This window comes from Phaeobacter sp. JH20_37 (genome assembly GCF_048056015.1).
GTDB classification, from domain to species: domain Bacteria; phylum Pseudomonadota; class Alphaproteobacteria; order Rhodobacterales; family Rhodobacteraceae; genus Phaeobacter; species Phaeobacter bryozoorum.
In genome coordinates this window covers 57,672-115,342 of record NZ_JAYMWW010000022.1, presented here as the reverse complement: position 1 = coordinate 115,342, position 57,671 = coordinate 57,672, and the positions used below count along the sequence as shown (strand labels likewise).

Sequence of the window (57,671 nt, the reverse complement as noted above, 5' to 3'; positions counted from 1 at the left end):
TGCCCCGCGCGGCCATGTCCTGCCGCAGGGCTGCCAGCGGTTTCTCGTTCAGAAATCCGGTCAGATAGTAGCTGGCATAGGGCAGCAGCTCGCCACGGCCCAGACCGATGAACAGCTTGTTAAACTCCCGCTCAGCGGCCGCAGGTTTGGTCAGCCGCGCGATTTTCGCCAGCGCGTTGATCGCCGTGCCCAAGTCGGTGTCATCCCCGGATAAACCGGCCATCTGCGCCAACAGCATCTCATCCGGCGGCCCCGACAGCATCAGGCCCAGAAAATTGTAGAGATCCGCACGCAGCCGGTCTTCATCCTGCGGAATGGCAGGACCGGCCGTCTGTTCGGCTGTCTCTGTCTGGGCGTGCTCGGCGGTCATATGTGTCTCCTCGCAGGGGTCTTGGTCTGGGTTTCGGGTGGGTCAGGTGACGGGTGCGTTGGTGTCAGCGGCAAAAGTGAAGCGCATACGCCTCGGCGCCGACGCCACCGGATCGGGAACGGGATCAGCAACAGCGGCAAAGACGGGATCAGCCGCTGTCGGCATTGACGGCATCCGGGCTGCCGCTTCCTGTGCATGGTCTGGATCGGCACCATCTGACGGCGACTGCAAGCCCATGGTCGGGCGGCGCACGGATTCGAGCGGCGCTGTCTCGGCCTGCCCAGCACCGGCCTGCAAAGAGTCGCATGAGGCTGCCTCATGCGGCGCGACAGCCGCAACCGTCTCCTCAGCGGCCAGCGCTTCAGCCTCCTGCTCGGTGTCAGCGGTCGTGGCTGCGGCCTCTTCTGCCTGCCGCGCCAGCTCCTCTACATGCGCGGTCATGCCCTTGCCGACCTGATATGCGGTCTGAAGATTCTCGATCACCATGGCGCTGTCGGTGAAATCCTCGCCGTAATCCAACAGCCCGTCGACATTGGCCAGAACCGGATTGCTGGTCCACAAACGGCGAAGGGCGCGGGTACGGATCCGCGCCGGAATGGTCTCTTTCAGGAACACGCTGAAGTCATCGCCCTGTTGCATCTCATCGGGGTCCGGAAGGTTCAGCTCTTGCAGGATCTCGGCGTCACTTTTCTCCTCCAGCGCCTCTTCGGCGGCCTGACGTGCGGCAGCAGCGACCTCGGCGGCCTCAGCCTCCTGTTCGGCCGCAACACGGGCGCGGCGGCGGGACCAGAAATCATCCCGGCTCATGACAGGCGCGCCTTCTTCAGGGCGGGCGAGCGATAGACATCGGTCATCTGCGAGATGCGCGGATCGCCGATCCCGTCCTCGCTGGCGTCGGTCTTGACCCGGTCCCGGCGCCGTTTCTTGAACGGCTCGTCGTGAAAATGCAGCTGCGCAAAATCGCGGACCCAGGCAATCAGCCCGTCCGGCATCGGTACTTTTTCCACCAGATCCTCGCCGTTGTCGGCGTAATCCTGCGCCTCATAGGGCGAGGCCGTCACCAAGAGCACCTCAAGCGGCCGGTCGTCCGACACGCCGTCGCGCAGGACCACATAGATGCAGGGTGGTTCCGCGGTCAGCCCGTGCAGATAGGCCTCGGCCTCGCTCCGGTGCAGCTCCAGCGGCAGGGTGGCGGCGTGGTACTCCCGCACCTCGCCCGCTTCGCGCAACAGCTGCCAGTCCGCCTGCGCCGCACCCGGCAGCACCGAGGTTGCCTTCCACGACCAGCGCGCCCAACGGGTCACCCCCGGCTGACGCCGCAGGACGACACCCAGCGGCATCACATCCGTCTTTGCACTGCGATCCCCGGTCTCAGACACGTCAACGCCCTATTTGGTCAGTTCGGTTGACAAAACAGTGCCGCATTCTGCGACCACACGGGAAGATAACTTTTGCTGATGGCGCGTTAAATCAACATCAAAGGTCAATTTGACCAGCCCGACATGCCCCCTTTGGACAGTGCGGACGAAAAGTCTAATTCGACTAATTCACTCAGGCTTAACGCAGGGGAAGCGCGATGCCTTGCCACGGCGAATCACTTGCCTCATCTGAGCCACCCGGCGGCACGGCTGACCGGCAAATTGCGGTTTACCTGCTTGCGCAAACATGCCTAGTCTAAGCCCGGAGTGGCGGATTTCTGCTGCTTTCACCAAGCGAGAAACACGCGGAGAAAACATGTCTAAGCAATTGATTCTATGTGATTGTGCCGGAACGCAATCAATCGATTCCGAGGCATTGTCCCGTAGCACAGGCCTGCCCTGTTCAAAGCTGCATTCAGCGCTTTGCACCGATCAGATCGAACAGGCGGCACAGGCCATCTCGCAGGGGGACGCAATTATTTGCTGCGCCCAGGAGCACCGGATTTTCGAGGCACTGGCAGAGGAAATCGACCAGCCGGCCCCGGCCTTTGTCGACCTGCGCGACCGGGCCGGATGGACCGCCGATACCGCCTCGACGCTGCCCAAAATGACCGCGTTGATTGCTGAGGCAACGCTGACACCGCCCCTGTCAAAGACCATAGACCTGCATTCGGAGGGGCTCTGCCTGATCCTTGGCGCGCCGGAGGTGGCCTATGTCGCAGCCGAGCGGCTGCAGGAGAGCCTCGCGGTGACCGTGCTTCTCGAGACGCCGAGCGACCCCCCTCATAGCCGCGCCTACGATGTGATTTCCGGCCAGCTGCGCCACGCGCGAGGCGCCTTGGGACAGTTTTCCGTCACCATCGACCGGCTGCAACAGCTGGACGTCACTGGGCGCAGCTGGACCTGGGACGAAGCCCGCGACGGCGGGCAGTCGGTCTGCGATATCATTCTCGACCTGCGCGGCGTCCAGCCGTTGTTTCCCGCGCCCGAAAAACGTGACGGCTACCTGCGCGCCGATCCAAAGTCCGCCCCGGCCGTCGCCGAGGCCACGCTGAGCGCCAGCCAGCTGGTCGGCACTTTCGAAAAACCCCTCTACGTGCGCAGCGAGCCGTTGCTTTGCGCCCATTCGCGCGCCGAGCAGACCGGTTGCACCCGCTGCCTCGATGTCTGCCCGACCGGTGCCATCAGCCCGGCCGGCGATCATGTCAGCATTGACCCGATGATCTGCGCCGGATGTGGCTCCTGCGCCGTGCTCTGCCCCTCCGGCGCAATCACCTATGACGCGCCGCCAACCGATGCGCTGATGCGCCGGATCCAGACCCTGGCCAAGGCATATGCAGAGGCTGGTGGCAGCGCCCCCCGCCTGCTGGTGGTCGATCAGCACGGTGATCAGATGGTCGAGCTGGCCGCCCGCCACGGCCGCGGCCTGCCGGCGGATGTGATCCCCCTGTCGGTTGAGGCGCTCAACAGTTTTGGTCACGCCGAAGCCCTCGCCGCCCTCGCTGCCGGTTTCGCCGAGGTTTCGGTGCTGCTCTCGCCCAGGGCTGAGCGCGACGTGCAGGACCACGAGCTGGCTCTGGCCACGGCGATTGCCGGGCCCTACCTGCATCTGCTGGAGCTGAACGACCCGGACCAGCTAAGCGACCGCCTCTTTGACCGCAGCGGCGCTCAGGCGCGGGTGGAAACCCCGCAGCGCCCGATGGGCACACGGCGCCAGATCACCCGTCAGGCCGCCAAGGCTCTGCTGCCCGAAGCCGAAACGCTGCCCCTGCCCGAAGGCGCCCCCTATGGCGCTGTTCTGGTCGCCACCGACAAATGCACGCTCTGCCTCTCCTGTGTCTCACTTTGCCCCTCCGGCGCGCTGGGGGACAACCCGGACCTGCCGCAGCTGCGCTTTCAGGAGGATGCCTGTCTGCAATGCGGTCTCTGCGCCAATGTCTGCCCGGAGGACGCGATCCGCTACGAGCCACGCCTGAACCTGACATCCGACGCGCTGTCACAGGTGGTCCTGCACGAGGAAGAACCCTTTGCCTGCGTCGAATGCGGTTCGCTCTTCGGCGTCAAATCCACCATCGACAAGATCACCGAGAAACTGGCCGGGAAACATTCGATGTTCGCCAACCCGGATGCCGCCCGGATGATCCAGATGTGTGACAATTGCCGGGTCAACGCGCAGTTCCATCAAAAGAACTCGCCCTTTGCAGGCGCGGAGCGCCCCCGTGTCCGCACCACCGAGGACTACCTCAGCAAACGCAAGGATCACTGATCCCGAAATGCCGCGATAAGATGATGACGCTACTTATGCTCCAACGGCGCCCCCAGATCCGCGGGGCTGAGCACGGCCACATAGGCGAGGATATTCTCCAGCTCGTCCAGCGTGAGTTCGACCGGAACAATCGGCGAGGGGCGTGCCTCGTCGAAGGGCGGCGTGATCTCGGCAATCTGGGTAAAGGCGGGATGCGGGTTCAGCGCGTAGAAGGCCTGAAACCGCTCCTCCCAATTGGCGAGGCTGCGCAACACATAGAACGACGGGGTCGAGCCGATACTGTTGATCCGTCCGGCCTCCTCCACCGCGTGACAGCGCCCGCAGTGGGATTTGGACAGATCGTATCCGCGTCCGGCGTCGCCGTCCCATGTGGTCACAGCCACCGCGGCCTGTGCCTGCTTCGGCACCCGGAACATCTGGCGCCCCTCGGGGGCAAAGGCGGCGATCGTGCGCGCGCCCACATCAGAGGTCAGCCAGTCTGCAAAGCGCCGCGCCCCGGCGTGATCCGGCGCGATCAGCTCCAGATGCCAGACGGTCCCGTCCCCCTCCATCACGGGCTGGCCGGTCGTGCCCAGCATCATCTCGGCGACATCATTGCTGTCGACCAGTTCGATCCGCACCTGCGTCTTCAGCGAAAACCGCGGCAACAGAAACCCCAGCACCCCGGTCTCCACCAGTGGCGCAGGCGCGGCCAGTCGCAGCTTTGCCGGATCGCTCTCGGCCTGTCCGCTGGCCGGTCGCAGGATCAGCGCAAGCAGAATTATCGCCAGTATTCCCGCGTAACCGCGCAAAAGAGTACATACCCAGACCATATGAAATGCTAGGAAACCACCTACATCCCCGTCAAGAGCCGTTACAGCCGGGGCCAAAAGCCCCGCAGGCCATCAAAAATAATCAAGCCAGCTTAGACCAAGCTCGCCCCAATAAGGAGCAACCCCGGCGTGTCCCTCACTCGTGAAACTGTCCTAGAGGCGCTCAAGACCATCAAAGACCCGGTGTCCGGCAGCGATATCGTCGCCGCTGGCATCGTCCGCGCGCTCAATATCGAAGAGGGCACAGTCCGCTTTGTGCTGGAAATCGACCCGGCCAAATCCGATATCTACGCGCCCGTGCGCGATGAAGCCGACGCCAAGGTGACGGCGCTGCCCGGCGCGGGCAAGGTTTCGGCCATGCTGACGGCCCATTCCGAAAAGGCGCCGCCGGACCTGAAGCCCAAACCGGCCGCCCAGCCGCAGGGGCCGCAGAAAATTCCCGGCGTCGACCGGATCATCGCGGTTGCCTCCGGCAAGGGCGGCGTCGGCAAGTCCACGGTTTCGGCGAATATCGCCTGTGCCCTGGCCGCTCAGGGCCGCCGTGTCGGCCTGCTTGATGCTGATGTCTACGGCCCTTCGCAGCCCAGGATGCTGGGGGTCTCCGGTCGGCCCGCCAGCCCGGATGGCAAAACCATCCTGCCGATGCGCAACCACGGGGTCACCATGATGTCGATCGGCCTGATGACCAACGAGGATCAGGCGGTTGTCTGGCGCGGCCCGATGCTGATGGGGGCCCTCCAGCAGATGATGATGCAGGTGCAATGGGGCGCGCTGGACGTGCTGATCGTGGACCTGCCGCCGGGCACCGGTGATGTGCAGATGACGCTGGCGCAAAAGGCGCATGTGGACGGCGCCATCGTGGTGTCCACCCCGCAGGATGTGGCGCTGATCGACGCCCGCAAAGGCATCGACATGTTCCAGAAACTCAACGTGCCGATCATCGGCATGGTGGAAAACATGTCCACGCATATCTGCTCCAACTGCGGGCATGAGGAACATGTCTTTGGCCATGGCGGCGTTGCTGCCGAGGCTGAGAAACTGAATGTGCCGCTGCTGGCGGAGATCCCGCTGCATCTGGATGTGCGCGTTGCCGCCGACGGTGGCGCGCCGATTGCGGTCAGCAAACCCGACAGCGCGCAGGCCAAGGCGTTCCATGATCTGGCGGCAGATCTGATCGCCAAGGGTCAGGCCTGATCCGATGGCCGAAATGAGCGACCTCAGCTTCCCCCCCCTGATGGAGGGGCTCGCGCTCAGCGGGGCCGACGATCCCTTTGCCATCGCCTGTCAGAAGGCGGTTCTGGGCTGCGACGCAGGTCTGGTGGTGCATAACCTGCTGCATGACCGGCTTCAGGCGGCCTTTGTCTTTGCGCCCGAGGTTGCCCTGCGGCAGGCCATGACCATGCTTCCGGTCTGCGGTATTGCACTGCAAAACGCCCTTGGCGCGCTGGCCCCGCCCGAGGTGGCGGTGCATCTGCAATGGGACGGCGGTCTGCGCATCAATGGCGGTCGCTGCGGCCGGCTGCGTGCCGCCGCCAGTACAACCGCGCCATCAGAGGTGCCAGACTGGCTGGTCATCGGCCTCGACCTGCCGCTCTGGCCGCCGAGCGACGGGGAAACCGGCGATCGTCCCGAGGATACCGCGCTTTATGCCGAGGGCTGCGCCGATGTGGATGCAGGCCAGTTACTGGAAAGCTGGGCCCGCCACGCGCTGCACTGGATCAACCGCTGGGAAGAGGACGGCACGGAGCCGGTGCACACGACCTGGCGCGGCCTTGCCCAGGATATTGGCGAAACCGTCACCCATGCGGGCCTGAATGGCACCTTCCTCGGCGTGGACGAAGATTTCGGCCTGCTGTTGCGGGACGAGGCGACAACCCATCTGATCCCCCTGACCACCCTACTGGAGACACCGTGATGCAGCTTGCCCGCGCCATTCATTTCGACGAGAGCGATCAGAACGTCTTTGCCAGCCCGGCCCGCACCGGCGAATGGTGTATTTCGGGCGGGTTTGAGTTTTCCAACTGGGAAGAGGCCGATCTGATCGGCAAGCAACGCCAGGCCTTTGCCAATGGCTGGATGGGGCTGGAAACCGGCGGGCGTGTCACCTTCGTTGCGGTGACGCGGATCGAGGAGAGCGAGCTGGCAGGCCTCACCGATCTGCTGGCCGCGCATTTCGTCAGCTACTACGGCGCCCCGGATCTGGCCGCCGCCCGCCCGGTGGCTGCGGAAGAGCTGACACATATGGCGGAACTCTGCGCCGATCACGCGCCCAATACGCTGCTGACGGTGATGCGCGAGCTGACAGAGGCGGGCGTCAAGGAAAGCTATCGCAGCATCGAGCCGCAGGAGGCGGGCCTGGAACAATTCGCCATCCATGTGACCGACGACTGATTGACCACGCACGGCGCGAAGCCCGCAACCGGCCCCTCCCGCCCGGAGTGCGGCGGGTCAAAGCCCCCCGCTCCCGTTGGGCCAGGCGCCGCGCTCAGGCGCGGCGTCTGCACATTGCAACCGCTGTGCTGTGGATGCCGCTATCGCCTATGGCGCCGCGTTGAACACAAACAGCGCCTCGCCATTGATCTGGTAGCCGTTGATCAGCTCCTTGGCGGTATCCGACACCAGCCAGCCTTCCAGCCGGGCTGCGGATTCTGCCTTCACATGGGGGTGTTTCTGCGGGTTGACCGGCAGATAGGCATATTGGTTGAACAGCACCGGATCCCCCGCATAGAGCAGCGCCAGATCGCCCTTGTTGGCGAAATTGAGCCAGCTTGCGCGGTCCGACATGATGTAGCCCCCCATGCCAGAGGCTGTATTCAGCGCGGCCCCCATGCCTGCGCCAACAGCGTTGTACCAGCCGCCAAATCCGTCAGGTGACAGATCCGCCGCGGCCCACAGGCTCAGCTCTTTCTTGTGGGTGCCGCTGTCATCGCCGCGACTGACAAAAGCCACCTCGGATGCGGCCACTTTTTGCAGTGCCTCCGCTGCCGACTGCGCGCGGCCAATGCCCGCCGGGTCCGCCTTGGGGCCTACAAAGACGAAATCATTATACATGATCTCGCGGCGATGGGTGCCGTTGCCGCCTGCCAAAAACGCCTCCTCGGCCTTCTTCGAATGCACCAGAATCGCATCCACATCGCCCGCCTCGCCCAGACGGATCGCCTGACCGGTGCCTACCACCAACAGCTGCACCTCCAGCCCCAGATCCGACTTGATCTGCGGCAGCAGAACCTCTGCCAGACCGGAGTTGTGGAAGGATGTGGTCACCGCCAGCTTCATCTCCTCCGCCAGCGTCGCCGTCGCCATTGTCAGCGCAGCCAGTGCCACCAGCACAATCCGTTTCATTCGACAATATCTCCTCTTAGAAATGCGCGGCCCTGTTCGGTATGGGGCCGGGTAAAAAATGCCTCCGCCGCTGAAAACTCGGCAATCTGACCGTGCAGAACAAACAGCACCTCATCCGCCAGACGCTGCGCCTGACCCATATTGTGGGTCGACATGATCAGCCGGGTGCCTGCCGCTGCCGCTTCGGTCAGGATCTCCTCGATTTCGCGAGTGGCGCGCCCGTCGAGCGAGGCGCAAGGCTCATCCAGGAACAGCAGCTGCGGCTTGCGGATCAGGGCCCGAGCCAGCGCCAGTTTCTGCCGCTCACCGCCCGACAGCAGCACCGCAGGCCGGTGCAGCGCATCGCCGCCCAGACCGATCCGCTCAGCCCAGATCTCGGCCTCGGCCAGCGCCACCTTGCGGGCCACCCGGTTCAGCCGCAGCGGATAGGCGATATTTTCCACCACAGAGCGGCGCATCATCACCGGCGTCTGAAACACAAAGGCCTGGCGCCGCTGGGCTTCGGCCATGGCGCAGCCCCAGCTGATCCGCCCCTGCCCCAGTCGCAGGATGCCATGCAGCATCTTCAGCAGGGAGGTCTTGCCCGAACCATTCGGCCCGATCACGATGGTCGTCCCCTGTCCGTCCAGCCGCAGATCCACCGGACCGATCAGTGTCTTGCCACGACGGCGCACCTGCGCCGCCTCGACAACCAGCGGAAAAAGACTGCTCACCTTGCTCACCAGCGGCCCTCGCTCTCGGTCTGACCCAGCCAGTGGATGGTCAGATTCACCGCCACCGCCAGCGCGATCAGCACAAAGCCAAGCCCCAGCGCCATGGCAAAATCCCCTTTGCCGGTCTCCAGCGCAATCGCCGTCGTCAGCACCCGGGTGGCATGGTCGATATTGCCGCCAACGATCATGATCGCCCCAACCTCACCGATCGCGCGACCAAACCCGGCCAGCGCCGCCGTGAGCAGCGCCCGCCGCCCGTCCCACAGCAGCGTCGCAATGCGCTGGCTCTGGCTGGCATTCAGCGAAATCAGCAGATCGTGGTAATCACTCCACAGATCGCGCAGCGACTGATGCGCGATCGAGGCGATGAGCGGCACGATGATGATCACCTGCGCAATGATCATCGCGGTCGGGGTGAACAGCAGCCCCAGTACCCCGAACGGACCAGCCCGCGACAGCAGCACATAGACCACCAGCCCCACGACCACCGGCGGCAGCCCCATCAGGGCGTTGAGCACCGCAATAGTGACCCGACGCAGGCGAAACCGGCGGACCGACAGCAGCGCCGCCAGCGGCAGCGCAATCACCGAGGCCACCAGCAACGCGGTCAAAGTGACCCGCAACGAACGCAGCGTGATCTCGACCAGATCGCCATCCAGCGTGACCACCAGCCAAAAGGCCTGGACCAATCCTTCCCAGAGATCAGACATGGAGGCGGATTTTCTCCCTTGTGGGACCGGTCTTACCGCTTCCCGATACTGTGTGAACGCTATCTGCAAACCACAATATCAGCCCGCCCAATAGACAAAAACGACACCGGGTGTGAAAATTGGACAAATTGACCGCGCACTGTTTGCGCTGACATCGCCCGATGGTCAGATGGTCTTGGTGCCGCCCCCAGCGTCAGGTTGCCGATGCGCCCCGATTGCCACCGATTTGCACCAGGATTTCCGGTTTTTACGCAACAAAGCGGCTGCACTCGCTTGCGTGCTAAATGTGAACATGAAACAAGAATTCCCCAAAGTGCCACGTCAGGCGCAGCTTTGAGGAAATGCCATGTTCGATCTGCAAACCATGCGCGATCAGCTCGCCAATCACTATGACCTTGCGCCAAATCCTGCTCTGGCCGCAGAGATGTCAGAGATCTACGCCAAGATGGACCGGGTGGTGAACCCCGTCGACTGGGCCACCTACGCGCCCTATGTCGCCGCCATCCTCGCCTTGAAAAAAGAACGCAACGCTGTGATTCTGGCGCATAACTACATGACGCCTGAAATCTACCACGGGGTCGCCGACGTGGTGGGCGACAGCCTCCAGCTCGCCATGGAGGCCACCAAGGTGGAGGCCGACGTCATCGTGCAATGCGGTGTGCATTTCATGGCTGAAACCTCCAAGATCCTCAGCCCCGACAAGATCGTCCTGATCCCCGATATGGAGGCCGGCTGTTCGCTGGCGGAATCGATCACCGCAGAGGGCATTGCCCAGATGCGGGCGAAATATCCGGGCGCGCCGGTTGTCACCTATGTGAACACCACGGCCGAGGTCAAAGCCGCCTCCGATATCTGCTGCACCTCCTCCAACGCGGCCCAGATCGTGGCCGCACAGGACGCCGACACGGTGATCATGACCCCGGACCAGTATCTGGCGCAGAACATCGCTCAGCAGGTGCCGGAAAAGAACGTGGTCTGGTGGGAAGGCTCCTGCATCGTGCACGAGCAATACACCGCCAAGGACCTGCGCGATTTCCGCGAATGGAACCCCGGCACCCGGCTGATTGCACATCCCGAATGCCCCCCGGATGTGGTGAATGAGGCCGATTTCTCCGGCTCCACCAGTGGCATCATCAAATATGTGACCGACGAAAAGCCCGAAAAGGCGATGTTGATCACCGAGTGTTCGATGGCCTCGAACATTGCCGACCAATTGCCGGAGGTTGAATTCGTCGGCCCCTGCAACATGTGCCCCTACATGAAGAAGATCACGCTGGAGAAAATCCTCTGGTCGCTGCACACGATGTCCGAACCGGTCGAAGTCGATCCCGAGGTCGCCGAAAAGGCCCGTGTGGCGGTGCAGCGGATGATTGATCTCAGCCAGAAACTGGGGATCTGACCCTTGGACACCCCCGGCGCCAAGGTCGTCTCTGACCATCAGGCCGACAACGCGGCAGAGGCCCAGCTGGATGTGCAGGCCCTGACCGAAGCCACCGCCGCCTGTGACACTGATCGCGTGGTGATCGTTGGCGCGGGGATGGCCGCGCTCTATGCCGCCCTCGAACTGGCCCCGCGGCCGGTGCTGATGATCTCACCCGAAACACTTGGCGAGGGCGCCAGCTCGGCTTGGGCGCAGGGCGGCGTTGCCGCCGCGATGGATCAGGCCGACAGCCCTGCCGCCCACGCCACCGATACGGTGCGCGCCGGTGCTGGCACTGTCGACGCCGAGGTCGCCGCCATGGTCACACAGGTTGCCCAGGATCATATTCTCGATCTGACCGACCTTGGCACACCCTTTGATCGCACTGCTGACGGCGGCTTTGTCATGAGCCGCGAGGCCGCCCATTCCATGGCTCGTGTCGTCCGGGTGAAAGGCGATCAGGCCGGTCGGCAGATCATGGAAACGCTGATTGCCGCAGTGCGCGCCACAGCCTCGGTTCAGGTCCACGAAGGCACCCAGGCCGTGCGGCTGGAGGTGGCAGACGACCGCGTCACCGGCGTCTGGGTCAGCGATGCTGGCGGCACCTCGGTGCCCGTGCTGATCCGCGCCCCTGCGATCCTTCTGGCGGGGGGCGGTTCCGGGGGGCTGTTTGCGCATACCACCAACCCGCCCCGCATCCGGGGCCAGGTGATCGGATTTGCCGCCCGCGCCGGTGCCCGCATTGCCGATCCTGAATTTGTCCAGTTTCACCCCACCGCCTTTGACATCGGCGAAGACCCCGCGCCCCTCGCCACCGAGGCGCTGCGCGGCGATGGCGCCACGCTGATCAACAAGGACGGCATCCGCTTCATGCTGGCCGCGCACCCGGACGCCGAACTGGCCCCCCGTGACATCGTCGCCCGCGCAATCTTTGCCGAAACCCAGGCCGGCCGTCGCCCGATGCTGGACACCCGCGAAGCTCTTGGCGCCGAGGTGCTGACCCGCTTTCCAACCGTGGCTGAGACCTGCGCCCGCGCCGGTATTGATCCCGTTGCGGACCCGATCCCGGTGGCGGTTGCCGCCCATTATCACATGGGCGGGATCGACACCGACATGCAGGGGCGCGCCAGCCTCGGCCGTCTCTGGGTCTGTGGCGAAGCCTCCTCGACCGGGCTGCATGGCGCCAATCGACTTGCCTCCAACGGGCTTCTGGAGGCTCTGGTCTATGCCCGCACCGCTGCCCGGGACATTGCCGCAACACTTGGCCCGCAACCGGACCAGATGCGCACGCCGCCTGCACTGTCCCTCAGTTTCGCCCCTGCCACAACGCCCGCCGCCCCGGCCAGCGCCATCGCCCGCCTGCGCGAAACCATGACCGCCCATGTCGGCGTTCGCCGCGACGAAGCCGGGCTGAAAACCGCCCTCAGAACGATCGAGGAGCTGCTGGCAGAGTTCGGCGACGACGAGAGCTTTGCCAATATGTGCGCCACCGCCACCCTGATTGCTGCCGCCGCGCTGGACCGCCGCGAAAGCCGGGGCGGCCATTTCCGCGACGATTATCCTGAGGCCGACCCGGCGCAGGCCCATCGCACCCGTATTACCCTCACCGAGGCGCGTGCGATCCGCGCCGCCGCCGTCAAGGATCCGACATGACCCCGTCCTTTGCCACTCTGCCCGACCTGATCCTGGAACCGCTGGTCCGCGCTGCCTTGCTGGAAGACCTCGGCCAGAGCGGGGATATCACCACCCGCGCGGTGATCCCGGCAGGCACCACCTATGAGGCCCGGCTCAATGCACGCGATACCGGCGTTATCTCCGGTATGCAGATTGCCCGTATCGCTTTTCATCTGGTTGATCCCTCGCTGAAGATCGAAACGCGCGTGGCTGACGGCAGCCCCTGCACTCCCGGTCAGACCCTGATGACCATCGCAGGATCAGCCGCGTCGATCCTCTCGGGCGAACGTGTGGCGCTGAATTTTGCAGGCCGCCTCTCTGGCATCGCCAGCCTGACGGCCTCCTTGGTGGCAGAGACCAAGGGGACCGCCACCCGCATCACCTGCACCCGCAAGACCACACCCGGTCTGCGCATGGTCGAAAAGCAGGCCGTGCTGCATGGGGGCGGCTACAACCACCGCTACGGTCTCTCCGATGCGATCCTGATCAAGGACAATCACATCGCCGCCGCAGGCGGTGTCGCCGCCGTCCTGCGCGCGGCCACGGCCAACGTCAGCCACATGATGAAGGTCGAGATCGAGGTGGACACCCTCGAACAGTTGCAGGAGGTGCTGGAGACGGGCGGCGCCGATGTGGTGCTGCTCGACAATATGGACACGCCAACCCTGACGAAGGCCGTGGCGATGGCCAAAGGTCATCTGGTCACCGAAGCCTCCGGCAATATGCGCCGCGACCGCATTGCCGAGGTGTCAGCCACGGGGGTTGATTATATCTCCTCCGGCGCGCTGACCCATTCGGCGCAGACGCTGGATCTCGGTCTCGACTTCTGAGGTCTTCGCACCTTCTGGTTTCTTGACCAGACCTGATCAGAAAAACGGGGGCCCGCACGCCCCCGTTTCTCGTTTGATGTTCTTTGCGCCGTCCTCAGCCGCCCGCAGGCACGTTATGCGCCGCCGCACGGATCGGCGTTGCCGACAACATCACCATGCTGCCCACGTCCAGATTGCGCACCTCATAGTCGGGCCCCTTGGCACCGGCCTGAACCTCCGTCGGCAGATGGGCGCAGGCCGTCGGTGTTATCGCGCAGATCACCACATCACGCCCGGTCAGTTGCGTCAGGCGAAAGGCCACCGACAGATCGTGCTGCAAGCCGGATTTCTTGCCCGATGGCAGCGACAGATAGGTGCCGGTGACATAGATCGGACCTTCCACCGGGAGGATCTGATCGGCCATCCTGCGGCTGTCGGCTTGCCAGGCGGTCACATCGCGATGCTGGAGCAGGTTGAACGCCAGGTAGATCAGCGCCACAAAAGCCAGGAGATTGCGTCCGATGCGGTCCCAGACGCCGCCCCGCGCCGCCAATTCCTGCGAAAGCAGCCCCAGCAGCACCGCGTAATACAGCCATACAAAGCCGGAGACACGCGGCGGCAGGGTGATGCCGGTCTTGATCGTCTGCACAAAGATCAGCCCCATCCCGAGGCAGATCCCCGCCAGCGGATAGATCGCGCGCCAGGGGTCGGATCTGCCGACCAGCCAGACGGCCCAGCCAAACAGCGCCACCTGAAATACGGTCAGCGGCAGGAAGTGGAACGAGACCAGCGAGGCCGAGCTGCCGAGGAAATCACCAATCAGCCCGATATTTGCCAGCAGCGATGCCAGATCATGCGCCGGCTTCGGCATCCGCCACTCCGCCATCGGGATCCCGAAGACACCGTGAAACAGGTAGTTCAGCGTATAGATCGACGCCATCGCCAGCGCAAAACACAGGATAAACAGCCCCAGCAGCGATGCCAGATCCCGGGCAGAGCGCTGCGTGTCCGCACGGGTCAGACAGAGTGCCAGCAGAAAGAACGGATAGGTCGTATAGGCGGTCAGCGCCAGCGGCACAAAGGGCACCAGCAGCCAGCGGCAGGCCCGGTCCGACAGTTGCGTGGTCGCCAGCGCATAGATGGCAAGGATCGCCATGCCCGGGATCAGCGTGTTGAACCACAGTGAAATCAGCAGCGCAGGCGCCGACAGCCCCGCAATGAGCGCCACCGCGCCCTTGCGCCATAGCGGCGCCCCGGCCCCCAGCGCATTATGCGCCAGACAGCCCAGCGCCACCGCCCATAACCCGTTGTAGATCAGATAGTTGGCCCAACTCGGTAACAGTGTCTCGCGCAGGTGCCACAGGTAATTGACCCAGCGCCCCTCCATTAGCGTTTTGACATAATAGGTCTCTGCATCGCCAAACAGCGCAGGGTAATCATCGTGACGGATCAGCGGATCCGGCAGCTGGAACACCGCCGCGATCAGCAGCCCGAAAAAGGCCACCGCGATTGTCGCCAGCAGGGGCATTGCAGCGTCCCGGCGCGCCACAACCGGACTGTCCATCACCAGTGTCATTATATCGTGCCCTTTGCCGTATCCGCACCCAACAGCCCTGCCGCCCGCGCCTGCCGCGCGATGATCGCAGCGCGGATCTGTGCGATCCGGGTCACCATCAACTGCGGCATCAGCGACACCACACCCCGGCGCAGCCGCCAGCCAAGACTGCCCGCAGGCGGCACCGGCTGCCCCGCCAAAAGCTCCGTTGCCAGAACCTCCTCCGGCAAACCCGCACGCCCCGCTTCATTCACATAGAGCACAGTATTGTAGCGATACCAGGGTTCTACCCCCTCGGCCTCTCTCAGCGCCGGGCGTACGCAGTCAAACGCCCGATAGCCCCGCGCGGCAAAGAGATCCTGCCAGAAGGACAGCGGCTGTTCATTGATATGAAACTCGCCGCCCTGCCCCGGAACAGCCGCCGAAAACAGCACCCGATCGGCATGGCGCGTCAGCCCCGCAACCAAGGTTGCGGAGGCCGCCGTCGGCAGATGTTCACCAACCTCCAGGCTCTGCGCCAGCTCGAACCGCCGACCCAGATCAAAATCGCCGGTCAGATCCGCCGCATGGTAACACCCCGCCGGGATCGCCAGACGGTTACGATCCACATAATCGCCGTCCACCCCGGCGATGTCAGCAACGCCGGAATTCGCCCATTCACTGAGCCAGACACCGCGACCGCTGCCCAGATCCAGCACACTCCGCGCGCCAAGCCAGGGCTGCACCGCCGCGATCAGCGCCTTCGCCGAGCTGCGCGCGCCGGCCTCGATGTAATCGTAGAATTCATTTGAATACACATGCGACATTTCTTGCCACTCCTCTTTACGCGCCGTGTCCGGCGTAGACCCAGATCTTGAAAAACAGGTAGTTCTGAACCGGCAGCCAGACTGCGGCGGTGGTTGCCGCCAGCCACTCCGGCCAGCCCAGCATCGGACCGATGACACCCGTCAGCAGCGCTGAAGTCACAAACCCAAGGCCGACCGTGCAGCCAAACCGCAGCGCCTGGTCCGGCTGGCCCAGCTTCTGGCGGAACGTCCAGACGGTCTGGCCGACATATTGCGCCAGAACCGCCAGGCCAAAAGCCAGCGCATTGGCCAGCCCCGCCGCCAGACCGATATGCAGGAACCCCAGGAACGCCAGCACATAGAGCGCTGCAACCGAGACGCCGACAATGGCAAAGCGGATCAACTGGCCGAGATCTTTCTGAACGGCGGCGCGGATCATGACGCTTCTTTTTGGGCCGGTTCAGCCAGTGGCGCAGCTACGGCGCGGCTGTCGCCGATGAAATCGACCGCATGGGCGGCGGGATGCCCGGTCTCCTGCGACAGGAAATACAGCGGGCGCTGTTTGCTCTCCATATAAAGCCGTCCGACATATTCGCCGAGAATCCCCAGCGTCAGCAGCTGGATCGCGGAGAAGAAAGAGATCGCCAGCAGAACCGAGGCCCAACCGGCAACGGTGTTGAACAGGATCAGCGAGCCAAAGACATAGATCGCCATCAGCACGGTCACCAACAGGCTGAAGAACGCCAGCCGTGTGGCCATTTTCAACGGTTTGGTGGAGAACCCGGTCAGCGCATCGGTGGCAAAGCGCAGCATCGCCTTGAACGGATATTTGGTTTCCCCCGCGACACGCGCTTCGCGGATGTATTCGAGACCAATCTGGTGAAATCCGGCCCAGGCAAACATGCCGCGGATGAACCGCGCGCGTTCCGGCATTTTCAGCACCGCATCCAGCGAGCGACGGCTGACCAGGCGGAAATCGCCGGTGTCTTTGGGGATATCCACATCCGACAGCGTATTGAGAAAACGGTAGAACAGATAGGCCGTCGCCTTCTTGAACAGGGTTTCCCCCTGGCGCTCGGCGCGGCGGCCGTAGACCACGTCATAGCCGCGATCCATCATCATCATCATGTCGGGCAGAATTTCCGGCGGATCCTGAAGATCGGCATCCAGCATGAAAATCCGCGCGCCGGTCGCCGCCTCCAGCCCAGCCGTCAGCGCAACCTGATGGCCGCGATTGGCCGACAGACGGATGCCCCGCACCACCGGATGACGCTTATGCGCCGCTTCCATAGCGGCCCAGGTTTCATCGCTGGAACCATCATCGACCAGAATGATCTCGGCCCGTTCCGCCCAAGGTTCGATTGCCTGCACCAACCGATCCACCAACAGGGGGATGGACTCTTCCTCATTATAGCAGGGTACAACAACGGATAGATGCACCTTCTCGCCCCAATTCTGTTTATCGTCTGCTCACAACCGGGGGACCATCCGCCCGGCATTCCAGCGCGATGAAAACATCTCAAGGGGGGTATTCTCACCCGAAATGGTTAACGCGCAGTTCCGTTTTTGGTCACAGAACGTGGCCAAACCGTGGCGAACCGGGGGTCAATCCGGGGAAAAACAGCGATTTTTAACAGGATTTGATGCGAAATCACAAACAATCGCGCGGCAGGCTCTCGCTCCATTCCTTAACGCAGACTTCGGTCTGCCCGGCACCTTCGCAGGCGACAACCCTGCGCCAGAGATGGAAATCCTCCCGATCACCGCGCATCTCATTGTCGGTATCGACCTGCACCTGCCAGTCACCACGCGCGAATGTAAACCGCCACTGGCTGGTAAAGGTGGCGCTGGCCGGATCATCCGGATGCACCGCATAGCGCATGGCGACATGGCTGCCGACCTCCAGCCCATGCACCGGGTCAATGGCCGCGCCATAGTCATCAAAAGTCTCCAGCACCAGCGTGCCGTCGGCCTCTTCATAGGTGTTCGATGTGCCGGATGGGGCGCGGGTGACCTCTGCCTGATAGGTCGGATAATCCCGCGCGGCGCTTGGCGCTTGCGCCTCGACCTCTTCAGCGAGTGAACGTTCCGGCAGGATCAGCGCACATCCCTCCAGATGCAGGGTCAGCGCCACAGGCTCGGGCGCGGGCCAGACGATCGGCCAATAGGAGGTCGACAGCGCCAGCCGCAGCTTATGCCCAGCCCTCAGATGATGCGCGCATTCATTAAGCGCAAACTCAACCTCATAGCGCCTGCCGGGAACCAGCCGCGCCGCGTTCTCATGGCTCTCATCATGGCAGAGGTTCCGCCCGCGATAGGTGATGCGCTGCGACACGCCATTCGGGGCCACATCACACAGCCGCGCCATCACCTGCGCCACCGGTCTGTCGACAGAGAACGCCAGCCGCAGCCGCGCCCGACCCAGCAACTCCAGCGGGGTCTCAAGCGGCGCCGTATCGAAACAGGCCGACAGCGCATCATCACCCGCCTGATCGCCCGGCAGTTCATTGTCGATCCGCATACCTGCGCAGAAATACCCGCTCCCCATGCCCAGGGTTGCTGGATTGGATACCACAACCTCCCCCGCACCCGGCACCGCCTGCAACCTCCCCTGCTGTCCCAGATGATGCGCCACCTCGCGCACATTCGGGGAGGGCCATGCAGTCTCAGCAATCCAGCGCCCCTGCCGGGGTTTGTTTTCCTTGGTCGGATTGAAATGCTCCTGCATGTAGGTGCGATAATCCGGCAGATCCTCCGCGCCGCTGTCTGCGCCCTTCAGCCAGCGATCAAACCAGCGCAGCACCTCGCCGTGGAAATCATGCCCTTCCAGCTTGGAAATATGGGCATAGCGGTGCTCCCATGGGCCGATCAGCGCCTTGGCGGGCGCCTGCATATGGGCCGCCAGTGCAGGTGGTGCATTCACATAGGCATCGGCCCAGCCGGTGATCGCCAGCACTGGCACCTTGATCGCAGACCAATCCTCGCAGATGGAACCGTGTTTCCAGAATTCATCGCGCTGCGCGTGGGACAGCCAGTCCGCGGCCAGAAACGGCAGCGTCTCGATCCGCTCCACCCAGGCCGCGCGCCAGTCCGGGCGCAGCTCGGGATCCAGCGGGCGGGTTTGATAGGCAAACATCTGCGACGCCCAATTGGCATTATCGCTGAGCAGGCAGCCCCCCATGAAATGGATATCATCGGCATAGCGATCCACGGTTGATGCCACGCTGACCACCGCCTTCAACGCCTCTGGCTGACGCGCGGCCAGCTGCAAGCCGTTGAAGCCGCCCCAGGAAATCCCGATCATACCGATATTCCCATCGCAACAGGCCTGCGCCGCAAGCCAGGCCAGCACCGCCTCACCATCGCTCAGCTCCTGTTCGGAATACTCATCGTCAAACACCCCCTCGCTATCGCCCGTGCCGGCAATATCCACCCGCAGGCAGACATAGCCCTCAGCCGCAAAGACCGGATGCGTGGTGGCATCGCGCGGCGCAGTGCCGTCGCGTTTGCGATAGGGCAGATATTCAACGATCCCAGGATAACACCCCTCTGCCGCTGGCCGCCACATCCGCGCCGCCAGCCGACGCCCATCTGGCAGCGGGATCCACAGATGTTCAACTCCGGTGATCTCCATCGCCATGGCGCGCCCTCTTCCTGTCTGGTTCAATCTCAAGCTGTTGCCGCCCACCCAAACGGTCGGCGATCCGGAGGTCTAGTCTCCCTGCGACATATCCTGCGCCACCGGCAGGATTGGCGCGGATTTCTCCAGCGCCAGCTCCGCATCGGAAAACACCCAAGGACCACGCACGCCCGGCACATCCTCCGGCGCAATCTGCATCTGGCGGTGCCTGATCTGCGGGTCCTCAAACGCCTGCCCAATGGTGTTGATCGGCCCCGCAGGCACGGTCGCGGCCTCCAGCGCCGCCAACAGATCCGCCTGCCCCCATTGCGCCAGCACTGCCGCCAGCATCGGTGTCAATTCGCCCCGGTTGGCCACCCGCAGCTGGTTGGAGGCAAAGCGCGGATCAACCGCAAGCGCCGCCATGTTCAAAACCTCGCAGAGCCGCGCAAACTGGCCGTCATTGCCAACGGCAAGGATCACATGCCCGTCGCGCACCGCCATCACCTGATAGGGCGCAATATTGGGATGCTCATTGCCCATCCGGGTCGGGCTGGTGCCGGTTGCCAGATAGTTCATGTTCTGATTGGCCAGCATGGCGGTGGCGCAATCCAGCAGTGACATGTCGATATGCTGCCCCCGCCCGGTTCTATGGCGCTGTTCCACCGCTGCCAGAATGCCGATGGTGCCATAAAGCCCGGTGACAATATCGGTGATCGCCACCCCGACCTTCTGCGGCTCACCCTCCGGCGTACCGGTGATCGACATCAGCCCGGACATGCCCTGCAACAGGAAATCATAGCCCGCCCGCGTCGCATAAGGCCCATCCTGCCCAAAGCCGGTCACCGAACAGTAGATCAGACGTGGATTGACCGCTTTCAGACTGTCATAATCCAGCCCGTATTTCGCCAGCCCGCCGACCTTGAAATTCTCGATCAGGATATCGGCATCCCGGATCAGCTCCAGCACCGTCTGTTTGCCGTCTTCAGTGCGAAAATCCGCAGTGACGCAGGACTTACCCCGGTTCGCCGCATAGTAATAGGCCGCTGTTTTATCACCGTCGCGCTCGATAAAAGGCGGGCCCCAGCGACGGGTATCATCCCCCTCGGGGCTCTCGACCTTGATGACCTCCGCCCCCAGATCGGCAAGCGACTGGCCAATCCATGGCCCCGCAAGAATACGGGCCAGTTCGACCACCTTCAAACCTGCAAGCGGTGTCATGGGCACTCCTGTCAGTCCGCCCGCAATCTGCGGGACATCCCCCTGCCAAGGCACGGCAGAGTGTTCTGACAGAGACTTAGCCTATCCATTCCTCTGCGGGCAAATAATTTGATCAAAACATGCGGAGAGTCTTCAGAAGGGAGTGGCCAGGCGGAACAAGCGGATGTTGCTCTCTTAAGTGTGATGATTGCGATCGGTTAGCATAATTCCGGAAGAATTTCCACGCTACGAACCCAAGCAATACTAATCCAAGCAAAGCGAAGGGTGCTGCTGATCGCAAATCGGTCATAAAACAACATTCTCGATACGCTGCCAAAAACTCCTCATCCCACTCCGCAAAACCGCTATGGGTGAAGAACACGCCTTTGCCCACTTGAACGATTAGCCAAGCTGCAAAGATGAGTAATATTCCACAAACGAGGACAATCCACTTCATATTTGCAATATAGCTGCGTTGCAGAAAGGAGCAACGATGACCTCAGAGCAGACCAGCAGGGCGTCCGGAACCAGCAGAACAGTTGGCGCCAAATTCCACCGTATGAGGCATCGCTGAGCGACACGATGCAACAGCAGCTACAGCGCCAAGCCGCCCTGCCAGACCTGCTGCAGCTCCAGCGCGTCGTTCAGATGCAGCACATCGGCGCGCGCGCCGGGTTACAAGCGCCCCAGATCGGGCCGCCTGATCAAATCCGTCGGTCGGCTCGTGGCCATCTCCAGCGCCGTCTCCAACGGCAGATCGCAGGTCTCGACCAGGATCTGCACCGCCGTGGCCAGCTCCAGATGGGCGACCGGGGCTGCCATCATGCGGCGCGAGCCAGGTCATCTCTTTGTCCAACCAGATCAGAAGCGACCCGCGCTTTCTGAGCGCATCGTTGTAGCTGAACCAATTCGTCGTACGGTAGCGGGCAGGTGCGGGCTTGCTCATCTGCCCCGTCTAACCGCATGGATTCGTGATGTGAATCCTTAACACTCAGAGTTCTGCAACAACGCCTTCAAAGCTGCCAATACGACTTTCACCTTGAATGCAGGGCTGTGGTTCCGTCTGGGTCGTCTTGCCATCGTTGTTCCTTCGTCCCGGCACACTGCCGGATGAGGAACGGGAAATCCACCTAGCTCAACTGTTCATATTTCTCGGGCCACATCTCCATCACGGTCAAGGCATTGTTTCCCCCACTCTTTAACAAGCTTTTTGGCCCGACTGAGCACTTCGTCACTGGAGGTCGGGTGATCCGGTGCGATCGGTACTAGTATTTTCCGGGGCATGAATGTGATCCTTTGCTGTGACGAAGGTTAGGTGACTGCCCCTCGAACTTATCGACGTTGCCGAACATCAATAAAAATCAAAAAAATTCTCAAATTTCATAAATGAAATTTATACGATACCTTGCGCGGCGAACACAGCAAGCCTCAATGAAGCATTTTCCGAACGACCTCTATCGGAGAAGACAGGAACAGAACCAAATGAACACTCGTCTCAACTTAGAACAAATACGGGCATTTCTGACCGTCGTGCGCCTCGGTGGATTTAGCAAGGCAGCCGATGAGCTAGGCTTGACACAACCAGCCGTGACTACGCGGATCAAAAACCTAGAAAACACCTTGGGCGTGGAGTTGTTTGAAAGAACGAGTGGAGGCGTTCTTTTGACCAAGAGAGGGGATATTCTCGCCCGCTATGCAAAACAGTTCGAACAGCTTTCAGAGCTCGTGCAACGAGATGTTATGGATCCCTCAGGTATCGAGGGCCATCTTCGCCTAGGAGTTTCCGAAACTATCGTTCAATGCTGGTTACCGTTATTCATTGAAGAGCTTCATCGAATGTATCCTGCCCTCGAAATCGAGATCAACGTCGATATATCGGTCAACCTCCGTACAATGTTGCTTGATAGAGAGATCGACCTTGCCGTCTTACTAGGGCCAATTTCTGAGTACTCTGTCGACAACGTCGAGTTACCAGAAGTGGATCTTGCCTGGTACCGAGCCGAAAGTGACCAAAGCTCCAACGACCAACCGTCTCGATACCTAGAAAAGCCCATATTTACATATGCAAGAAATACGCGTCCTTTTCGGGAATTGCGCTCTGAACTTCTTGAACATTTGGGTCCAAACTACTCACTCTTCCCCTCCTCTTCGCTGTCAGCTTGCTTTCGCTTAGTTGAATCTGGCTTGGGCGTCGCTGCATTGCCGCGTGTCTTGGGGCAGCGCTTCGTATCTGAAGGGCGAATTTGCGAGTTCGATCCTGGGTGGCGCCCAAACCCCCTGAAATTCTCAGCGTCTTTCCTCGGTGAACCAAAGAGCCATCTACTAGAAACCGCAGCGGCCATCGCAAGCGCCACTGCACAAAGCTTCGACGATAAAAAACTTTAATGGGATTGCGAAGATCTTTTTAATTTGTTTTTATGTTAGCCCAGATCGATACTCCCACCACTGGGAGGAATCGTACTTTGCCAATCTCACATGCAGAACTTGTCCAAAAACCTCTAGCAGAAATTCGAGACGTTATTCGCCGCGACAGCTACCACTCTCACACAGCTGGGCTGGGTAACGGATTTCTTCAAGCCAACATCGCAATCATGCCCTCAGAGTCCGCCCTGGACTTCATGCGCTACTGCCAACGCAACCCCAAGCCATGTCCGTTGACCGGTGTCTCCGACACTGGGAATCCAAAGATGTTCACCATGGGCAGGGACATCGATATTCGTACTGATGTTCCGGCTTACAATATTTATCGTGACGGGAAGCTGGAAAGCACTGTCGGGAACATTCGAGACATCTGGCACAACGACTTGGTCGCATTTGCTCTGGGCTGCTCTTTCACATTCGAGCATGCACTCAATGATGCAGGCATTCAACTGTGGCACATTAATAATAACAAAACAGTGCCAATGTTCCGCACATCAATCGAAACCGTTCCATCGGGACCGTTTGGCGGTCCGATGGTCGTCAGCATGCGGGCAATTCCTGAAGATCAGCTAAAAACCGCAATCTCCATTTCTAAGAACTACCCCCTTGCGCATGGGGCACCAGTGCATTGGGGCGATCCTGCGGAAATCGGGATTCAAGACGTTAACCTCCCTGATTGGGGCGATCCAGCGCCAGTGGAAGCCGGGTTTATACCCGTTTTCTGGGCCTGCGGCGTTACTCCACAGGCAGCTATCGAGCAGGCCAAACTCCCTCTCTGCATCACACATAAGCCGGGTCATATGCTGATTACCGATATACCGCAGGATGCAGAGAATCCGATCTTAGCACCCGACAATCATCAATCAAACTAAGTCCAAACAGGAGAACTAAGATGAGAAAATTCACTGCATATCTGGCGGCAACCGCATTGCTTGCATCGCCTGTAATCGCAGAAGATTTGGCTGTCGTCGGCAGTTGGTCCGGCTTGCCACTTCACAAACAATTTGAAGCACCTTTCTGGTCGGAAACCCTTCCAACAGCTTCCGGTGGATCAATCAACGTAAGCCTGACCACGCACAACCAAATGAACCTTGGGGTTGGAGACGTTTTCCGTCTGCTCGGGGACGGCGTTTATGACGTTGCAATGACAGTTGGCGACTATGCAGTGGCCGATGCGCCAGAACTCGAAGGTCTGGATGTCCCGCTGCTTGCACTTACGGCCGACGAAGCCCGCGCGATGGTCGATGCTGCACGTCCGATGGTTAGCGACATCTATCGGGACCGCTTCAACAGTCACGTTCTGGCGATCGCGCCCTACCCACCACAGGTGGTATTCTGCAATGGTGACGTGAACTCTCTTGCTGACCTCAAAGGCCTAAAGGTCCGTGCCTCTGGGCGTATGACCGCCAAGTTCCTCGAAGCCCTTGGAGCTGAGGGTGTCAACGTCAGCTTTGCCGAAGTACCTGGTGCTCTCCAGAAAGGGGTGGTCGATTGCGCGGTAACTGGTGCCGGATCTGGCTACAGCTCTGGGTGGTGGGAAGTATCTACCAATCTTTTGGCCATCCCCTTGGGTGGTTGGGATCCGGTGGTCACCGCCATCAATCTGGACAAATGGAATTCTCTAAGCACCGAAACTCAGGAATTGATCCAAACCCAGGTGTCAGCCGAATTTGAGGAGCCTGCATGGGAAGTCGCTCAAGACGCGCTGGTCAATGACATCGCCTGCTTGACAGGGAATGGCGAGTGCCCATCTGGCGAAACGCGTAACATGAAGCTTGTCGAAGTTTCGGAAGAAGACTTCAACAACGCGAGGGAAACCCTGGTCAGCGAAGTTCTCCCGGCGTGGGCTGAACGCGCAGGTGCTGATTGGGCCAAGCGGTGGAACACTAGCGTCGGTCAAGTCGTCGGCGTGTCTGTTGCCGCAGAATAACAGATAGTTCCCTGGGAGTGCTTCCAATGCCCGAGAAAATACTTGCGACGATGAAGCGGCTCAATCGAGCAGTAGCAATGCTGATTGGTGTTCTGCTCTTGACATGTGTCGTGTTCATCATCGCTGAAATCATGATCAGGCAGTTGGGAGGCACTCTCGGCGGAACTGATGAAATAAGTGGCTACGTCATGGCTGTTGTGACGTCCTGGGGTATGGGATTTGCCCTGCTCGAACTCAGTCACATTCGGATCGATATTCTCCGGGGGCGTGTCAACGCCCTCGGACGGTCCCTCTTCGACCTGTTCTCTCTGTTCGTCTTGTCGAGCACCGTCACCGTGATTGCCATCAGGTCTTGGCCTGTCGTTGAACGGTCAATCATAAACAGTTCGCGCGCCAATACACCGCTGGAGACACCTCTGGCACTGGTTCAACTACCGTGGTTTGCGGGCTGGCTTTGGTTTGCCGTCATCGCATGGCTCACGTTGGTCGCCGCAGTCATGCTGGTCTTGCGCGGTGAATTTGAAAAATCCGAAGCTGCTGTCGGGATCGTCGGCGAAGAAGACGCGGAGATCCACACATGATTTGGTCAATTTCAGTCGGCCTGCTGGCCCTGCTTTCGCTCTCAATCCCTGTTGGGATCGTGTTATTCCTCCTTGGTTTCGGAATCGACGCATTCTTCAGCCCTTTTCCGCTGACCAAAGGACTCGGAAACTTGGTCTGGTCGACATCAAACAATGCCACATTGATCGCCATTCCATTCTTTGTCTTGCTCGGTGAGATCCTGGTCCGCAGCGGTATCGCCAACAGAACTTACGCCGCGCTGGACCGTTGGGTGTCTTGGATGCCAGGGGGGCTGGTCCACGCGAATGTGGCTACCTCGACGATGTTTTCGGCCATTTCGGGCTCGTCTGTCGCGACGGCCGCGACCGTCGCAACGGTCGCCATGCCACAGGCTGAAAAGCTCGGGTATGACCCAAAGCTCTTCTCAGGGGCCATCGCCGCTGGTGGTACACTTGGCATCATGATCCCGCCATCAATCAACCTTATCGTCTACGGTTTCCTGACGCAGTCATCTATCCCGCAACTTTTTCTCGCGGGTCTCATGCCAGGTCTTTTGCTTGCGGTGGGCTTCATGCTCATCACTGTGCTCATTTGTATGATCCGACCCGAATTGGGCGGTGTTCGACGGGTGTTCCCGATCGCCGAGATGATCCGCGGACTTTTTCAGCTCATCCCCATCGTCATCCTTTTCGGTGCTATCATCGGGACCATCTACATGGGGTGGGCCACTCCGACAGAGGCAGCGGCAGTTGGTGTTGCAGGCGCAGTGCTCATCGCAGCAGCCTTTGGTGGCGTTTCAATCAAGATGATCAGTGAGAGCATCGTTGGCACCATCAAGATCACCTCCATGATCATGCTGGTTATCATTGGGGCGTCTTTCCTGAACTTCACACTGGCCTCGGCCGGTCTGGGCGCGGAACTTCAGGCTCTGCTCAATGGGCTTGGGTTTTCACCATTGATGACCATGCTGGTGATTGTCTGCATGTACATTGTACTCGGATTTTTCATCGAGACCTTGTCGCTGATGGTTGTAACGATCCCGATCATCGTGCCCCTGGTCACGGCGCTTGGGTACGATGTGATTTGGTTTGGGATAATGATGATCGTTCTCGTTGAAATGGCTCTTATCTCACCCCCGGTCGGCTTGAACCTCTATGTCGTGCAAGGCGCACGTAAGAGCGGGAAACTGAGCGACGTGATGCTGGGTACCATCCCGTTCGTCTTTGTGATGCTGCTTATGGTAGCGGCCTTACTCGCGTTCCCTCAGATCGCTCTCTACCTTCCGGAATCCATCCAGCGATAACCGCGGCCCTAAGGGGCCGCATTTCACCAAAGAAAACATGCCAGGCAGTTGCCCGGCAAACAAAGGAGCTATGCCATGTGGCAATTTTGGGTCGACCGAGGCGGTACGTTTACCGACATCGTCGCACGAAAACCGGACGGAACGCTTCAGTCCCATAAACTACTTTCCGAAAACCCCGAGCGTTACAAAGACGCGGCAGTTCAAGGGGTCCGAGAAATTCTAGGCTTGGACGCGGACAGCCCTATCCCCGAAGGCACGATCGATGCAGTCAAGATGGGGACAACCGTCGCAACCAATGCGCTTCTGGAACGCAAAGGCGATCGGACAATCCTGCTCATCACAAAAGGAATGAGAGACTTGCTGCGCATCGGCTACCAGAACCGGCCGCGCTTATTTGATCTGAACATTCAGTTGCCTGAGCTGCTCTATGAAGAGGTCATTGAAGTTGAAGAGCGCGTCGATGCCGATGGCAATGTCATCGAACCCTTGAACCTGCGTCAAGTCCGCGACGCGCTGTCTCAGGCCTACGGGCGCGGGTACCGCTCTGTCGCGGTGGCACTGATGCATGGCTACAGATTCCACGACAACGAGCTAAAGATCGGCGAGATGGCAAAGCAATCCGGCTTCACCCAGGTCTCGCTTAGCCACAAGGTTAGCCCGCTGATCAAGCTTGTCTCCCGTGGGGATACAACCGTTGTGGATGCCTATCTGTCGCCAATCCTTCGCCGATATGTTCAGCAAGTCAGCGATGCGCTTGGTGCCACACGCGGTGGATGTAGGTCCTTGATGTTCATGCAGTCCAATGGTGGGTTGACCGATGCAAACCTGTTCCAAGGTAAGGATGCAATCCTATCTGGCCCTGCTGGCGGCGTGGTCGGTATGGTGCGCAGTGCAGAAGCCCTTGGTTTTAACAAACTCATCGGTTTTGACATGGGCGGCACTTCTACCGATGTCTGCCACTATGCGGGAGAATTCGAACGTTCCTTTGAAACCGAGGTCGCAGGCGTGCGGATGCGAGCACCGATGATGAGCATCCACACTGTTGCAGCTGGCGGTGGCTCGATCCTCAGCTTCTCAAACGGACGCATGCAAGTGGGTCCCGAGAGCGCCGGTGCAAACCCAGGCCCGGCTTCATACCGCCGTGGCGGCCCGCTTGCCGTAACCGACTGCAACGTTTTGCTTGGCAAGCTTCAACCAGATCACTTCCCGCATGTGTTTGGCCTCAATGGCGACGAACCGCTGGACGTGGCGGTCGTGCGTGAGAAATTTACAGCGCTTGCCAAAGAAATATCGGCAGAAACCGGGGAACCAGAGCGCAGTCCGGAACAACTTGCCGAAGGTTTCCTGCGCATCGCCGTGGAAAACATGGCAAATGCGATCAAGCAGATCAGTGTTCAGCGCGGCTATGATGTGACCCAATACACCATGAACTGTTTTGGTGGTGCGGGGGGGCAGCACGCCTGTCAGGTTGCGGATGTCCTGGGCATGGAGAGTATATTCATTCACCCGTTTGCGGGCGTTCTCTCAGCATTCGGTATGGGGTTGGCGGATGTACGTGCCCTGCGGGAATACCAGTTTGCGCAGCCCATCAAAAATATCTCTGAAGCGGAGACTGTTCTGAAAGGGCTGGATGCTGAAACGCATAACGAAGTTCTGGAACAGGGTGTATCCAAAGAGGCGATTCAAATTGTTCGCACAGCTCATATTAGGACCGATGGCTCACATCAGACCCTGGACGTTCCTTTTGGAACCGTCGAGGAGATGCGTAAAGGATTTGAGGAAGCGCACGAGCAGCGCTTCGGCTTTGTGCCGGACTACAATCAACTAATCATCGACCTTCTGACATCAGAATCCATCGGATCCACTGGCGAAGATGTAACGCTTCCTGTCAATGAAGAAGGGCGTGGTAAGAACCTGAACGCCTCCATGTATAGCAATGGCCGTTGGCAAGATGTTCCAATGGTGGATCGAACCGCCTTGACCATTGGTGACAAGGTCACCGGACCAGCAATCATTTTTGAGCCCACTGGGACCAATGCCATCGAAGATGGTTGGCAAGCAGAATGCCGCGAAGGTGGCAACCTTGTGCTGACGCGGATTGTGCCATTGGAACGCAAAGAGGCGATTGGCACGACGGTCGATCCAGTAATGCTTGAGGTGTTTAACAACCTGTTCATGTCGATTGCCGAACAAATGGGGGCAACTTTAGCCAACACCGCTTATTCGGTAAACATCAAGGAACGTTTTGATTTTTCCTGTGCGATCTTTGATGCCAACGGCGACCTGGTGGCCAATGCACCACACGTGCCTGTCCACCTTGGGTCCATGAGCGGCAGCGTCAAATCTATCCTCAGCGAAAACACAGACAAGATCCGCCCGGGCGATGTGTTCATGATGAACAATCCCTTTAATGGCGGCACACACCTGCCGGATGTCACAGTCATCACTCCGGTGTTTGATGCCGATGGGAAAAACATCATCTTCGTCACAGCATCCCGCGGTCACCATGCAGATATTGGTGGCAAAACCCCGGGTTCAGCCCCGCCAGACAGCAAGACCATTGATGAGGAAGGTATCCTGATCGACAACTTCCTGCTGGTGGATCGCGGCACTTTGCGCGAAGCAGAAGCGCGCGCTTTGCTGGGCAGCGGACCATATCCCTGCCGGAACATCGATCAGAATATGGCTGATCTGGCAGCGCAGGTGGCTGCAAATGCCACGGGCGTCAAAGAGTTGCAGAATATCGTAGAGCAGTTTGGGCTTGGTGTCGTGCACGCCTATATGGGCCATGTGCAAGACAACGCCGAAGAAAGCGTACGCCGGGTTCTGGATGTTCTAAAGGATTGCTCGTTTGAATATCCACTGGACGGTGGTGCAAAGATCTGTGTCAGCATTTCGGTGGACCGAGTCGAGCGCAAGGCGATCATCGATTTTGAAGGCACCTCTGATCAGAGTCCTTTGAATTACAATGCTCCTTACTCGATTTGCCGCGCAGTTGTTCTTTACGTTTTCCGCACGCTGGTCGGGTCCGATATCCCGATGAACGAAGGTTGCATGAAGCCGCTGGAGGTTCGAATGCCAAAGGGCTCAATGATCAACCCGGAATTCCCAGCTGCGGTGATCTCAGGTAATACCGAAGTCAGCCAGGCCATTGCCGATACGCTATATGGTGCTCTGGGTGTTATCGCCGGCTCGCAGGGCACTATGAACAACTTCGTTTACGGGAACGATGAATATCAAAACTATGAAACGATCTGCGGTGGCACAGGCGCAGGGGATGGTTTTGACGGGGCCAGTGCGGTGCACAGCCATATGACAAACACCCGCATGACGGACCCGGAGGTTCTGGAAACTCGGTTCCCGGTGCGCGTGGATGAATTCTCGATCCGGCAGGACTCTGGCGGCGCGGGGGAAACCACGGGCGGCAACGGGATTATCCGCAAGCTGCGGTTCCTCACTCCGATGACCGTCACGGTGCTGTCTTCGCATCGGGAAACCGTGCCCCATGGCGCAGCAGGTGGTGAACCGGGCAAACCCGGTGAAAACTCGGTTAAGCGCAGCAACGGGGATGTCGAAATGCTGAAAGGGAATGATGAAACTCAAATGGGGGTCGATGACGTCTTCATCATGAAAACCCCAGGCGGAGGCGGCTTTGGCACCGCAAAGGCATCTTTGATGCCCCGCCTGCTGGGGGCCATCCGATGAGTCGTGCGTTCTTGCCTGATGTGAATGCCATATTTAACGACATAGCATCCACAATCGATTTGCCAGAAGGGCTGGATGAGAAATAATCCGCATCTGCCACGCGACCTATGTGACCCGCTTCGGTGTGCGGCTGCGTGGCAAAATGCACTCCTTTACAGGGTGGCGCGCGGTGCATTCCACCCAAAACCCTCCGGCAAAGGGCGGCATCCGATATTCTCCGGATACCGATCAGGAAGAGGTTGAGGCGCTGGCGGCGCTTATGACTCATAAATGTGCTTTGTTGGGGCCGCCGTTCGGCGGCTCCAAGGGCGCCCTGCGGATCGACCCACGCCACCGGGAAGAACATGAGCTGGAAAAAATCACCCGGCGCTTTGCCCAGGAATTGATCCGCCATGGGTTCCTGAACTCAGGCATGAATGTTCCGGCACCCGACAGGGACACCAATGAACTGACCATGATGTGGATCGCCGATGAATACCGGCACCAGAAGCCCGAAGATATCAACGGCCTGGCCTGTGATACCGGCAAACCCCTGGGGGGGGGCAGCGGGATTGAAGGCGGCACCTATGCGCCAGATGGAGCAGAGGCGCTGCACGATGAATGTGATATTCCGATCCCAGTCGCATTCGCACGGAAGGTGGCTTAAACGAGCACCTGGGGCGGCACTAAAACGTGACAGGTCCAACACGGGCCGCATCGCAGAATTATTTTTGCTGCAACCGCGAGAGATTGCTGTGTAAGCACTGGCTGCATTAGCAAAAGTCGGGTCCGTCCCGCATTGTGTCAGCTCACCGGCTGCAAAACCTCGCAGTCGCAGCGAACGGTCGGCTGCGGCGCAGCAGAAACCCTCGGCTGGTTGCGTCAAATGACCGACTTTGCAACGCACACTATCCGCGCTTTTCTGCCGTTCGTGGGTCGTGCAGGATCGGTCAGCATGACCTCAGAGCAGACCAGCAGGACTTCCTGCCCCAGCAGAACAGTTGGCGCCAAGTTTCACCGTATGAGGCATCGCTGAGCGACACGATGCAACAGCAGCTACAGCGCCAAGCCGCCCTGCCAGACCTGCTGCAGCTCCAGCGCGTCGTTCAGATGCAGCACATCGGCGCGCGCGCCGGGTTGCAAGCGCCCCAGATCGGGCCGCCTGATCAAATCCCCCGGCCGGCTCGTGGCCATCTCCAGCGCCGTCTCCAACGGCAGATCGCAGGTCTCGACCAGGATCTGCACCGCCGTTGCCAGCTCCAGATGGGCGCCCGCAAGGGTGCCATCAGCCAGCGTCAACCGATTGCCGTCACGGCGGATTTCGCGACCATTCAGGGTAAAGCGGTCGATATCGGAGCCGCCGGTGGCCATGGAATCGCTGACCAGGAACAGTTGCCCGGGCCCGGTCTTGGCCGCCAGCGCCGCCCGCATGGATGCCGGGTGCACATGCACCGCGTCCGCAATCAGCCCCGCTGACAGCCCGCCAAGATCAAGGGCGGCGCCGACAACACCGGGTTCGCGATTGCCAAGCTGGCTCTGGGCGTTGAACAGATGGGTGACGCAGCGCGCGCCTGCCGCAACCGCCGCCACGCAATCGGCGTGGCTCGCATCGGTATGACCCAGCGACACCAGCACACCAGCCTCGCTCAACCGGCGGATCTGCGCCGGCGTCGCCGCTTCGCAAGCCAGGGTCACCTTCAGCACCGGCAACCGGGTGGCCGCTGCGCATAGCATCTCCAGATCGGTCTCGCTCATCGGGCGTATCAAAGACGCATCATGCGCGCCCTTGCGCGACACCGCCAGATGCGGCCCCTCCAGATGCAGCCCGATGATGCCCGGAACCACGGCGGCAATCGCGGCGTCCACGGCGTCGATGGCGCGGGCGACGAAATCCGGCGTATCGGTAATCAGCGTCGGCAGGATCGAGGTCGCGCCAATCTGCGCATGGGCCGCTGCGATGACCTGCAACTGCTCCAGCTCGGGCGCGTCGTTGAACATCACCCCGCCGCCACCGTTGACCTGCAGGTCGACAAACCCCGCCGTCAGGATCCCACCGGTCAGCTCCGTCACCTCCGCCCCCTCGGGTAGTTTGCCGACGGGCAGGACGGCCGCGATCTGGTCGCCGCGCAGGACCAGCGCGCTGTCCTCCTCCCAGCCCACCGGGGTCAGGATGCGGGCACCGGTCAGGGCACGCAGCGGTTGCCGGTCGCCGGTCATACCGTTTCCGTCACTTTTTTCAGGTGGCGGGGCGCATCGGGGTCAATCCCGCGCGAGGCGGCAAAGGCTTCAACCATCGCATAAAAGGACACGATCAGGCTGATCGGATCGGTCAGCGCATGGTCCGTGCGGATATGATCCACCCGCCGCGCCGCCGTCACCTTGTCGCTGGTGGCAAAGACCTGCGCGCCCTTGCCCGCGATCTGATCGGCGATACCCGCCAGCGCGTCCTCAGCGGCATCCGCCGCCGCAAAGCCCAGCACCGGGAACCCCTCTTCCACAATAGACACCGGCCCATGCAAAACCTCCGCCGAGGAATAGCTCTCCGCATGAAGCTGGCAGGTTTCCTTGAACTTCAGCGCCGCCTCATTCGACACCGCCAGCGCCTGACCACGCCCCAGCGTGAACAGCGATGACCGCGCGCCGATGGCCTCGCGCACCTCGGGCCAGTCAATGCGGCAGGCGCGCTCCAACTGCTCCGGCAAGGCGTGCAGCGCCGCAAGCACCGCCTGATTGCGATCCCATTTGGCCAGCAGCCACAGCCCCGCCACTGCCGAGGTGACAAAGGTCTTCGTCGCGGCCACGCTTAACTCGGGCCCTGCGTGAATATCCAGCGCATGGTCCGACGCAGCCGCCAGCGGCGAGGCGGGATCATTGGTCAGCGCCACCGCCAGCGCCCCGTCACGGCGCGCGCTTTCCGCCATCGCCACGATGTCCGGGCTTTTGCCCGACTGCGACACCGCCAGGCTCAGCGCCCCCTGCAGCCGCAACGGCGCCTTGTAGATCGACGCGACCGACGGCCCGACCGAGGCAACAGGCACCCCCAGCAGGATCTCGCTGGCATATTTCAGATAGGTGCAGACATGGTCGGACGATCCGCGTGCCACCGTCACCATAATATTCGGATCAAGGCGGCGCACTGCCTCGGCCACCGCGTCAATATCCGCCTCGCCCTGGCTCAGCAGCCGATCCACGGCGGTCGGGATCTCGTCGATCTCGCGACGCATCTTGGTGATATCTGTCATGGTTCCCTCCTCAGGGTCGCCAGGTTAGCTCGTCCCCAGCCGCAGCTCGGCGACAAAATCATAAGCATCGCCGCGATAGATCGAGCGGGTGAACTCCACCACGCGACGGTTGCGCAAGTAAGACGTCCGCACGATGCTTAGGCCCGCCATTCCCGGCTCCACCCCCAGCAGCTGCGCCTCATACTCCGGCAGGTTGATCGCCGAAATCCGCTGCAAGGCCCGCACCGGGCGGCTGCCGGTCTGCTCCAGCACCTCATAAAGCGACCCCCGGACTGCCTGCGGATTGGGCAGGATATCCACCGGAAGCGAGGCCCGCTCGATCGCCATCGGGCGCCCATTGGCACGCCGCAGACGGGCAATACGCGCAACCGCCTCCCCCGAGGTCAGCGCCAGCGCCATCACCTCCTCCGGCGAAGGGGTATGGATACCGCGTTCCAGCCATTCGACGCTGGTGTCATAGCCGCGCCGCTCCATGTCCTCGGTAAACGAGGTGAGCTGCGACAGCGATTGCTCCACCTTGGGCGTGCCATCGGACACAAAACTCCCCGAGCCCTGCCGCTGCACCACGATGCCCCGATCCACCAGATCCTGCATGGCGCGGCGCACGGTGACGCGCGACAGTCCGGTCAGCGTTGCAATCTCTCGTTCGGCGGGCAAGGGCGCGCTCTTGGGCAGCAGCCCGGTCTCGATGCCGTCCTCGATACGCTGGCGCAGCCGCACATAGCGTGGCCCGGCGGCGTCCTCCAGCCAGGCGGCCGGTTTCAGGAATTCCTCGACCGTCATAGCGCCTCCTGCCGGATCTCGCGGGCAAAGCGGCGCGCCAGCTCCAGCGCCCCGTCCAGCGGCGAGCCCTCCGGCGCCTGCAGGTACTCCGCCACATCCGCAGGCAGATAGGCGGCGTATTGCGCCGCCACACCGCCGATATGATAAACCGGTTCCTCCGGCCGACGTCCCAGCGCCTGCAACCCGTGGCACAGATACTCCGCGCCTTCGGCCATCAGCCGCCGCCCCACGGAATCGCCCGCAGCGGCAGCCTGCGCCACCCGCGGCGCATAGGCGCCAAAGGCCGCCGGACGCGCGGTCTGGGCAAACCGGACAATCTCGGCAGTCTGATTGGAAAAATCCCTGAGACAGCTGCGCAGCAGCGGCGTCATCGGCTCGATCCCTTCGGCCGCCTGTAGCGTCAGCTGCAACACACGCCGCCCCAGCCAGCCGCCCGAGGCCTCATCGCCAAGAACCGCCCCGTGACCACCAATAAGCGTGACCTGCCCCGCCACCTGACGGCCCAGAAATGACCCGGTGCCGACACCGATCAGACAGGCAGTGCCCTCGCCAAGCGCCCCGACAACCGCAGGCATCCGGTCATCTTCGACCCGGATATGCCGATGCGGCAGGGCCGAGGCGACAAAGGCTGCCGACCCGGCATCAATCACCCCCGCCAGCCCTGCATAGACCGGGATCTGGTGAAAAGCCTCATCGTCAAGGCCCGCCTGACGTTGCAGATCGCCCAATCCCGCGCGCAGCGTCTCAACCGCAAGCTCGGGCGCGGTATAGACATTGGCGCTTCCCCCGGTGACCACCAGCCGGCGCGGCGACGCCCCGCAGCTCTTGGGCGCGGAGGTATCAGGCAGATCAGCCGCAGGATCGCCCGCCCCCAGCAGGACAAAGCGACAGGAGGTCCCCCCTCCGTCCACGGCGATCAGATATGGAAAGCACGAGTCAGTCATGCAATACCTATAAGATACCTTTTAACCAAAAGAAAGACCTATCGGCCGCAAGTGTTGACACCACAGTAGATAACTCCTTGAAAAACCTACACCAGACCAAGAAAATAATTAAATGGTAGACAAGTGGTATTGTATAGGTATTAAATACTTCTCATTCACCTGAGGGGGAGGAATCACATGGCATCGACCAGCGAACAACCGTCCGCAGCACGCATATCGGCGCCCACCGATGCGCAGACGGAAACGCTGCACCCCCGCGCCAGGGGGCTCGATCTGCGCGCCGATGCCGATATCCTCGACACGCTTCTCGACGGGCAATCGCGCGCACTGGCAGCTGTAGACAGCGCCCGCCCCGCCATCGCCGCAGGCGCCGCTCTGCTGACGGAATGCCTGCGCAACGCTGGTCACCTGCACTATGCGGCGGCAGGTTCCTCGGCCCTTATGGCGCTGGCTGATGGCGCCGAACTGCCCGGCACATTCGGCATCAGCGCCGATCAGATCTCCATTCACATGGCCGGCGGCATCCCATCCGACGGGCGGATGCCCGGCCATACTGAAGATGACAGCGCGGCCGGCAGCAAGGCTGCCGCCGCAGTGACCGCAGGTGATGTGGCGATCACCCTTTCCGCCAGCGGCACCACGCCATTCCCGATCGGCTTTGCAAAAACCGCACAGGCGGCCGGCGCCAAGGTCATCGCGATCGCCAACAACGCCGACACGCCACTGCTGCAACTGGCCGATGTGGCAATCTGCCTGCCAACACCGCCGGAGGTCATCGCAGGCTCCACCCGCATGGGCGCCGGAACCGCGCAGAAGGCCGCGCTCAACATGATGTCGACGCTGGCAGGCATCCGGTTGGGGCATGTGATGGACGGTATGATGGTCAATCTGATCGCAGATAACGCCAAGCTGCGCCAACGCGCGATCCGCATAGTCTGCACCCTCACACAGCAGGACGCCGAGGCCGCCGCCCGCGCGCTGGATCAGACCGGCGGCGCGGTGAAAGCCGCCATTCTGCTGTTGCAGGGTGCGGCCTCCCCCACTGCGGCGGACACGCTGCTGCGCCATAACAAGGACAACCTGCGAGCCGCGCTCGCACAGGTGTAACGGTCGGCCACGCGCCACCCAAGAGGTCACCAAGACCCTGATTTCAAATACCAAACATGCAAACTGGGAGATACAGAATGACACGCAAACTCTTTACCCTCGCGCTGCTCGGCTCGACCGTGCTCGGCGGCGCAGCCGCTGCCGAAGACGTCACGCTGACGATTGAGAGCTGGCGCAACGATGACCTCGCCCTCTGGCAGGACAAGATCATCCCCGCCTTTGAGGCCGCCAACCCCGGCATCAAGCTGAAGTTCACCCCCTCTGCCCCTGCGGAATATAACGCCGTGCTGAACTCCAAACTGGATGCGGGCAGCGCCGGCGATCTGATCACCTGCCGCCCCTTTGATGCTTCGCTTGGTCTTTATGACAAGGGCCAGCTGGCCGATCTGTCCGATCTTGAGGCGATGAGCAGCTTCTCCGATGTGGCGAAATCCGCCTGGCAGACAGATGACGGCTCCGCCACCTTCTGCGTGCCGATTGCTTCGGTGATCCACGGCTTCATCTACAACAAGGACGCCTTTGCCGAGCTGGGCGTGGACGTACCGGAGACCGAAGACGAGTTCTTCGCGGCGCTGGAGAAAATCAAACAGGACGGCAATTACATTCCGCTGGCGATGGGCACCAACGACCAGTGGGAAGCCGCCACCATGGGCTATAACAACATCGGCCCGAACTACTGGAAAGGCGAGGAAGGCCGTCTTGCCCTGATCGCAGGCGAGCAGAAACTGACCGACGAGCAGTGGGTCGCCCCCTATGAGACCCTGTCGAAATGGGGTGCCTACATGGGCGACGGCTATGAAGCCCAGACCTATCCCGACAGCCAGAACATCTTCACCCTGGGCCGCGCCGCGATCTATCCAGCAGGCAGCTGGGAAATCTCCGGCTTCAACACCCAGGCCGATTTCGCCATGGGCGCCTTCAAACCGCCAGTCAAAGCGGCGGGCGACACCTGCTACATCTCGGATCACACCGATATCGCGGTGGGCCTGAATGCCGCCTCCCCCAATGCAGAAGCTGCCAAGACCTTCCTGAACTGGGTCGGCTCGCCTGAATTCGCCGCAATCTACGCCAACGCGCTGCCGGGCTTCTTCTCGCTGTCAAACCATGAGGTCGCGATGGATGATCCGCTGGCGCAGGAATTCGTCTCCTGGCGTGGCGAGTGTGAGAGCACCATCCGCTCCACCTATCAGATCCTGTCGCGCGGCACACCGAACCTCGAAAACGAAACCTGGGGGGCCTCCGTTGCCGCGATCAAGGGCACCAAGGCCGCTGCTGATCTCGGCGCTGAACTGCAAGAGGGTCTGGCCAGCTGGTACGAGCCGCAGAAATAAGCGCGCCGCGATCTGACTGACCACAGACTCAGGCGTCCGGGCGGCCTCACGCGGCCCGGACCCGTCGACAGATGGGACACATCATGCAAAACACCCCTCATAAACCGCGCAGACGCTGGCATATCGCCGTTTTTCTGGCGCCCGCTGTGCTGGTCTATACGGCCATCATGATCTTCCCGCTGTTCAATACCCTGCGGCTCGCGCTCTATAGCGAAAGCGACCAGATCCGCCAGTTCGTCGGCCTCGCCAATTTTCAGACCCTGTTCGGCAACCCCAACTGGTCGGAACAGTTCTGGAATGCGCTTGGCAACAATTTCTGGTTCTTCATCGTGCATATGCTGGTGCAGAACCCAATCGGGGTGGCGCTGGCGGCGATCCTCAGCCATCCCCGGCTCCGGTTTGCCGCACTCTATCGCACCGCGATCTTCGTGCCGACCATCCTCAGCTTTGTCATCGTCGGCTTCGCCTGGAAACTGATCCTCTCGCCGATCTGGGGCATCACGCCGGACCTCCTGGACGCCATTGGCCTGAAGTGGCTGTTTGCCCCCTGGCTGGGCAAGGAAGACTACGCGCTGACCACACTGGCGCTGATCTCTGTCTGGCAGTTTGTCGGCATCCCGATGATGCTGATCTACGCCGCCCTGCTGTCGATCCCCGAAGAGGTGATCGAAGCCGGCGAGGTTGATGGCATCACCGGCATGTCCGCCTTCTGGAAAATCAAACTGCCGCTGATCCTACCCTCCATCGGGATCATCTCGATCCTGACATTTGTGGGCAACTTCAACGCCTTCGACCTGATCTACACCACCCAAGGCGCACTTGCCGGGCCGGATTTCTCGACCGATATCCTCGGCACCTTCATGTATCGCACCTTCTTCGGGTTTCAGCTGCAACTGGGCGATCCGCATATGGGGTCCGCCATTGCCACCGCCATGTTCGCGATCATCCTGATCGGTGTCTGCATCTATCTCTTCGGCATCCAGACCCGTCTGCGCCGCTACCAGTTCTGAGGATCCGATGATGCATAAATCCCGCTCAAACCCGTTCAACAGCATCCTCGCCCACGGTGCGCTGATCACCTACACGCTGATCGCCCTGTTTCCGGTGTTTGTGATCCTGGTGAACAGCTTCAAAACCCGCAAAGCGATCTTTCGCGAGCCTCTCGGCCTGCCGACATCCGACACATTCTCGCTGGTCGGCTATCAGACCGTCCTGAAGCAGGGGGATTTCTTCCTCTACTTTCAGAACTCGATGATTGTCACAGTGGTGTCGCTGGCGCTGGTGCTGCTGTTTGGCGCCATGGCCGCCTTCGCCCTCGCCGAATACCGGTTCAAGGGCAATATGCTGCTCGGCCTGTACCTCGCCCTTGGCATCATGATCCCGATCCGCATCGGCACCGTCGCCATTCTGGAGCTGATGGTGGACACCGGGCTGGTCAATACGCTGACTGCGCTGATCCTCGTCTATACCGCGCAGGGTCTGCCGCTGGCGGTGTTCATCCTGTCGGAATTCATGAAACAGGTGAGCGATGATCTGAAGAACGCCGGCCGCATCGACGGGCTTTCGGAATACACCATCTTCTTCCGCCTCGTGCTGCCGCTGGTGCGCCCGGCCATGGCCACCGTCGCCGTCTTCAACATGATCCCGATCTGGAACGATCTCTGGTTCCCGCTGATCCTTGCCCCGGCCGAGGAAACCAAGACGCTGACATTGGGCAGCCAGGTCTTCATCGGCCAGTTCGTGACAGACTGGAACGCCGTGCTCTCGGCGCTGTCGATGGCGATCCTGCCGGTCATGGTGCTCTATGTGATCTTCTCGCGCCAGCTGATCCGCGGTATCACCTCAGGAGCGGTGAAATGATCCGACATATCACACTATGCGCTCGTCTGGCAGCAGTGCCGGGCTGCGTCGGGCCAGCCCCCCGGAGCGGCAGTCTTCAGCCGCTTGTTGGCCCGGCGCTCAGCCTGCCCTCTCGCCATCGTCACAGCAGCCATCCTCACCACAGCGGAGGCCCCAAATGACCCGCGTACTGATCGCAGGCCTTGGCAATATGGGCTTTGCCCATGCGCTGGCTCACCACAATGACGAAACCGCGCAGATCGTCGGCCTCGTCAACCGCTCCGGCACGCCTGCACAGCCCCCCTTGCAGGACTATCCGGTATATAGCGATTTCCATCAGGCGCTGGCGCAGACCAAACCCGATCTGGTGGTCATCGCCACCTATTCCGACAGCCATGCCGCCTATGCCATTGCCGCAATGGAGGCCGGCGCGGATGTCTTCGTCGAAAAGCCGCTGGCCACCACGGTTGCCGATGCCCGCGCAGTGACCGACGCCGCCCGCCGTCTGGGGCGCAAGCTGATGGTGGGCTATATCCTGCGTCACCATCCCAGCTGGCAGCGCCTGATTGCCGAGGCCCGCGATCTCGGGCCCCCGTATGTGTTCCGCATGAACCTCAACCAGCAGTCCGATGGCCCTACATGGCAGACCCACAAGGCACTGATGCAGACCACTTCGCCAATCGTGGACTGCGGCGTGCATTATGTCGATGTGATGTGCCAGATCACCGATGCCACACCCCAGCGCGTCCATGGCATCGGCCTGCGCCTGTCGGATGAAATTGCCGAGGATATGTATAACTACGGCCAGTTTCAGGTGACCTTCTCTGACGGCTCCGTCGGCTGGTACGAGGCAGGCTGGGGACCGATGATGTCCGAAACCGCGTATTTCGTAAAAGACGTGATTTCCCCCAACGGATCCGTCTCGATCACCGAAACAGACAAGGCTGGCTCGGACGATGTCGATGGCCATACCGCCGTCGGCAGCCTGATCGTGCATCGCAGCACGCAAGACACCCCGGACCGCCGCATCGACCTGCCCGAGGAACCCGACCATCAGGCGCTCTGCGCTGCCGAACAGACCCATATGCTGCGGGTCATTGCCGAGGACATCGACATGGAGCGGCACATGCAGGACGCCGTTGCCTCGCTGGTAATCTGCCTGGCCGCCGACCAGAGCATCCGCAGCGGCGCGCCCGTTGACCTGACCACAGTACAGACAGAACGGACCGAGGCCGCGGCGACAGCGCCCACCTCGCCCTCTGCGAACCCGAAGACCTGAAGGATCCCCGCCATGACCGCCCTACAGCTTACCAATGTCTGCAAATCCTTCGGCCCGGTCGAGGTGCTGAAAGATATCAACCTCACCGTGGAGGACGGCGAATTCGTGGTCTTTGTCGGCCCGTCGGGATGTGGCAAATCCACCCTTCTGCGGGTGATCTCCGGGCTTGAGGACGCCACGGCGGGTGAGATCACCATCGGCGGCCAGACCGTCACCACCACGCCCCCCGCCAAACGCGGCATCGCCATGGTGTTCCAGTCTTATGCGCTTTATCCGCATCTCACCGTGCGCGATAACATGGCGCTTGCCCTGAAACAGGAACGCCAGCCCAAGGAGGAAATCGCCGCCCGCGTCGCCGAAGCCAGCCGGATGCTGTCGCTGGAGGACTACCTCGATCGCCGCCCCTCGGAACTGTCGGGCGGTCAGCGGCAGCGCGTCGCCATTGGCCGCGCCGTGGTGCGCGAACCCAAGCTGTTCCTGTTTGACGAACCGCTCTCCAACCTCGATGCCGCCCTGCGCATGAACACCCGTCTGGAAATCGCCCGCCTGCACCGTCAGCTGTCGGCCAGCATGATCTACGTCACCCACGACCAGATCGAAGCGATGACCCTTGCGGATAAAATCGTCGTGCTGCGCGACGGCCGTATCGAACAGGTCGGCACCCCGATGGAGCTTTACAACAATCCTGCCAACCGTTTTGTGGCGGAATTCATTGGCGCACCAGCCATGAATTTTGTCCCCGCCCCGCGTCTGGGCGGCAACCCCGGACAGTTCATCGGCATTCGCCCGGAATACGCCCGCATCAGCTCTGATGGCCCACTCACCGGCGAGGTGATTCACGTGGAAAAACTGGGTGGCGACACCAATATCCTGGTCGATATGGGCGAGGATCTGACCTTCACCGCGCGGCTCTTTGGCCAGCATGACACCAATGTCGGTGAGACCCTGCAGTTTGATTTCGACCCCGCCAACTGCCTCAGCTTTGATGAGGCCGGCCAGCGGATCTGATCCCAAGCCCCGCCTATCCGCAGTCACCACCGGTCAAGACGGCACTATTTGGGCTAGAGAGGCCAAACTGCTATATTAGGGCGTTACAAATACACATGTTAGCGCTAACTATACATCAGCGACGCCCTTGAGTGATTCGCAACAGGGCAGAGATACCCGAGGGAGACGGACGATGACGCAGACCCAGACGCAAACCTGGCACCTTCTGGCACAGCATCGCGCGCAGACTGCCGATGTGTCTCTTCTGTCCCGCTTTGACGCCCCGGATCGCTTTCAGGCCTTCTCGGCAGAAACCGACGGTCTGCTGTTGGACTATTCCAAAACCGCGCTCGACACCACCGCGCTCTCGCTTCTGGAGCGGATCACGGCCGAGGCCGGTCTTGCCGATCGCATCAGCCAGATGTTCCGTGGCGACAAGATCAACACGACCGAAGACCGCGCCGTGCTGCACACTGCCCTGCGGGCACAAACCGATGAACCGATCAAAGTCGATGGCGAGGATATCCTGCCGCCAGTGCGCCAGACCCTGCAACAGATGGAGAGCTTTGCCGAGGCGCTGCGCGATGGCAGCATCCGTTCCAGCACCGGCGCAAAATTCACCGATGTGATCAATATCGGCATTGGTGGCTCCGACCTTGGTCCAGCCATGGCAACACTGGCGCTGGCACCCTACCATGATGGCCCCTGCTGCCATTTTGTGTCCAACGTAGATGGCGCCCATATCGCCGACACGCTAAAAGCTCTGGATCCGCAGACCACATTGGTGATCATCGCCTCCAAAACCTTCACCACCATCGAGACCATGACCAATGCCCGCACCGCGCAGGACTGGCTGCGGGCCGCACTGGGGGATGACACCTCTGCGCATCTGGCCGCGGTTTCCACCGCGCGGGACAAAACCTCGGCCTTTGGCATTGCCCCCGAACGGGTCTTTGGCTTTGCCGATTGGGTTGGCGGGCGCTATTCGCTCTGGGGGCCGGTTGGCCTGCCGATCATGATCGCCATCGGGGCCACGAATTTCCGCCAGTTCCTGTCCGGCGCCGCAGCGATGGACCGCCATTTCCGCACTGCTCCGTTTCGTGAAAACCTGCCGGTGATGCTCGCCATGACCGGTATCTGGCACCACAATATCTGCGGCTACGGCAGCCGCGCCATTCTGCCCTATGACCAGCGCCTGTCCCGCTTCCCCGCCTATCTCCAGCAGCTGGATATGGAAAGCAACGGCAAGAGCGTCGCACTGAATGGCAGCCCGCTGCCACGCGATTCCGGTCCCATCGTCTGGGGCGAACCCGGCACCAACGGCCAGCATGCCTTCTACCAGCTGCTGCATCAGGGCACCCGCGTGGTACCTGCCGAATTCCTGATCGCCGCTGAGGCGCATGAGGGGGATCTGCCCCATCATCACCAGCTGCTGGTCTCCAACTGCCTCGCCCAGTCTGAAGCCCTGATGCTGGGCCGATCCCGCGAGGAGGCCCGCGCCATCGCTGCCAAACGTGGCTTTACCCGCGATGCGCTGGAACAGATGGCAGGCCACCTGTCCTTCACTGGCAATCGCCCTTCCGTCACCCTCGCCTACCCGAAACTCACCCCCTTTGTGCTGGGTCAGCTCATCGCGCTCTATGAACACCGTGTGTTTGTCGAAGGTGTGGTCTGGGGGCTCAACTCCTTTGACCAATGGGGTGTTGAACTCGGCAAGGAACTGGCCGTCAGCCTGTTGCCGCTGGTCGATGGCTCCGCCCCGGCTGAGGCTTATGAGGCCAAAGACGGCTCCACCCGGGGCCTGCTGTCGAAACTCACCCATCCGCACCCCTAGCCACCAACAAGACCGCCAATTTCCCCTTCGAGCTGTCAGAGAGAGAGCCATGGTTTCCCGCGTCATTCCCGTCCAGTCCTTTGACCTCGTGCTGTTTGGCGCGACCGGTGACCTTGCCCGTCGCAAGATCCTGCCCAGCCTGTTTCACCGCTTCCAGATCGGCCAGTTCTCCGACGATTGCCGCATTATCGGCACCTCGCGCAGCGAAATGGACCGCCACGGGTTTCAGGAGATGGTCGCCGACGCCATCCGCACCTATGGCCAGCCGGGCGAGACCAGCGACGACGAAATCGCCGCTTTTGTGGATCTGTTGCACTATACCGCCGTGGACGCGCGCGGCGACAACGGCTGGCAGGCGCTTGGCGGTCTGCTGCGTGACGATGCCATCCGCGCCTTCTACCTCTCGGTCGGGCCCAGCCTGTTCCCCGATATCGCGGGTCGCCTGCGCTCCACCGGAATCGCCACCCCCGACAGTCGTATCGTGTTGGAAAAACCCTTCGGCCATGATCTGGCCTCGGCTCAGGCGCTGAACGCCGCCCTGCGCGCCAATTTCGAAGAACACCAGATCTACCGGATCGACCATTATCTGGGCAAAGAGACCGTCCAGAACCTAATGGCCCTGCGCTTTGCCAATTCGCTGTTTGAACCCCTGTGGAACTCCTCACACATTGACCATGTGCAGATCACCGTCGCCGAAAGCATCGGCGTCAAGGGGCGCGGCGAATACTACGACAAATCCGGCGCAATGCGGGATATGGTCCAGAACCATCTGATGCAGCTTCTGTGCCTTACCGCGATGGAGCCCCCCGCCCGTTTCACCCCCAACGCTGTGCGCGACGAAAAGGTGAAGGTGATCGAGGCGCTGAACCCCGTTGCCCCGGATCAGATCGCCCGTGGCCAGTATCGCGGCCCGGAGGGGGACTCCTACCGTGAGCATGCAGGCAACCCTGCCAGCACCACCGAAAGCTTTATCGCGATGAAGGTGGAGGTTGCCAACTGGCGATGGGCCGGAACGCCGTTTTACCTACGCACCGGAAAATGCCTGCGCGCCCGCGAATCCGAAATCGCCGTCTTCTTCCGCGACCCGCCGCATAACATCTTTGCCGAGGACACCGGCACCGGCGGTATCAAGGGCAATGTGCTGGTGATCCGCCTGCAACCGGACGAAGGCATCACCCTGCGCACCACCATCAAGGACCCCGGTCCCGGCGGTATGCGCCTGACCGGTGCTAATCTCGACATGACCTTCGCCGACAGCCTGCCAGAGGCCGGCCGGCCGCAGGACGCCTACGAACGGCTGATCATGGATGTGATCCGCGGCAACCAGACGCTGTTCATGCGCGGCGATGAGGTCGAGGCCGCCTGGGCCTGGGCCGACCCGATCATCGCGGGCTGGACCGACCACAGCAATGACACCCCGCAGCCCTATGATCCCGGCAGCTCCGGGCCAGAGGATGCGCTGCTGCTGATGCACCGCGACAATCGCCGTTGGCGCGGCATCGGCTCCTGAGCCTGCCCGCCCTCGCTCCCGACACGATCCGACCAACCGGCACCTGACGACTGAAAGAGGCACCCGATGCGTTTGAACCAAACAGTCCGCGACGTCACAGACCGAATTATCGCCCGCAGCGCCAAACCCCGCGCCGCCTATCTCGACCGGATGCGCGCCGCCAAGGGCAAAGGCCCCGCCCGCGCCCATCTGTCGTGCAGCGGTCAGGCCCATGCCTATGCCGCCACCGGCGAGGACCAGATGTCCCTCGCCGAAGGCACCGCCGGACACCTCGGCATTGTCACCGCCTATAACGACATGCTCTCGGCGCATCAGCCGTTTGAAACCTATCCGCAGCGGATCCGCGACGCCGTGCGCCGCGTCGGCGGCACTGCGCAGGTGGCCGGTGGCGTCCCTGCCATGTGCGATGGCGTCACCCAGGGCGAGGCGGGCATGGAGCTCAGCTTGTTCTCCCGCGATACCATCGCCATGGCCACCGGCATCGCCCTTAGCCACAACGTGTTTGATGCCACCGTCTATCTCGGCGTCTGTGACAAGATCGTGCCGGGTCTGGTCATTGGCGCGCAGGTCTTTGGCCATCTGCCCGCCGTGTTCCTGCCCGCAGGCCCGATGACCTCCGGCATCTCCAACGATGACAAGGCCAAGGTCCGCCAGAAGTTCGCCGCCGGTGAAATCGGGCGCGACGAGCTGCTGAAATCCGAGATGGCCGCCTATCACGGCCCCGGCACCTGCACCTTCTACGGCACGGCCAATACCAACCAGATGCTGATGGAATTCATGGGCCTGCACCTGCCCGGCTCCTCCTTCGTCAATCCCGGCACCGACATGCGCGCCGCCCTGACCGAGGAAGGCGCCCGCCGCGCCCTCGCGCTCAGCGCGCTTGGCAATGATTACACACCGGTCTGCGACATCCTTGATGAACGCGCCTATGTGAACGGCATCGTCGGGCTGATGACCACCGGCGGCTCCACCAATCTGCTGATCCACCTGATCGCCATGGCCCGCGCCGGCGGCATCATTCTGGACTGGCAGGATTTCTCCGAACTCTCTGACGTGGTGCCGCTGCTGGCGCGGGTCTATCCCAACGGTCTGGCCGATGTGAACCACTTCCACGCGGCTGGCGGGCTTGGCTATGTGATCGGCCAGCTGCTGAACTCCGGCCATCTGCATCCCGACACCAAAACCGTGGCGGGCACCGGGCTGGACCGCTACACCAGCGAACCCTTCCTCACCGGCGAAGGTCTGGTCTGGAAACCCGGCTCCGGCGAGACCCTCAACGACAAGATCATTCGCCCCGCCAGCGCCCCCTTCCAGCCCACCGGCGGGCTCTCCCGCCTCTCCGGCAACCTCGGCACCGGCGTGATGAAGATCTCCGCCGTGGCCGAAGAGCACCGCATCGTCGAGGCCCCCGCCCGCGTCTTTCATGATCAGGAGGAGGCCAAAGCCGCCTTCAAGGCGGGTGAACTGGACAAGGGCGATGTGGTGATCGTGGTCCGCTTCCAGGGGCCAAAGGCCAACGGAATGCCGGAACTCCACTCGATGACGCCCTTCCTCGGCATCATGCAGGGGCGCGGCCAGAAGGTGGCGCTGGTCACCGATGGCCGCATGTCCGGCGCCTCGGGCAAGATCCCCTCCGCCATCCATGTGGTGCCAGAGGCGCTGGATGGTGGTCCGATTTCCAAACTGCGCGACGGTGACATGGTGCGGGTTGATGCCCTCACCGGGACGCTGGAGGTCAAGGCCGAGGGTTTTGACGACCGCGCCCCCGTGGTGGCCGACCTCTCCGCCTATCAGCACGGCACCGGCCGTGAGATGTTCGCACTGTTCCGCAATTCCGTCACCTCGGCCGACACCGGCGCCACCGTATTCTCGACCCTGATCGGAGACTGACCCATGCCCATCACCCCAAAAGATGCCAGCGCCCGCGCCCGCGAGATCTGCCAGCTGGCCCCGATCGTGCCGGTGCTGGTTGTCCATGACGTCGCCCACGCCCGCCCGCTGGCCGAGGCCCTGGTCGCCGGTGGCCTGCCCGCGCTGGAGGTCACCCTGCGCACCCCCGCCGCGCTGGATGTGATTGCCGAAATGGCCAAGGTCGAGGGCGGCGTTGTTGGTGCCGGCACGCTGATCACGCCGGAGGATGTGACCCGCGCCGTCGCGGCCGGTGCGCAATTCGGCGTCTCCCCCGGCGCCACCGACACGCTGCTGGACGCGGCTGAGGCCGCCGGTCTGCCGATGCTGCCCGGTGCCGCCACCGCCTCCGAGGCGATGCGCCTTCTGGACCGCGGCTATGACATGCTGAAATTCTTCCCGGCTGAGGCCTCCGGCGGCGCTCCTGCGCTCAAGTCCATCGGCGCTCCCCTGCCGCAGATCAGCTTCTGCCCCACCGGCGGCGTCAGCCCGGACAATGCAGACAGCTACCTGTCGCTGTCCAATGTGGTCTGTGCCGGCGGCAGCTGGGTCGCCCCGTCCAAACTGGTTGAGGCAGGCGACTGGGACGGCATCCGCGACCTCGCCCGCGCTGCAAGCCAACTGGCACGCTGACCGCGCAGACCTGATGTCCCCCATCCCCCGCAGCCCCGTGCAATACGGCGCTGCGGGGCAGTCACGCCCCTATGGGTCTAGATCCAGATCGATCAGGCCGGATGGCCGCTGGATTTTGGCGCATCGTCGCAAATCTCGTACCAGCCAGGCTTCTCCGACACGAATTCATGAAACCGGTTTCTCGTCGCAATCTCGCTGTCCAGCGCATTTGCGGCAATCGGGAAACTGTCCTCCTCTGACAGGATCTCCCCAAGCGAGCTGCCGCAGACCCTGCAGAAACATCTGCCGTATTTGTAAGGCGCGGCTGGCTGGTACAGGGCCACCTGATCTTTGCCCTCAACCCAGCTCAGATCCTCCCGCTTGACAAAAACGATGGTGCTCGCCCCTGCCTTTCGGCAACGCGAACAATGGCAGGTCCCCATCATGGATGGTTCCGCCTTCAGTCGGAATTTGACCGTTCCACAGCAACAGCTCCCCTCAATCATCTGATAATCCTTCACTAGACAATTCATGAGAACATTACGTGAACATATGATGCCTGACAATCCCCAACGCAAAGCGCCACACCGGCAGTTGTGACCGGGTGGCGCCTCAGCAGATCAAATGTTGGATCGCGGCCCTAGCCCGCCAGCTCGTCGCGCCAGGGCGGATTGGCACCGGGGCGGGAAACGGTGACGGCGGCGGCCCGTGCACCGTAGCCCAGACAGGCCCGCAGCTGCTCCAGATCCATCGCGCCGCTGGCGGCATCCGCCAGCACGCCTGCCTCGCTCGCTGCCGCCAGAAAGCCTGCGTTGAACGTGTCGCCCGCGCCCACCGTATCGGCCACCTCCGCCGCCTGTGCGGGCACCTCCACCGTCGGGCCGGAGCGAAGATAGCCCTTGGCGCCCTTGCTGCCCAAGGTGAGGATCACCAAGCCGGGGCCCTGTCCTGCCTCTGCGGCCAGAACCTGCCGGATCTTGTCCTCAATCGCAGCGTCGCCCGGATAGATCCAGTGCAGATCCTCATCCGATACTTTGACGATCCCGGCCCCTGCCACCATCGCCGTGAGCCGCCTGCGATAGGCCGCCTCGTCGCTGGCAAACCCGGCCCGCACATTGGGGTCGATCATGATGATGCGCTGTCCGGTTTCCCGCGCGGCCAGACGCGCGTAGGTCTCAGCCGCCGCGCCGTTGCACAAGGATATCCCCCCGAAGAACAGCGTCTTGACCTGTTCCGGCAACTCGGGCAGCCGGTCCGGTCGCAGGCTGGCCCCGGCCGAATTCTCGTCAAAGAAATGATAGGCCGCATGGCCATCCTTCAGATGCACAAATGCCAGCGTCGTCGGCTGATCAGAGACCTCCGCCAGCGCGTGATCCACATGCGACGCATCGAGCGCCGACATCAGCTGCTGCCCGAAGAGATCCCGCGACAGGCCGGTGAACAGGCCGGTTGCCTGCCCCAGCCGCCCCAGAGCGATTGCGGTGTTGAACACCGCGCCGCCGCAATGGGGCACAAAACCGGTCTGCGCGTCCGCGCCGTCCACCATTGGCACGGCTCCCGCGACCGGTGCCGGGATCATGTCGATCAGCGCCTCGCCACAACACAGGATCATTCTGTCTCACCTTTCCAGATCACATCCGCAGGCAGCGCCGCCTCGGCGATACGATCGGCATTGACCATATCGTTGCGCTCGGCCCGTGCCTCGGCCTCGGCATCGCTCAGCCCATGGGCCTGCCAGCGCGCCACAAGCCGCTCCCGCAGCACCTCGCGCGGCACATCGACCCGGACCGACAGATCCCAGATTGCCGCCAGATCCCGCCAGACGGGCGCGTCGAACAGCAGGTAATTGCCCTCGACCACGGCAACCTCAACACCTGCATCAACCCGCGCTGCGCCTGCTATGGCGATATCCTGCGCCCGGTCGAACAGCGGATAGACCACCTCCTCCTCTGTCGCCATCGCCGCCATCAGCCGCTGAAACCCCGCCGCATCAAAGCTCTCGGGCGCGCCTTTCCGCGCCAGCAGATCCATTTCGGACAGCAGCCCGTTGTCCAGATGAAACCCATCCATCGGCACCACCGACGCCGGTGTGCCATTGGCGCAGAGCGCCCGCACCAACAGCTCCGCCAGAGTGGATTTGCCGCTGCCCGGCGCGCCCGCCAGCGCCACCAGACGGCGCGCGCGCCCATCGGCAACGGGCAGCGCCTGCACGGCGGTCACCAGATCCGCCAGATATGTCATGTCCCGTGTCATGCTGCTGTCAGATCCCCGGATGGGTCCTGCGCGCCAGTCATATAGGCCACGGCATCGGACATGCTGTGCTGTTTGGGGTCGATCACGCAAAGCCGCTTGCCCAGCCGATGCACGTGAATGCGATCGGCAACCTCGAACACATGCGGCATGTTGTGGCTGATCAGGATGATCGGGATGCCGCGCGACCGCACGTCCTGGATCAGCTCCAGAACCCGGCGGCTTTCCTTCACGCCCAGCGCCGCCGTCGGCTCGTCCAGAATAATCACCTTGGACCCAAAGGCCGCCGCCCGCGCCACGGCCACGCCCTGACGCTGACCACCCGACAGCGTCTCCACCGCCTGATTGATGTTCTGAATGGTCATCAGCCCCAGCTCATTCAGCTTGTCGCGGGCAATCTGCTCCATCCGCGCGCGATCCAGCTGCCGCAGCAGATTGCCCCGCCAGCCGGGTTTGCGCAGCTCCCGCCCCATGAACATATTGTCGGCAATCGACAGCGCAGGCGACATCGCCAGCGTCTGATAGACCGTCTCGATCCCCTCTTCGCGGGCATCAATCGGCGACTGGAACGCCACCTTTCGCCCCTCCAGCCAGACCTCGCCCGCATCGGGGATCACCGCGCCGGAGATCGCCTTGATCAGCGAGGATTTCCCGGCGCCATTGTCACCGATCACCGCCAGAATCTCCCCCGGCATCAGATCGAAATCGCAATGGTCCAGCGCCGTGACACGCCCATAGCGCTTTACCAGACCTCGGGCTTTCAAAATGGGTTCCATCAGACCGATACCTTTCTGATCCACTGGTCTACCGCCACTGCGGCAATGATAAGCAGGCCGATCAGCAGATAGGTCCACTGCGCATCCGCCCCCAGCAGGCGCAGCCCCAGGGTAAAGACGCCCACGATCAGCGCGCCGAAGAATGCCCCCAGGATCGAGCCGCGTCCGCCAAACAGCGAAATGCCCCCGATCACCACCGCCGTGATGCTCTCGATATTGGCGAGCTGTCCCGAGGTCGGCGAGACCGACCCGATACGCCCAATCATCGCCCAGCCTGCAAAAGCGCAGATCAGCCCCGACAGCATATAGACCGAGATCAACACACGGTTCACCTTGACCCCCGACAGCTCCGCCGCCTCCGGGTCATCGCCAACCGCATAGACATGCCGCCCCCAGGCCGTATGCCGCAGCACATAGGCCAGCAGAACCACCAGAATGACCAGGAAAATCACACCATAGGTGAAGACCGCACCACCAATCTTGATCTTCTCGCCAAACAGCTGCAACAGCGGCGCGTCGGTGGCGATCACCTGGCTGCGAATGGTCTCATTTGCGGAATAGAGGAAATTCGTCGCCAGCACGATCTGCCACATGCCCAGCGTCACGATAAACGGCGGCAGCTTCATCCGCGCCACCAGCCAGCCATTGATAAAGCCGCAGAGGGTGCCGCAGATCAGCCCGCAGACCACCGCGATTTCCGGCGGCACCCCGTAGCGAAAGGTGAACTGACCCATCACCACCGAGCTCAGCACCATGATCGCCCCCACCGACAGGTCGATACCTGCCGTCAGGATCACCAGCGACTGCGCGCAGGCCACAATGCCGACAATGCCCACCTGTTGCAGGATCAGCGTCAGCGCAAAGGGCGAAAAGAACTTCGAGCCCAGCAGCAGCCCAAAGACGATCACCGACAGCACCAGCACGATCAGCGGCACCAGCGATGGCGTCACATGCAGCAGATGCTGCAACCGGCTGATAAAGGAGGCCTCTCCCTGGTCAAAATCCGCAACGGCCTCGGGGCTGCCGCTGGCCGCCGCTTCATAGCTGTGGGGCGTGGTCATATCTGTCTCCGTAAGATCCGGCGTCCGATGGGCCTGACACCCACAGCCGGGGATGCGGCTGCGACAGGGATCGCAGCGGTGCAGAAGGGGCGATGTTTCCACCGCCCCCATGGCTCGCCTTGGCTAACAGCCCCTTGTCTGGCCTGCCTCTAAGGGGTGTGTCACCTGATCACCCCCAGCAGAGGTTCATGCCCTCTTCGGTGTCGATGCTCTCGACGCCCTCGGCAGGCTGATCGGTCACCAGCGCCACGCCGGTGTCAAAGAACGCCTTGCCCGGTGTCGGCGCAGGCTTCTCACCCGTGGTGGCCCAGGCGCTGATCGCCTCGATCCCCTTGGACGCCATCAGCAGCGGATACTGCTGCGAGGTCGCACCGATGACGCCGTCCTTGATGTTCTGCACGCCGGGACAGCCGCCATCGACCGAGACAATCAGCACGTCGTTTTCGCGCCCGATTGCCTTCAGCGCCTCATAGGCACCGGCAGCGGCGGGTTCATTGATGGTATAGACCACATTGATCATCGGGTCCTTCGCCAGCAGGTTCTCCATCGCGCGGCGACCGCCCTCTTCATTGCCTGCGGTGATGTCATTGCCGACAATGCGCGGATCGGTCTCATCGCCCCATTTGTTGGGATCGCCAAGATCAATGCCGAACCCTTGCAGGAAGCCCTGATCGCGCAGCACGCCCACGGTGGGCTGGCTGACAGCAAGGTCCAGCATCGCGATCTTGGCATTGGCCGCCTCATCGCCAAGGCTCGCCGCCGCCCATTTGCCAATCAGCTCACCAGCCAGGAAATTGTCGGTGGCAAATGTCGCATCGGCCGAGTCGATCGGCTCCAGCGGCGTGTCCAGCGCAATCACCACCAGCCCCGCATCGCGCGCCTGCTGCACCGCCGGTACAATCGACGAGGTGTCAGAGGCGGTCAGCAGGATGCCCTTGGCGCCATCGGCAATGCAGGTCTCAATCGCGGCAACCTGGGTTTCATGGTCGCCATCCACCTTCCCGGCAAAGCTCTTGAGCGTCATGCCCAGCTCCGCCGCCTTGGCCTCGGCGCCCTCTTTCATCTTGACGAAAAACGGATTGGTATCGGTCTTGGTGATCAGGCAGGCCGTCACACCCTCTGCGGCAAAGGCGCTGCCGGTCATGGCAGCAATTCCAACGGCTGTTCCCAGTAGGATCTTCTTCATGATGTCCTCCCTCAGCATCACAACGCAACAAAACAGGACGGGCAAACCGTCGTGTCGCCCATAGTGGGCCGTGATTCTGGCCTCCCTGTCAATATATAAATCAACTTGACTTATTAAGTCGATCTTCGCACTTTTCTTAGGTCTCAAAGCGTGATTAGGGTCCGCCGCATGGAACATGAGCAAGTCAGATCCCTGAGCGGCGGCGTCAATCAGACCGGCGTGCGCGTCTTCAACGAACGGCTGATCCTGTCCCTGCTGCAACGCCACGGCCCGATGCCCGGCAGCGCGCTGGCCCGTGGCACCGGCCTGTCGCCGCAGACTGTCTCTGTCATCCTGCGCAAACTGGAAACCGACGGGCTGTTGCAGCGTGGCGAAACGCAGCGCGGCAGGGTCGGCAAACCTTCGGTCCCGATGGGCCTCAACCCCGATGGCCTGTTTTCCTACGGGCTGAAAATCGGCCGCCGCAGTGTCGAAGTGCTCTTGATGGATGTCTGCGGTGCGGTGCGCCAGCAGCTGCGCCTGCGCTACCCCTATCCCACCCCCGCCGTGGTCTTTGATTTCCTGCGCGACAGCATCGCCCAGATGGAGGCCGCGCTGCCCGCAGACCTGCTGCCCCGCATCTGCGGCATTGGCGTGGCAGCCCCCTTTCAGCTTTGGACCTGGCACGCCCAGATCAATGCCCCGGCAGAGGCGCTTGCGGCTTGGCAAACGGTTGATTTCGCGTCTGAAATAGCGCGCTTCAGCACCCTGCCCGTACATGTCGTGAATGACGCCACCGCCGCCTGCCGGGCCGAGCATATGTATGGCCGAGGCAAGGCCTATCGCGATTATGCCTATTTCTTTGTCGGCGCCTTTATCGGCGGTGGCGTGGTGCTGAACCACCGCGTGCTTGAGGGCAATCAGGGCAATGCCGGCGCGCTTGGGTCCCTGTCGATGCTGGGTCCGGACGGGCAGGAAACCAAGCTGCTGGATCTCGCCTCCATCCATCTGCTCGAACAGCGGCTGCGCGATGCGGGCAAGGATCCCGGCCAGCTCTGGCAGCTGCCGATGCACTGGTCCGGGTTCGAGGCCGAGCTGACCCCCTGGCTCGATCAGGCCGCCGACGCCATCGCCCGCGCCAGCCTCGCCACCTGCGCGGTCATCGACTTCGAAGCGGTGCTGATCGACGGCGCCCTGCCCGACAGCGTGCGCAGCGCCCTGGTCGAGCGTACCCGCACAGCCTTGTCCACTCTCGACGCCCGTGGCCTGATCCTGCCGCGCATCGACCCCGGTGCCATCGGCCCCAACGCCCGCGCCATCGGCGCTGCCAGCGGTCCGATCATCTCGCAGTATCTGCTCGACACCAACTCGGTGTTCAACGCCGCCCTGTGATCGCCATCAGCCGCAACAGGCCCGCGCAAAGACATCATTGAGATAGGCTTGATCCGCGATCACAAACCGTGTCTCGCCAATCCGGTCAAAACCTTGCGACAGGTAAAACCCCTTGGCGGGCGCGTTCTCGGCATTGCTGGCCAGCCAGACGGATTGCACGCCCGCCGCCGCGCAATATTCCAGCCCCGCCCGCAGCAGCGCTGCACCAATCCCCCGCCCGTGGTGGCGCGGCTGCACATAGAGCGTTGTGATCTCCACGTCCGAACAGCCTGGCACAGGCCCCGGACTGCCCCGACTGATGCGGATATAGCCATCAATGCCGACCCGGTTCTGCGAGACGATAAAATGCTCCTGCGGATTGGCCAGATGCGCCTCAAACCGCGCCGCCGTTAGCTCTGCCAGTGCATAATCGGCAAAGAACCCGCTCACCCCTTCACGCAGATAGGTGCCAACCCAGACCTCCAGCGACAGCGCCGCCAGGCTGGAGGCATCCGCCACATCTGCAACCCGCAGAGTGAGATCTGGGTGGTCGGTCACGTCAATGGGTCCTTTCTCTCATCGGAAATTCAGCGTGGGAATATGATGGGCAAGGTTCTGGTTTGGCGCGGCCCGCGCCTGTCAGCCGGGCAAACGGCAGTCTACACCGTCAAATCTCCTCCACATCCATCACCCCGTCCAGCGACTTCAGCGCGCCTTTGATCTGGGGGTTGATGGGGAAGGGCTGGCCCAGATCCATCTCAACGTCGCCGGGCAGGCCGGGATCCTGCAGGTACATATAGACCTCCCCGCGCGAGGCGTTGCGGGCGGCTTTCTTGGCGTCTTCCAGCACCTGCGCCACCGTCGCCACTGCGCTTGCCTGCGAGATATAGACCCGCAGCGAACTGCGCCCGGCGTCAGCAATCGCCGCATCCACCGGCCCGACAGATCGCACCAGCAGTTTCAGCTGATCGCTTTCCATCGTGGCCTCGGCGGTGATCACCACCTTGGCGCCGGTTTCCAGAAATTCGCGCGATTTCTCCAGCACTTCGGAAAACAGCGTGACCTCATAGCCGCCGCTGGTGTCCGACAGCTGGGCAAAGGCAAAGCGATTGCCGCGCGCCGATTTGCGTTCCTGCCGCCCGGCCACAACCCCGGCCATCTTCGCCATGAAGGGACCGCGCTCGGCCTTGGCCGTGACCTCGTCCAGCGTCATCACATCCTTGCGTTTGAGCGCAGGCATATAGTCGTCCAGCGGATGGCCCGAGAGGTAGAAACCAATCGCCTTGAACTCCTCCGACAGCCGTTCGGCGGGCAGCCAGTCGGGCACGTTGGGCAGGCGCGGCTCCGGCAGGTCCTCGCCCGCCTCGCCAAACAGCGACACCTGGCTGGAATTGCGCTGATCATGCACCGCAGCGGAGTAATCCACCAGCGCGCCGAGGCTCTCAAACACCCGGCGCCGGTTGCTGTCCAGCTGGTCAAAGCCGCCCGCCCGCGCCAGCATTTCCAGCGGACGCTTGCCGACCTTTTTCAGATCCACCCGGCGGGCAAAATCAAACAGCGTGGCAAAGGGTTTGTCCTGCCCGCTCTCGCGCCGCGCCGTTGTCACCAGCCGCATCGCCTCGACACCGACGTTTTTCAGCGCGCCCAGCGCATAGACCAGCTCGCCCTTGACCACATTGAATGTCGCCTCGGAGCGGTTCACACAGGGCGGCACATAGGGCAGGCTCAGGCCTTTTTTGACCTCTTCGAAATAGATCGCCAGCTTATCCGTCAGATGGATATCACAGTTCATGACGCCAGCCATGAACTCCACCGGGTGGTTCGCCTTCAGCCAGCCGGTCTGGTAGCTGACCACCGCATAGGCCGCCGCGTGCGATTTGTTGAAGCCGTAGTTGGCGAATTTCTCCAGAAGGTCGAACACCTCCGACGCCTTCTTGGCAGGCACGCCGTTTTCTGCCGCCCCCTTTTCAAATTTGGGGCGTTCGGCGTCCATCGCCTCCTTGATCTTCTTACCCATGGCGCGACGCAGCAGGTCGGCGCCGCCAAGGGTATAATTCGCCATCACCTGGGCGATCTGCATCACCTGTTCCTGATAGACGATAATGCCTTGGGTTTCCTCAAGGATATGGTCGATCAGCGGATGCACCGACTGGATCTTGCGCAGACCATTCTTGACCTCGCAATAGACCGGGATGTTCTCCATCGGACCCGGACGATAGAGCGCCACCAGCGCCACGATATCCTCGATACAGGTGGGTTTCATGCGCTTTAGCGCATCCATCATGCCGGTGGATTCCACCTGGAATACCGCCACCGTCTTGGCCCGCGAATAAAGGTCATAGGTAACGGCATCGTCCAGCGGGATGGCGTTGATCTGGTTCTCCGCCCCCTCCGGCGGATCATAAAGCTGGGTGCCATCGGCGGCGACATGTAGATCGCGGCCCGACTGGAAAATCAGGTCCATCGCGTTCTGAATGACGGTGAGCGTCTTCAGGCCGAGGAAGTCGAACTTCACCAGACCGGCCTGTTCCACCCATTTCATGTTGAACTGGGTGGCGGGCATGTCGGAGCGCGGATCGCGGTAAAGCGGCACCAGCGCATCCAGTGGCCGGTCACCGATCACCACGCCCGCCGCGTGGGTGCCCGCTGATCGCAACAGCCCCTCAACCTGCATGCCGTATTTCAACAGCCGGTCGACAACCTCTTCGTTCTCCGCCTCCTCGCGCAGCCGCGGCTCTTCGCGCAGACTGTCCACAATCGACATCGGTTTCACGCCTTCGACCGGAATCAGCTTCGACAGCCGATCCACCTGGCCATAGGGCATCTGCAGAACCCGCCCCATATCGCGCACCGCCGCCTTCGACAGCAGCGCGCCAAAGGTGATGATCTGCCCCACCTTGTCGCGGCCATATTTCTCCTGCACGTATTTGATCACCTCTTCGCGGCGATCCATGCAGAAGTCGATGTCGAAGTCGGGCATCGACACCCGTTCGGGGTTGAGAAAGCGTTCGAACAGCAAGCTGTAGCGCAGCGGGTCAAGGTCGGTAATCGTCAGCGCATAGGCCACGAGCGAGCCCGCA

General features: G+C 61.8%; 51 protein-coding genes and 1 pseudogene (2 of these 52 cut by a window edge). 25 read left to right on the top strand and 27 right to left on the bottom strand.

Annotation, left to right across the window (positions count from 1 at the left end):
* The 3 genes in view from VWZ87_RS18670 to VWZ87_RS18660 are tightly spaced (at most 42 nt apart) and all read right to left on the bottom strand, a layout consistent with a single transcriptional unit that may run on beyond the window.
* Positions 1-370, bottom strand: partial view of a TorD/DmsD family molecular chaperone gene (locus tag VWZ87_RS18670; protein ID WP_416536618.1) — the 5' portion only. 278 nt of this gene lie to the left of the window's left edge; only the first 370 of its 648 coding nucleotides appear in the window; its start codon is at positions 368-370; its stop codon lies off the left edge, out of view.
* 42 nt (positions 371-412) lie between these two features.
* On the bottom strand, positions 413-1,177 hold the full coding sequence (locus VWZ87_RS18665; RefSeq protein ID WP_416536617.1) for a DUF3306 domain-containing protein: 765 nt from the start codon (positions 1,175-1,177) through the stop codon (positions 413-415).
* Positions 1,174-1,710, bottom strand: a complete 537-nt coding sequence (locus VWZ87_RS18660) for a DUF3305 domain-containing protein (protein ID WP_340547534.1) — start codon at positions 1,708-1,710, stop codon at positions 1,174-1,176. Before VWZ87_RS18660 ends, VWZ87_RS18665 begins: the two co-directional genes overlap by 4 nt.
* 394 nt (positions 1,711-2,104) lie before the next feature.
* Here VWZ87_RS18660 and VWZ87_RS18655 point away from each other — a divergent pair, with 394 nt between their 5' ends.
* The gene (locus VWZ87_RS18655) at positions 2,105-4,054 is read left to right on the top strand and encodes a 4Fe-4S binding protein (protein WP_416536616.1); all 1,950 of its coding nucleotides are present in this window, start codon (positions 2,105-2,107) and stop codon (positions 4,052-4,054) included.
* A gap of 29 nt (positions 4,055-4,083) precedes the next feature.
* On the opposite strand, the gene VWZ87_RS18650 is transcribed toward VWZ87_RS18655, so the two are convergent.
* On the bottom strand, positions 4,084-4,866 hold the full coding sequence (locus VWZ87_RS18650; protein WP_340547417.1) for a hypothetical protein: 783 nt from the start codon (positions 4,864-4,866) through the stop codon (positions 4,084-4,086).
* 129 nt (positions 4,867-4,995) lie between these two features.
* Between VWZ87_RS18650 and apbC the strand changes: the two genes are divergently transcribed.
* The 3 genes from apbC to VWZ87_RS18635 are packed head-to-tail and all read left to right on the top strand — an operon-like array spanning position 4,996 to position 7,257.
* On the top strand, positions 4,996-6,060 hold the full coding sequence (gene apbC / locus VWZ87_RS18645; RefSeq protein ID WP_340547418.1) for an iron-sulfur cluster carrier protein ApbC: 1,065 nt from the start codon (positions 4,996-4,998) through the stop codon (positions 6,058-6,060).
* A gap of 13 nt (positions 6,061-6,073) precedes the next feature.
* Positions 6,074-6,781, top strand: a complete 708-nt coding sequence (locus VWZ87_RS18640; protein WP_340547535.1) for a DUF4444 domain-containing protein — start codon at positions 6,074-6,076, stop codon at positions 6,779-6,781.
* Positions 6,781-7,257: a DUF6505 family protein gene (locus VWZ87_RS18635; protein ID WP_416536615.1), complete on the top strand. Its 477-nt coding sequence runs from the start codon at positions 6,781-6,783 to the stop codon at positions 7,255-7,257. The genes VWZ87_RS18640 and VWZ87_RS18635 overlap by 1 nt, the downstream gene beginning before the upstream one ends.
* 147 nt (positions 7,258-7,404) lie before the next feature.
* Here the strand turns inward: VWZ87_RS18635 and VWZ87_RS18630 are convergent, their stop codons facing one another.
* The 3 genes from VWZ87_RS18630 to VWZ87_RS18620 are packed head-to-tail and all read right to left on the bottom strand — an operon-like array spanning position 7,405 to position 9,631.
* Positions 7,405-8,208 (bottom strand): substrate-binding domain-containing protein, encoded by an 804-nt coding sequence (locus tag VWZ87_RS18630; protein WP_416536614.1) that lies wholly within the window; start codon positions 8,206-8,208, stop codon positions 7,405-7,407.
* Entirely contained in the window at positions 8,205-8,921 is a 717-nt protein-coding gene (locus tag VWZ87_RS18625) for an ATP-binding cassette domain-containing protein (protein WP_416536613.1), read from the bottom strand. The genes VWZ87_RS18630 and VWZ87_RS18625 overlap by 4 nt, the downstream gene beginning before the upstream one ends.
* A 5-nt stretch (positions 8,922-8,926) precedes the next feature.
* A complete protein-coding gene (locus VWZ87_RS18620; protein WP_340547422.1) occupies positions 8,927-9,631 on the bottom strand; it encodes an ABC transporter permease in 705 nt (234 codons plus the stop codon).
* Between the two features lie 346 nt (positions 9,632-9,977).
* Here VWZ87_RS18620 and nadA point away from each other — a divergent pair, with 346 nt between their 5' ends.
* Genes nadA through nadC form a run of 3 tightly spaced genes read left to right on the top strand, consistent with a single transcriptional unit; the run spans position 9,978 to position 13,555 of the window.
* The gene (nadA, locus tag VWZ87_RS18615) at positions 9,978-11,030 is read left to right on the top strand and encodes a quinolinate synthase NadA (RefSeq protein ID WP_340547423.1); all 1,053 of its coding nucleotides are present in this window, start codon (positions 9,978-9,980) and stop codon (positions 11,028-11,030) included.
* A 3-nt stretch (positions 11,031-11,033) separates the two neighbouring features.
* Positions 11,034-12,704 carry an L-aspartate oxidase gene (locus tag VWZ87_RS18610; protein ID WP_416536612.1) on the top strand — a complete coding sequence of 557 codons (1,671 nt, stop codon included), beginning with the start codon at positions 11,034-11,036 and terminating at the stop codon, positions 12,702-12,704.
* A complete protein-coding gene (nadC, locus tag VWZ87_RS18605; RefSeq protein WP_416536611.1) occupies positions 12,701-13,555 on the top strand; it encodes a carboxylating nicotinate-nucleotide diphosphorylase in 855 nt (284 codons plus the stop codon). Before VWZ87_RS18610 ends, nadC begins: the two co-directional genes overlap by 4 nt.
* Positions 13,556-13,649: 94 nt before the next feature.
* Here the strand turns inward: nadC and VWZ87_RS18600 are convergent, their stop codons facing one another.
* The 8 genes and pseudogenes from VWZ87_RS18600 to VWZ87_RS18565 form a co-directional block, all read right to left on the bottom strand.
* A complete protein-coding gene (locus VWZ87_RS18600) occupies positions 13,650-15,110 on the bottom strand; it encodes a hypothetical protein (protein WP_416536610.1) in 1,461 nt (486 codons plus the stop codon).
* Positions 15,110-15,895 (bottom strand): hypothetical protein, encoded by a 786-nt coding sequence (locus VWZ87_RS18595; RefSeq protein WP_416536609.1) that lies wholly within the window; start codon positions 15,893-15,895, stop codon positions 15,110-15,112. Before VWZ87_RS18595 ends, VWZ87_RS18600 begins: the two co-directional genes overlap by 1 nt.
* A gap of 16 nt (positions 15,896-15,911) precedes the next feature.
* The gene (locus VWZ87_RS18590; protein ID WP_340547428.1) at positions 15,912-16,313 is read right to left on the bottom strand and encodes a GtrA family protein; all 402 of its coding nucleotides are present in this window, start codon (positions 16,311-16,313) and stop codon (positions 15,912-15,914) included.
* Positions 16,310-17,314, bottom strand: coding sequence for a glycosyltransferase family 2 protein (locus tag VWZ87_RS18585; protein WP_416536608.1), 1,005 nt, complete (start codon positions 17,312-17,314; stop codon positions 16,310-16,312). The genes VWZ87_RS18590 and VWZ87_RS18585 overlap by 4 nt, the downstream gene beginning before the upstream one ends.
* A gap of 211 nt (positions 17,315-17,525) precedes the next feature.
* A complete protein-coding gene (locus VWZ87_RS18580; protein ID WP_416536607.1) occupies positions 17,526-19,514 on the bottom strand; it encodes a CocE/NonD family hydrolase in 1,989 nt (662 codons plus the stop codon).
* 72 nt (positions 19,515-19,586) lie between these two features.
* Positions 19,587-20,714 (bottom strand): CaiB/BaiF CoA transferase family protein, encoded by a 1,128-nt coding sequence (locus tag VWZ87_RS18575; RefSeq protein ID WP_416536606.1) that lies wholly within the window; start codon positions 20,712-20,714, stop codon positions 19,587-19,589.
* Between the two features lie 654 nt (positions 20,715-21,368).
* A complete protein-coding gene (locus VWZ87_RS18570; RefSeq protein WP_340547540.1) occupies positions 21,369-21,518 on the bottom strand; it encodes a hypothetical protein in 150 nt (49 codons plus the stop codon).
* Positions 21,496-21,639, bottom strand: a pseudogene (locus VWZ87_RS18565) (IS5/IS1182 family transposase); the annotation flags it as partial. The pseudogene VWZ87_RS18565 and the gene VWZ87_RS18570, both read right to left, overlap by 23 nt.
* Before the next feature lie 536 nt (positions 21,640-22,175).
* On the opposite strand from VWZ87_RS18565, the gene VWZ87_RS18560 reads away from it, so the two are divergent.
* The 7 genes from VWZ87_RS18560 (at position 22,176) to VWZ87_RS18530 (ending at position 31,259) form a co-directional block, all read left to right on the top strand.
* A complete protein-coding gene (locus VWZ87_RS18560; RefSeq protein WP_340547432.1) occupies positions 22,176-23,078 on the top strand; it encodes a LysR family transcriptional regulator in 903 nt (300 codons plus the stop codon).
* Between the two features lie 77 nt (positions 23,079-23,155).
* Complete coding sequence (locus VWZ87_RS18555) at positions 23,156-23,986, top strand: putative hydro-lyase (RefSeq protein WP_416536605.1); 831 nt, start codon at positions 23,156-23,158, stop codon at positions 23,984-23,986.
* Between the two features lie 20 nt (positions 23,987-24,006).
* Positions 24,007-25,044 (top strand): TRAP transporter substrate-binding protein, encoded by a 1,038-nt coding sequence (locus VWZ87_RS18550; protein ID WP_416536604.1) that lies wholly within the window; start codon positions 24,007-24,009, stop codon positions 25,042-25,044.
* Between the two features lie 26 nt (positions 25,045-25,070).
* Positions 25,071-25,625 (top strand): TRAP transporter small permease subunit, encoded by a 555-nt coding sequence (locus VWZ87_RS18545; RefSeq protein ID WP_416536603.1) that lies wholly within the window; start codon positions 25,071-25,073, stop codon positions 25,623-25,625.
* The gene (locus tag VWZ87_RS18540) at positions 25,622-26,908 is read left to right on the top strand and encodes a TRAP transporter large permease (protein ID WP_416536602.1); all 1,287 of its coding nucleotides are present in this window, start codon (positions 25,622-25,624) and stop codon (positions 26,906-26,908) included. The genes VWZ87_RS18545 and VWZ87_RS18540 overlap by 4 nt, the downstream gene beginning before the upstream one ends.
* Before the next feature lie 75 nt (positions 26,909-26,983).
* Positions 26,984-30,613: a hydantoinase B/oxoprolinase family protein gene (locus tag VWZ87_RS18535; RefSeq protein WP_416536601.1), complete on the top strand. Its 3,630-nt coding sequence runs from the start codon at positions 26,984-26,986 to the stop codon at positions 30,611-30,613.
* A 169-nt stretch (positions 30,614-30,782) separates the two neighbouring features.
* On the top strand, positions 30,783-31,259 hold the full coding sequence (locus VWZ87_RS18530) for a Glu/Leu/Phe/Val dehydrogenase dimerization domain-containing protein (protein ID WP_416536982.1): 477 nt from the start codon (positions 30,783-30,785) through the stop codon (positions 31,257-31,259).
* A gap of 389 nt (positions 31,260-31,648) precedes the next feature.
* Here the strand turns inward: VWZ87_RS18530 and nagA are convergent, their stop codons facing one another.
* Genes nagA through VWZ87_RS18510 form a run of 4 tightly spaced genes read right to left on the bottom strand, consistent with a single transcriptional unit; the run spans position 31,649 to position 35,561 of the window.
* Positions 31,649-32,809: an N-acetylglucosamine-6-phosphate deacetylase gene (gene nagA / locus VWZ87_RS18525; protein WP_416536600.1), complete on the bottom strand. Its 1,161-nt coding sequence runs from the start codon at positions 32,807-32,809 to the stop codon at positions 31,649-31,651.
* On the bottom strand, positions 32,806-33,834 hold the full coding sequence (locus VWZ87_RS18520) for an SIS domain-containing protein (protein ID WP_416536599.1): 1,029 nt from the start codon (positions 33,832-33,834) through the stop codon (positions 32,806-32,808). Before VWZ87_RS18520 ends, nagA begins: the two co-directional genes overlap by 4 nt.
* Before the next feature lie 24 nt (positions 33,835-33,858).
* Complete coding sequence (locus tag VWZ87_RS18515; RefSeq protein WP_340547440.1) at positions 33,859-34,617, bottom strand: GntR family transcriptional regulator; 759 nt, start codon at positions 34,615-34,617, stop codon at positions 33,859-33,861.
* Complete coding sequence (locus tag VWZ87_RS18510) at positions 34,614-35,561, bottom strand: BadF/BadG/BcrA/BcrD ATPase family protein (protein ID WP_416536598.1); 948 nt, start codon at positions 35,559-35,561, stop codon at positions 34,614-34,616. The genes VWZ87_RS18515 and VWZ87_RS18510 overlap by 4 nt, the downstream gene beginning before the upstream one ends.
* A 177-nt stretch (positions 35,562-35,738) precedes the next feature.
* Between VWZ87_RS18510 and VWZ87_RS18505 the strand changes: the two genes are divergently transcribed.
* The 10 genes from VWZ87_RS18505 (at position 35,739) to eda (ending at position 47,989) form a co-directional block, all read left to right on the top strand.
* Positions 35,739-36,668: an N-acetylmuramic acid 6-phosphate etherase gene (locus tag VWZ87_RS18505; protein WP_416536597.1), complete on the top strand. Its 930-nt coding sequence runs from the start codon at positions 35,739-35,741 to the stop codon at positions 36,666-36,668.
* Positions 36,669-36,745: 77 nt separating this feature from the next.
* Complete coding sequence (locus tag VWZ87_RS18500; RefSeq protein WP_416536596.1) at positions 36,746-37,999, top strand: ABC transporter substrate-binding protein; 1,254 nt, start codon at positions 36,746-36,748, stop codon at positions 37,997-37,999.
* Between the two features lie 83 nt (positions 38,000-38,082).
* A complete protein-coding gene (locus tag VWZ87_RS18495; RefSeq protein ID WP_416536595.1) occupies positions 38,083-39,009 on the top strand; it encodes a carbohydrate ABC transporter permease in 927 nt (308 codons plus the stop codon).
* Positions 39,010-39,019: 10 nt separating this feature from the next.
* The gene (locus VWZ87_RS18490; RefSeq protein ID WP_416536594.1) at positions 39,020-39,859 is read left to right on the top strand and encodes a carbohydrate ABC transporter permease; all 840 of its coding nucleotides are present in this window, start codon (positions 39,020-39,022) and stop codon (positions 39,857-39,859) included.
* Between the two features lie 157 nt (positions 39,860-40,016).
* The gene (locus tag VWZ87_RS18485) at positions 40,017-41,117 is read left to right on the top strand and encodes a Gfo/Idh/MocA family protein (protein ID WP_416536593.1); all 1,101 of its coding nucleotides are present in this window, start codon (positions 40,017-40,019) and stop codon (positions 41,115-41,117) included.
* Positions 41,118-41,129: 12 nt separating this feature from the next.
* Complete coding sequence (locus VWZ87_RS18480; RefSeq protein WP_416536592.1) at positions 41,130-42,125, top strand: ABC transporter ATP-binding protein; 996 nt, start codon at positions 41,130-41,132, stop codon at positions 42,123-42,125.
* 172 nt (positions 42,126-42,297) lie between these two features.
* Positions 42,298-43,938, top strand: a complete 1,641-nt coding sequence (gene pgi, locus VWZ87_RS18475) for a glucose-6-phosphate isomerase (RefSeq protein ID WP_416536591.1) — start codon at positions 42,298-42,300, stop codon at positions 43,936-43,938.
* 49 nt (positions 43,939-43,987) lie between these two features.
* Positions 43,988-45,448 (top strand): glucose-6-phosphate dehydrogenase, encoded by a 1,461-nt coding sequence (gene zwf / locus VWZ87_RS18470; RefSeq protein WP_416536590.1) that lies wholly within the window; start codon positions 43,988-43,990, stop codon positions 45,446-45,448.
* 66 nt (positions 45,449-45,514) lie between these two features.
* Positions 45,515-47,338 carry a phosphogluconate dehydratase gene (edd, locus tag VWZ87_RS18465; protein WP_416536589.1) on the top strand — a complete coding sequence of 608 codons (1,824 nt, stop codon included), beginning with the start codon at positions 45,515-45,517 and terminating at the stop codon, positions 47,336-47,338.
* Positions 47,339-47,341: 3 nt separating this feature from the next.
* Positions 47,342-47,989 carry a bifunctional 4-hydroxy-2-oxoglutarate aldolase/2-dehydro-3-deoxy-phosphogluconate aldolase gene (gene eda / locus VWZ87_RS18460; RefSeq protein WP_416536588.1) on the top strand — a complete coding sequence of 216 codons (648 nt, stop codon included), beginning with the start codon at positions 47,342-47,344 and terminating at the stop codon, positions 47,987-47,989.
* A gap of 92 nt (positions 47,990-48,081) precedes the next feature.
* Here the strand turns inward: eda and VWZ87_RS18455 are convergent, their stop codons facing one another.
* The 6 genes from VWZ87_RS18455 to VWZ87_RS18430 all read right to left on the bottom strand — a co-directional run bounded on the left by VWZ87_RS18455 (position 48,082) and on the right by VWZ87_RS18430 (position 53,241).
* Positions 48,082-48,474, bottom strand: a complete 393-nt coding sequence (locus VWZ87_RS18455) for a GFA family protein (RefSeq protein ID WP_416536587.1) — start codon at positions 48,472-48,474, stop codon at positions 48,082-48,084.
* 134 nt (positions 48,475-48,608) lie between these two features.
* Complete coding sequence (locus VWZ87_RS18450) at positions 48,609-49,580, bottom strand: carbohydrate kinase family protein (RefSeq protein WP_416536586.1); 972 nt, start codon at positions 49,578-49,580, stop codon at positions 48,609-48,611.
* Complete coding sequence (locus VWZ87_RS18445; RefSeq protein ID WP_416536585.1) at positions 49,577-50,221, bottom strand: nucleoside/nucleotide kinase family protein; 645 nt, start codon at positions 50,219-50,221, stop codon at positions 49,577-49,579. The genes VWZ87_RS18450 and VWZ87_RS18445 overlap by 4 nt, the downstream gene beginning before the upstream one ends.
* The gene (locus VWZ87_RS18440; protein WP_340547453.1) at positions 50,218-50,994 is read right to left on the bottom strand and encodes an ATP-binding cassette domain-containing protein; all 777 of its coding nucleotides are present in this window, start codon (positions 50,992-50,994) and stop codon (positions 50,218-50,220) included. Before VWZ87_RS18440 ends, VWZ87_RS18445 begins: the two co-directional genes overlap by 4 nt.
* Complete coding sequence (locus VWZ87_RS18435; protein ID WP_340547454.1) at positions 50,994-52,055, bottom strand: ABC transporter permease; 1,062 nt, start codon at positions 52,053-52,055, stop codon at positions 50,994-50,996. Before VWZ87_RS18435 ends, VWZ87_RS18440 begins: the two co-directional genes overlap by 1 nt.
* Positions 52,056-52,224: 169 nt before the next feature.
* The gene (locus tag VWZ87_RS18430; protein WP_340547455.1) at positions 52,225-53,241 is read right to left on the bottom strand and encodes a sugar ABC transporter substrate-binding protein; all 1,017 of its coding nucleotides are present in this window, start codon (positions 53,239-53,241) and stop codon (positions 52,225-52,227) included.
* A gap of 168 nt (positions 53,242-53,409) precedes the next feature.
* Between VWZ87_RS18430 and VWZ87_RS18425 the strand changes: the two genes are divergently transcribed.
* Positions 53,410-54,612, top strand: coding sequence for an ROK family transcriptional regulator (locus VWZ87_RS18425; RefSeq protein WP_416536584.1), 1,203 nt, complete (start codon positions 53,410-53,412; stop codon positions 54,610-54,612).
* Positions 54,613-54,618: 6 nt separating this feature from the next.
* Here the strand turns inward: VWZ87_RS18425 and VWZ87_RS18420 are convergent, their stop codons facing one another.
* On the bottom strand, positions 54,619-55,149 hold the full coding sequence (locus tag VWZ87_RS18420; RefSeq protein ID WP_416536583.1) for a GNAT family N-acetyltransferase: 531 nt from the start codon (positions 55,147-55,149) through the stop codon (positions 54,619-54,621).
* A 109-nt stretch (positions 55,150-55,258) separates the two neighbouring features.
* Positions 55,259-57,671 carry the 3' portion of a DNA polymerase III subunit alpha gene (gene dnaE, locus VWZ87_RS18415; RefSeq protein WP_416536582.1) on the bottom strand. The gene runs 1,100 nt beyond the window's last position, so only the last 2,413 of its 3,513 coding nucleotides appear in the window; the start codon falls outside the window, past its right edge; its stop codon occupies positions 55,259-55,261.

Bases quoted from the DNA above. Each gene is read 5' to 3' on its own strand.
- VWZ87_RS18630 (WP_416536614.1), bottom strand. From the start codon at position 8,208: ATGAAACGGATTGTGCTGGTGGCACTGGCTGCGCTGACAATGGCGACG.
- VWZ87_RS18580 (WP_416536607.1), bottom strand. From the start codon at position 19,514: ATGGCGATGGAGATCACCGGAGTTGAACATCTGTGGATCCCGCTGCCA.
- eda (WP_416536588.1), top strand. From the start codon at position 47,342: ATGCCCATCACCCCAAAAGATGCCAGCGCCCGCGCCCGCGAGATCTGC.
- VWZ87_RS18590 (WP_340547428.1), bottom strand. From the start codon at position 16,313: ATGATCCGCGCCGCCGTTCAGAAAGATCTCGGCCAGTTGATCCGCTTT.
- VWZ87_RS18520 (WP_416536599.1), bottom strand. From the start codon at position 33,834: ATGACAGATATCACCAAGATGCGTCGCGAGATCGACGAGATCCCGACC.
- VWZ87_RS18575 (WP_416536606.1), bottom strand. From the start codon at position 20,714: ATGACACCGCTTGCAGGTTTGAAGGTGGTCGAACTGGCCCGTATTCTT.
- VWZ87_RS18455 (WP_416536587.1), bottom strand. From the start codon at position 48,474: ATGATTGAGGGGAGCTGTTGCTGTGGAACGGTCAAATTCCGACTGAAG.
- nadC (WP_416536611.1), top strand. From the start codon at position 12,701: ATGACCCCGTCCTTTGCCACTCTGCCCGACCTGATCCTGGAACCGCTG.
- zwf (WP_416536590.1), top strand. From the start codon at position 43,988: ATGGTTTCCCGCGTCATTCCCGTCCAGTCCTTTGACCTCGTGCTGTTT.
- VWZ87_RS18500 (WP_416536596.1), top strand. From the start codon at position 36,746: ATGACACGCAAACTCTTTACCCTCGCGCTGCTCGGCTCGACCGTGCTC.
- VWZ87_RS18655 (WP_416536616.1), top strand. From the start codon at position 2,105: ATGTCTAAGCAATTGATTCTATGTGATTGTGCCGGAACGCAATCAATC.
- VWZ87_RS18570 (WP_340547540.1), bottom strand. From the start codon at position 21,518: ATGATGGCAGCCCCGGTCGCCCATCTGGAGCTGGCCACGGCGGTGCAG.
- nagA (WP_416536600.1), bottom strand. From the start codon at position 32,809: ATGACCGGCGACCGGCAACCGCTGCGTGCCCTGACCGGTGCCCGCATC.
- VWZ87_RS18535 (WP_416536601.1), top strand. From the start codon at position 26,984: ATGTGGCAATTTTGGGTCGACCGAGGCGGTACGTTTACCGACATCGTC.
- VWZ87_RS18545 (WP_416536603.1), top strand. From the start codon at position 25,071: ATGCCCGAGAAAATACTTGCGACGATGAAGCGGCTCAATCGAGCAGTA.
- VWZ87_RS18510 (WP_416536598.1), bottom strand. From the start codon at position 35,561: ATGACTGACTCGTGCTTTCCATATCTGATCGCCGTGGACGGAGGGGGG.
- VWZ87_RS18425 (WP_416536584.1), top strand. From the start codon at position 53,410: ATGGAACATGAGCAAGTCAGATCCCTGAGCGGCGGCGTCAATCAGACC.
- VWZ87_RS18600 (WP_416536610.1), bottom strand. From the start codon at position 15,110: ATGACACTGGTGATGGACAGTCCGGTTGTGGCGCGCCGGGACGCTGCA.
- VWZ87_RS18430 (WP_340547455.1), bottom strand. From the start codon at position 53,241: ATGAAGAAGATCCTACTGGGAACAGCCGTTGGAATTGCTGCCATGACC.
- VWZ87_RS18640 (WP_340547535.1), top strand. From the start codon at position 6,074: ATGAGCGACCTCAGCTTCCCCCCCCTGATGGAGGGGCTCGCGCTCAGC.
- VWZ87_RS18595 (WP_416536609.1), bottom strand. From the start codon at position 15,895: ATGTCGCATGTGTATTCAAATGAATTCTACGATTACATCGAGGCCGGC.
- VWZ87_RS18550 (WP_416536604.1), top strand. From the start codon at position 24,007: ATGAGAAAATTCACTGCATATCTGGCGGCAACCGCATTGCTTGCATCG.
- VWZ87_RS18480 (WP_416536592.1), top strand. From the start codon at position 41,130: ATGACCGCCCTACAGCTTACCAATGTCTGCAAATCCTTCGGCCCGGTC.
- VWZ87_RS18440 (WP_340547453.1), bottom strand. From the start codon at position 50,994: ATGGAACCCATTTTGAAAGCCCGAGGTCTGGTAAAGCGCTATGGGCGT.
- edd (WP_416536589.1), top strand. From the start codon at position 45,515: ATGCGTTTGAACCAAACAGTCCGCGACGTCACAGACCGAATTATCGCC.
- VWZ87_RS18485 (WP_416536593.1), top strand. From the start codon at position 40,017: ATGACCCGCGTACTGATCGCAGGCCTTGGCAATATGGGCTTTGCCCAT.
- VWZ87_RS18635 (WP_416536615.1), top strand. From the start codon at position 6,781: ATGCAGCTTGCCCGCGCCATTCATTTCGACGAGAGCGATCAGAACGTC.
- VWZ87_RS18450 (WP_416536586.1), bottom strand. From the start codon at position 49,580: ATGATCCTGTGTTGTGGCGAGGCGCTGATCGACATGATCCCGGCACCG.
- VWZ87_RS18665 (WP_416536617.1), bottom strand. From the start codon at position 1,177: ATGAGCCGGGATGATTTCTGGTCCCGCCGCCGCGCCCGTGTTGCGGCC.
- VWZ87_RS18445 (WP_416536585.1), bottom strand. From the start codon at position 50,221: ATGACACGGGACATGACATATCTGGCGGATCTGGTGACCGCCGTGCAG.
- VWZ87_RS18495 (WP_416536595.1), top strand. From the start codon at position 38,083: ATGCAAAACACCCCTCATAAACCGCGCAGACGCTGGCATATCGCCGTT.
- nadA (WP_340547423.1), top strand. From the start codon at position 9,978: ATGTTCGATCTGCAAACCATGCGCGATCAGCTCGCCAATCACTATGAC.
- VWZ87_RS18660 (WP_340547534.1), bottom strand. From the start codon at position 1,710: ATGCCGCTGGGTGTCGTCCTGCGGCGTCAGCCGGGGGTGACCCGTTGG.
- VWZ87_RS18435 (WP_340547454.1), bottom strand. From the start codon at position 52,055: ATGACCACGCCCCACAGCTATGAAGCGGCGGCCAGCGGCAGCCCCGAG.
- VWZ87_RS18620 (WP_340547422.1), bottom strand. From the start codon at position 9,631: ATGTCTGATCTCTGGGAAGGATTGGTCCAGGCCTTTTGGCTGGTGGTC.
- VWZ87_RS18560 (WP_340547432.1), top strand. From the start codon at position 22,176: ATGAACACTCGTCTCAACTTAGAACAAATACGGGCATTTCTGACCGTC.
- VWZ87_RS18515 (WP_340547440.1), bottom strand. From the start codon at position 34,617: ATGACGGTCGAGGAATTCCTGAAACCGGCCGCCTGGCTGGAGGACGCC.
- VWZ87_RS18650 (WP_340547417.1), bottom strand. From the start codon at position 4,866: ATGGTCTGGGTATGTACTCTTTTGCGCGGTTACGCGGGAATACTGGCG.
- VWZ87_RS18490 (WP_416536594.1), top strand. From the start codon at position 39,020: ATGCATAAATCCCGCTCAAACCCGTTCAACAGCATCCTCGCCCACGGT.
- VWZ87_RS18540 (WP_416536602.1), top strand. From the start codon at position 25,622: ATGATTTGGTCAATTTCAGTCGGCCTGCTGGCCCTGCTTTCGCTCTCA.
- VWZ87_RS18505 (WP_416536597.1), top strand. From the start codon at position 35,739: ATGGCATCGACCAGCGAACAACCGTCCGCAGCACGCATATCGGCGCCC.
- pgi (WP_416536591.1), top strand. From the start codon at position 42,298: ATGACGCAGACCCAGACGCAAACCTGGCACCTTCTGGCACAGCATCGC.